Here is a 57,671-nt window from a genome sequence, read left to right as displayed (position 1 = left end):
GCAGCAGCCAGCGATAGGCCGGCATGTTGGATTCCGGAACCACGTCACGCGGGTTGTTGAGGTGTGCAGTCATCCAGTCGTTGGAATATTTTCCCCCCACGCGGGCGAGATCTGGTCCCGTTCGCTTCGAGCCCCACAGCATGGGATGATCATATTTCGACTCTACCGCCAGTGAATATGGACCGTATCGTTCCACCTCGTCGCGCAACGTGCGGATCATCTGGGAATGGCAGGCATAACAACCTTCCCGGATGTAGATGTTGCGGCCGGCGACCTCGAGCGGCGTGTAGACGCGCATGTCAGGCGCTTTTTCGACGGTCTCGTCGATCGTGAACAGTGGGGCGATTTCGATGAAGCCGCCGATGCTGGCGACAACGATAATGGCAAGGACGAAGCCGATCGCATTGCGTTCAAGCCGATAGTGAAAATTGAACATTTTCTATTCTCCGGCCTGGGCGATTGGTGCCGCAGGCTCAAGTCCCAAGGGAATGTCCGAGGCAGATTCCGATGCGACAGCTACAGGCGACCGGATCGTCATGACGATGTTGTAAAGAGCGATCACCGCGCCCGACAGGAACAGCAGGCCACCGAATGCGCGCGCGATGTAGTAGGGATGCATGGCGACAAGCGAGTCGACAAAGGAATAGCTCAAAGTGCCGCTGTCGTTGTAGGTCCGCCACATGAGACCTTGGATCACGCCGGAATTCCACATCGCGAAGACATAGACAACCGTTCCGGACAGGGCGAGCCAGAAGTGCCATTCGACCAGCTTCGCCGAATAAAGTGCGGGGCGCTTCCATAACCAGGGGGTAAGAGCATAGAGCGAGCCGTAGGTGATCATAGCAACCCAACCTAAAGCGCCGGCATGGACGTGGCCGATGGTCCAGTCGGTATAATGGGAGAGGGAATTGACGGCGCGAATGGCCATGAAGGAGCCCTCGAACGTCGCAAGGCCGTAGAAGATCGCAGCCAGCATCATGAAACGAAGTACCGCATCGTCACGCACCTTGTGCCAGGCTCCGTTGAGCGTCAGCAGCGCATTTCCGGCCGATGCCCAGGACGGAACGAGCAGGACCACCGAGAACGCCATGCCAAGGCTCTGAACCCAGTGGGGGAGGGCCGTGTAATGGAGGTGGTGCGAACCCGCCCACATATACATGAAGGTGATGCCCCAGAAGCTGATGATCGAAGTTCTGTAGGAATAGATCGGACGGCCCGCACGCTTGGGGAGGTAGTAATACATCATCCCAAGGAAACCTGCCGTCAGGAAGAAGGCCACGGCGTTGTGGCCGTACCACCACTGCGTCATGGCATCCTGCACGCCGGAGAACAGCGAATAGCTTTTGGCGTGTCCGAAAGAGATGGGAACGGCGAGGTTGTTGATGATGTGCAGGAGGGCGACGACCAGGATGAAGGCCATGTAGTACCAATTGGCCACGTAGATATGCGGTTCCTTGCGGCGCAGAAGGGTGCGAATGTAGATTGAGAAATAGACGACCCAGACCACGACCAGCCAGATGTCGGCATACCATTCCGGCTCGGCATACTCCTTCGATTGGGTTATGCCCATGAGATAGCCGCTCGCGGCCAACACGCAAAACAGGTTATAGCCGAACAGCACAAACCATGGACTGAACTGATCCGGCAGGCGTGCGCGGGTTGTTCTTTGCAGAACGTGAAAGGATGTCGCGATCAGAGCGTTGCCGCCGAAACCGAAAATCACGCCACTGGTGTGGACCGGGCGCAGACGACCGAAGCTTGCCCACGCGGCGTCAATTGTCAGTTCGGGCCAGGCAAGCAGGGCCGCGACCCATACGCCGACGAGCATGCCGATCACCCCCCAGATTAACGTCAGGATGATACCGACCTTGCTGGGGTCGTCGTAATACTCGGAGAGCCGCGTTGCCGAAGGCTCGGGCGCGTCGTAGGCGCGCAGCAGCGCCACGGCACCTGCTATTGCGCTGACTGCGATGATCCAGCCGTGCGTCCCGATCAGATCATCGCGCCCGGCAGCGGCCATCGCCACGCCAACACAAAGAAGGATAAGGAACGTCAACGCTGCTAGAACACGCTCATTCCCAGTTAATTGTGAAATCACTTCGATTGCCCCGTGTTAATAAAAGCCGTCGCATTGATTGGTTTGTCTGTGATTGGTCCAATCGGCAGCGTCCTTTGTAGAATCCGTCGAGAGCACTGTAGCTTGCCGCCCAATCTCTTCTTTGATCCATGTCAAAGATGCCCGGACTTATATTGCCGGCAGCCATTGATGAGCCTTACGCGGATTCTTCAGCGGCTAACCACGGACCGGAACGGTTGGGACATCCTGTTTCGGGGTTCCGTGCTCAAATGATGTGTACTCTTGCCGCGTCTCGCGTCGGAGAAGCGTGTGTGCCAGAGAAGAACCAATGCATCGTGGCATCGTATGACTATGACGGCGTTCGTGGCATTGAACAAACCTGGCGGGGAACTGGCCGGGATAGCTCGACCCAACTCCGATCCGGATCATGAATCGCAGAATACGCGGTCCTCGTCAGAACGGACTTGCAGGGGCAGGGCCTTGGTTGCTTCGTCCACTGATCAATTTTGCAAGAGCGGACGGGGTGAAACAGATCGAAGGGCTTATACGCAGCGAGAACAAGAAGATGCTGACATTGTGCAAAAGAATTCGGATGTTCAATTTCACACCATCCATCAGATCAAAGTCTCATGCTGGCAACGCTCAATCTGAGCGAGCCTGATGACACGGTCGACGTTCAGCTCGACAGGAATCGACTGAAACTGTCTTCTGCGAGGAGGGAACGCGTGACGCCGCCAAAAACCAATTCCCGTACCCTGCTGTGGCCGTACGCGCCTGAGACGACGAGTTCCGCATCCATGTGCTTGGCGAAACGAAGAAGGCTTTCACCTTCGTGTCTGTCCTTGATGATCTCGCTTTGTGCGGTCACGCCATGACGGCGAAGGAATGCGCAAACGTCGTCGATGCTTTCCTGAGTGAGAATGTCCGCGCCCCGGTCGACCGTCACGACCACCACCTCGCTGGCTTGGCACAACAACGGAAGGGCATCGACAACAGCGCGGCGCGCTTCGCGGGTGTCCTTCCACGCAATCAGGGCGGTATTGGTAAAAATGCGCCTCGCGCCCTTTGCCGCAACGAGGACGGGCCGACCAGCTTGCAGCACGAGATTGCCCAAATTGATGAAGCGCTCGGGATGACCGAGGGTCAGATCGTCTTCGCACCCCGTGACGATCAGGTCGGCCACCCTCGACATTTCAATAATGAGCCTGGTCGGATTGGCGACACCGCCCCGCCATTCGCGCGAGACGTTGGTTCCTGCATGGCTTTCAAACTCACGGCGCAAAATTTTCATCCGGAGCTCGATTTCTTCGCGCTCGTGAGCCATCTCGCCATCGGTCACCATACCTTCGGGCCATGCCATTGGAGCAGAAGGGACGGCAGCCGCAAAGCCGACCAGATGGGAGTTGAATCGAGCAGCGAGATTGATCGCGTAGTCCATGAGCGGCGCAACCGGACCGTCGATGTTGAGATTGGCGAGTATTGTTCTGTAGGACATCGCTGTCACCTTCAAAAATATGGGTTCTTGTCGCGCCGGATGACCTATGGCTTTTCCACCAGGGTGATCCGGTAGGGACGCATGGCGTCGCCTTTGCCGATGGAGAGATATTCGCCCTGGACAAAGCGTTCGTCGCTCAAATGAAAGGCAAGTTCGTCGTCGGACCAGCCTTGCGCGTAGTCGAAATACCATTGACCGCCGGGTTTCCTTCGCAGCCTGCCAATTAAGTCCTCGCCCTTGGGGCGAAAGCGGCGGACGCGGCACAGGCTCTGGTTTTCTTTCCATTCCACGGCGTCAAGCTGTCCGTACTCGTCAAGAGGCACCAGCAAATCATAGCCTTCGTGGGAATCGCCCTCAGGATGACCTTTCCCGCGTGCCAACACCAGCCGCACATGGCGGAATTTGGAAGTCAGTTCTGTCAATTTGACCATCGCAAATCTCCTTGTTGGTGTGGAATCTATCGAACAAATTTTCGGCGCGCTTTGATCCAGCGCAAGGAGCCCTGCAATGCTCCGGCCTAGGCTCAAGGCTTGGATATATGGTTCCTCAAACAAGGACAGCTGCCATGTCGTGCAGGAGCGTGTTTAGTGTCATCGGGATAGATCAGTGTGATCGCGACATTTTGAATGCCATCCACCTCTGCAAGGAACAGGACGCGCATCTGAGTGTCCTCATCGTGTCGCTTGCACCTACTCCGATCGGTGGTTATGGGGTTGTGGTTTCCGGAGCATGGTTGCTGGAGCGCGAGGCAGATATTGCCGCGATGAAGAAGCGCGAAAAGCAAATCATGTCGCTTGTCCAAACTGCTGGTCTCAAGGCTGACGTCGACAGTTACTATTGCGAAAGGGAATGGGCGGAGGAAATCATTGGGCAGCGTGCGCGATTTTCGGACGTCACCATTATCGGTCCAGACCTTCTGCACCAGCCTGCGCTCAAAACCCCTGCATTAAGCGGAGCTCTGTTCTATTCCGGAAGGCCGATCTTGGTCGTGCCGACAGGCGCGCGTACCACCTTGCGTCCGCACAACGTCATGCTTGCTTGGGACGGGCGGATCGAGGCTGTGCGTGCTGCGCGTGAAGCCGTCAATGTCATGGCAACCGCCGTGGACGCCCACGTCGCGATAGTCGATGGCGATTCAAACGACGTGTCAGATGGCAGTCCACGAGCAAACATTGCCGCCTACCTGGCCAGACATGGCATAAAGGTGAAGATTGATCGGTTGCGCACGTGCGGCATGTCAGTCGCAGACGTTTTGAAACAGCATGCGAGCGAAATCTCCGCCGACATGATCGTTATGGGGGCATACGGACACTCGCGCCTGCGCGAGCGGCTCTTTGGGGGCGTAACCAGGACCATGATCGAAACATCGCCAATTCCCGTTTTCATGATGCGCTGACGGTTTCTTACCAAGGTGACGAGATGAACATGCTGCAACCCATTGCCCGCTCACGGATATCTTCAAGCCAAACGCATGCGGGGCTGACCAGTGCCGAGGCGAAGCGTCAACTTGACAAATATGGCCCCAACACTATCCCGGAAGACGCCAGCAGATCGGTGTTCGCTATCGCGAGAGAAATTTTGACCGAACCGATGTTGTTGCTCCTCGTTGTGGCGGCAGCGCTTTATCTCTTGATTGGCGATCTTGCGGAAGGTCTCCTGCTGGCTGGCTTTGCTGTCCTCACCATCGGGCTCATCTTTTATCAGCAGCAGCGAAGCGAAAACGCGCTTGCGGCGCTGCGGATGCTGGGCGCACCCACGGCGCGGGTCTTCCGCGACGGCAAGGAGTGCACCATCGCAGCGAACGAAGTCGTGACAGGAGACCTGATGCTGCTCGATGAAGGGGAACGCGTTCCAGCCGACGGGATGTTAATAAGCAACTCAGGGTTGGTTGTCGATGAATCACTCTTGACGGGGGAGAGTGTTCCCGTCCGCAAGCGTGCAGGCGATGGCGGTCAGTTGGCTGGTGTGCCTGGAGGCGATGATCAGCCATTCGTCTATTCCGGAACGCTTGTCGTCAAGGGCCATGGAGCGGCGACTGTATTGGATACCGGATCACGAACCCGTGCGGGACGGATCGGTGTTTCGTTGGCCTCGATCGTCGTGGAACGAACCCGGCTCCAGATCTCGGTGAACCGTATCGTTCGGCTTTTCGGAGGACTGGCCGCGATCGTGTGCTGCGCTTTGGTCGTCTTCTACGGTGTCTACCGCGAGGACTGGCTGCAGGGCGTCCTCTCCGGCATCGCGCTTGCCATGGGCATGCTGCCGGAAGAATTCCCGGTCGTTTTGACAATCTTTCTGGCCATCGGCGCATGGCGGCTGGCACGTATCAAGGTCCTGGCCCGCCGGCCGGCCGTCATCGAAACCCTTGGAGCCGCGACCGTTCTTTGCGTGGATAAGACCGGGACGCTCACCGAAAACCGCATGCGTGTCCGGCACCTCGACATCTTGACCGACCAACTCGAAGTTGAGCCAGACTTAGGTGACTTACCGTACGCCTTCCAACCGCTCGTCAATGCCGCTTGGCTCGCGACCCGGCACGCATCCATCGATCCGATGGACAGGGCGGTTGCAGGACTGGTGTCTCGGGCCGGAGAGTATCCAAGGATGGATTGGCCGATGGTACGCGAGTACGGTCTCAAGCCGGAACTATTGGCAATGTCTCTCGCCTGGAAGGATGACGCCGGGCATTTTGCAGTTGCCTGCAAGGGCGCACCGGAGGCCATCACTGACCTGTGTCATCTCACAGATGAAAAAGCAGCGAGGATCATGGAACATGTTCAGGCCATGGCCGAAAAAGGCTTGCGCGTCCTCGGCGTTGGCATCGGCACGACGACGCGGGTTGATTTGCCTGAATCACAACACGACTTCGATTTTACCTTTGCCGGACTGGTTGGCTTCGAGGATCCTTTGCGCACAACGGTGCCTGCGGCAGTGAGTGAAGCATTCCGTGCGGGCATCTCAGTTAAAATGATCACGGGTGATTATCCAGCGACGGCATTGGCGATCGCCTCTGCTGCCGGCGTTGACACCAGAGACGGCGCTGTCACTGGCGACGAACTCGAACGTGCGGATGATGCAGAGATGAAACGGCTGGTTTCTTGCTCAAATGTATTTGCCCGCATCATGCCCGAGCAGAAGCTGCGAATTGTCGAAGCTCTCAAGCACCAGGGTGAGATCGTCGCCATGACAGGCGACGGGGTCAACGATGCGCCGGCACTCAAGGCGGCGCACATAGGCATTGCAATGGGGCAGCGCGGCACCGACGTCGCCCGCGAAGCGGCGGGGATCGTGCTGCTCGACGAAGATTTTGGACGCATCGTCAGCGCAGTCAAGATGGGAAGGCGCATCTTCGACAATCTGCGGAAGGTAATGATTTATATTGCCGCGATCCATGTCCCCATTGCAGGCTTGGCGTTGGTGCCGCTAATTGCCGGCATGCCGCCGCTTTTCTTTCCGGCGCATGTCGTGGTGATCGAGATGATCATCGATCCGATGTGTTCGATTGTTTTTGAACGCACGCCGGCTGAGCGAGATATTATGGTACGGCCGCCGCGATCGGTCGAAGATCCGCTTGCAGGCATTCCTCAGATTGTCTTTGGCCTTCTCCAGGGTAGCGTGCTCCTCGTCGTGTGCCTTGCGCTTTACCATGGACTGTTGCTGCAGGATGCATCGGTCGAAACAGCCCGAACTGCGGCTTTCATTGCCGTAACGGCTGGGAACTTGTCGCTGGCCTTGGTAAACAGCAGCCGCGAGGCGGTCATTGTCCACACATTTGAACGCGGTCGAATGACATTCTGGATCGCCGCGGCGATCGCGGTGTCGGTGGTTTCAATTTGCATTGTCCAACCCAATCTGGCCGAACTATTCGGATTTACCAGGCCCGAAATCGGACAGGCCGCGCTCGCTGCAGGAGCCGGAGTGGTTGCAGTGTTGCCGTTCGATGTGGTGAAGTTTCTACCTGGTGTCCGACGAATTATCGGCTAGGAGGAAGATTGGCTGCGGCAGCGTTGCAGCCGATGATGGGAAACTTTCTTGTTCGAAACCCTACCGTTGGCCTCTGAACCACGACAAGAGCGTGGGCCAGAAGGCCAATGCTGCGACGCAGATCGTGATCAGGGCGAGCATCACAAACATCTGCAGGACCCCAAAGTTTGTAGCGTCGCGCGCCACGAACCATCCGGTGATCACCCGGCGACAATCAACAGCACGCGAACGAACCAGCCAAACATCGCCATTACTCGCCCGCCAAATCGCGTACTTTGACGAGGGCCTGCGAGAAGTCGTCGACAAAGCGCTTGATCTCAGTCCAATTGGTCAGCTCGTAATCGTGTTTTGTGTCAATCGGTCCGCCCTCGGCCGATGCGATGCGCTTGAGCATCCAGCGCTTGAAAAAGTCGTACTCCGTATACTTGAGTGCGCCCGCACAGTGTAGGACAAATCGAGGCTTCCATCCCGTCTCATCCGTAAGCCTGACCGGATAATTTCTCGCCTCGGTCTTTTCCTCCTCATCGGCACTTGCAATGGAGAGCGACACGGAAATGAAGGCTGACGGCATGTCGTTGAGAACCGTACCCCAATCATGGACATAGTGGACAAATGGAGACGGATAGCGACCAATATGAATAGGCGCGCACAGGATCGCGCCGTCGCTCGTGCCTGGATCCGCACATCCGACCTGGTTTGCCTCGGTCAGCATGACCATGTGGCCTTGCGTCTCCAGGTGGCTGGCAACCGCTTCGGCGATCTTTCGGGTCTGACCCTCAATCGTGGAATAAAGCACCAGGAAATTCATGACGGAGTCCTCCTTGCCTTGCATTGATCATCCGGAATTTATTTCCCGGATACTGCAATTCTCGGCGATACGGGAACCGCCCGCATCGATGCGCATCAATAAAACTCGGGGGGACGCGTGAAGCGCAGCCGGAAAACGAAGTGGTGTCGAGCGGGCAGCCTGGGCTGCGAGTGATTTCCCGGAGAACGCAACCTCGGACAGAAGCGTCGTTCCAATGTGCGGCCGCAAATGCATCTGAAAAAGAGCGGTTTATGAAGCGGTTGGGCGCGGTCCGAAGGTGCATTGAACGAGAGTTGCGATGCTGTGCCGATCGAAAACCCGTGCGTCAACGTTGTTGTCGAGATGCATTCCGTTTTATGGGTTCGGACAGTGTTGACGACAACATGCCGTGGGTGGTGACGGCGTCCACTACCGTACAAACTGTCGATGCGCCTCCTAGAAAGATCAGGCGAGTCAGTCTCCGGCCGACGTCAAATGATGATCGATCCTAAATATGACTTCTTCATTGGCTTCGATGGTATCTCTATAGCGCTTCAGCATCCCGTTGAACATTGCCATCCATTCACGATTACCCGACATATTGCTCAAACGAAGCATTTCTTGAATGTCCCTAATAAGCGCTTCGGCATCTTCATTTACCTTGCCGAGTCGCCCTCTCAAATCGTGCAACTCCATTTTCTCCTCCATGGAATAGTGCGTTGAAATCCCGAATAAGGCCTCGGTCCATCGCACATCAGAATCTAGGGCCAAGACGTCTTTCAGGCATTGATCTAGCGCAATGCCGACTTACCGACTTTGCCTCTAATGTTGGTCCACGAAAAAGTTGTTTCCATTCGGAGGGACCAAAATGCGTTTCAAGAGCCTGCTCAGCGTCGTAGAGGTCAATCAAACCGACAACGATCTAAAGATTGCAATTGACCTCTGTTCGGAAATTAACGCCCAACTGTCGGTGATGGTTTTCGCTGTCGCCTCTTTGCCGCCGATCGGGGACTACCCCATTGGCACCGCCGATCTATGGGTGAAGGAGCGCCATCGTGATCTCGCTGCTCTGAAAGGCCGGGTCGAGGGCATGGAAATGCTTGTCAGGGATGCCGGCATTTCGGCTACTATAACAGACGAATATCCCGAACCCGCACGAGTTGGGCGCATCGCTGGTAGACACGCGCGCTATGCAGATGCGACGCTTGTTGGTCCCGATCTATTAGCCCATGAAACATTGAAAGGTAAAGTTATTGACGGAGCTTTGTTTGAGTCCGGTCGACCGATCTTTCTGATTCCGCATGACACCAAGCCGACGCTGCGTCCCAAACGTGTCTTACTTGCCTGGGATTCTGGCGTAGAATGCGCGAGAGCAGCTCGCGAGGCCCTTGACATCATGGCATCGGCTGAAGCGGTGCATGTGACCATAGTTGATCCCGACACCAGTTCGATCGCCAATGGTCCAGAACCGGGTGCTGACATCGCCGCCTATCTCGCCCATCACGGAATCAAGGTTGACGTGGACCGTCTTCCGAGCGGAGGCGAACCGATCGCCGATGTTCTCAAACAACATGCAACGGACATCTCTGCCGATCTCGTCGTCATGGGCGGGTACGGACATTCCCGCACGCGGGAGTGGATCTTTGGTGGTGTGACCAGATCCATGATCGAGGATCCCAGCCTGCCCATCCTCATGGCACGGTGAAGAAGGAAATCGTAACAGCGCGAACAGGGAGTAGTTCACCATGCAAATTATCGAGATGAATCAATTCGAAATCATGCAAGTGATCGAGAACGCGACCGTGGGACGGCTGGCCTGTGTACATGACGGCCAGCCCTACATTGTCCCTTTGAATTTTGCCCATCATTTTGGTGCGCTCTACGCATTCACAACATTCGGGCGCAAGGTCGAATGGATGCGGAGCAATCCGAATGTTTGCGTGGAATTCGACAACGTCTCTGCAACCAACGATTGGCAGAGCGTCATCGTCATGGGGCAATACGAAGAACTGACGCACGGCCAGGACACCAACGAAGCACGGACCGCGGCCTATGGACTTCTGAGCAAACGAGCTGAATGGTGGGAACCAGCCTATGTGAAAACAGTGATCCGCGATCATGTGCGCCGGCTCGAGCCCGTCTATTTTCGCATCCTGATCACGGACAAGACGGGACATAAGGCCATCAAGTGACCGCCCATAGGTGAGGTCTTCTCTCAGCCAAGCAGGTGAAGGTCAATTGGCTGTTGCCGTGCCTGACCGCGCCCTAAGCAAACGGTCGTGCACCTGCATACCGACAACCATGCAGACGACGAAAACCGTTGGCTTAACCAATCCCATGGACAACAATGCCATTGCTGGGCCGGGGCACAATCCTCCAAGGCCCCACCCGATCCCAAAGATGGTCGAGCCAAGGATCAGCGGCGCATCGATCTTCTGGTTCGCTGGAACGTGGTAACTCGGTTCCAGGACGGGGTGGCCGGATATCCGCATGATCTGGACTCCGAGTGCCGCCACCGTGACCGCTCCCCCAAGAACGAAAGCAAGGCTGGGGTCCCATGCGCCAAAAATATCCAAGAAACCTTGCACACGTTGCGGATTCAGCATTCCGGAAAGGGATAGTCCAAAACCGAACACCGATCCCGAAACCAGGGCTACGGCTAGTTGTGCGCATGAATGTTTCATAGCCCGGAAATCCTCAGGATCGTCACACCGGCGATGCCCGTGGCCAGGAAAGTGATGACTGCTACCATCGAGCGGCGTGAAAAGCGGGCGAGCCCGAGCACACCATGGCCGCTGGTGCAGCCGGATCCCATCCGTGTCCCGAATCCAACCAGAAATCCCGCGCAAATGATCAGCGGCCAAGATGAAGTGACCGCAACGACCGGCCAACGACCGAACAAACCATGGAACAGGACAGGGCCCAACATCAGTCCCGCGACAAACGCAGCATTGAGACCTGTGTTGACGCCCTGCGCCAACCGCCCGACAATTCCGCTGATGCCGGCCACACGGCCGTTGAACAGAAGAAACAATGTCGCGGAAAATCCGATCAGCATACCGCCGATCAGGGCCGGCAAATAACGGTACATTTCCATTCTCGATCCTTGGCTGAGGCCCGTGTTCGGGCTATGTCACATGCCTTGCATAGCGAAGATCGGACGGCAATCACCACCTATATCAACTCTTCCTGCTGAACTTTCCCAAGTAGCTGGCAACGTCGACCTGAACTTTGGCATCAAGCTTGAGGGCTGCCTGGTCAGCAATTCTGTTCATGGCGGCAAGCACCTCAAGCTTTCCCCATCCCGCGGCGAAAGCGTCGCTGAGCAGCTCCATCAACCGCAATTGGATCGCCAGTTCGCAATCCTCCGCACGCTTGGGATCGTTCAGGCAGCGTTGCGGTCTCGCGATCATCAGATGTCCTTTCGTGCAGGATAATCCTTGCGACTTCTACCGGATCAAGGAGAAAGCCCTCGTCCATGTTAGCCTGGTCGAAAACTTGCACTTTGATCTCGGTCAAAGAAGCTGGAGCCCATGCTTAGAACCAGTTTCAGGTTTGCCAGACCCAGGCTTTTGCAGGTCGAAATATTTGTGTGCGTCGTGTTTGACCTAAATCAATGAAGTGCCCCGACCCGCATGCGACGGTCAATAACCTGATTGCATTTTGCTTTCAGGCTTCGATCGAAGGATCCCATATGTCTTACGCCTTTGCATCTCAGCCCTCGGTATCCCTGTTTAACTCGGTTCCCTTTGCCCAGACCAGCCGGACATTGGCGATGGCAGCTGTGCATATACAGGCTCATTCGATAAAAGACTTGATCCGCCTGCAAATCGAGTCGCTGGCGTTCGTGCAAAGCCGTTGCGAGCAGGACGTAAAGCTGATCGACGAACTGGTCACTTCAGAGAAGTATCACAACACGTTTGGGGTTTACGCAGAATTTTGCCGCGACGCAGCGTCGGCTTACGCCAACGAAACCCGCCAACCGATGAAGAAAAGGCGGTTGCCGGCGAATTGATGAAATTGCCATCAGAAAAACTCAGTGCTTCCCGCACGAATGTCTGACGAAGGCCATACCGCGGCCGACCATCCGCATACATCATTATTGTCGACGAGCAGACGCGGCGATGAACACAAATGCCGATCGCTACTTGGGGCGCGGGTAAGCCGCTATTAGGCGCAGTGTGCCTGATCTCGCTGCCGCCTTTCAGTGCGAAAACAGGATTGGCAGGCGAACATCGTTCAAAACGTCTGCCGTCGCGCCACCCAGGACGAAATCTCTGATACGCGAATGACCAAACCCGCCCATGACCAGAAGTTGCACTCCAAATTCCAGCGCATGTGCCTGAATGGCCTCTCCAATCGCGCGGTCCCCCACGCGGAGAGTGAGAACCTCAGCGTCGAGACCGCGCCGCTGTAATGCAAGCGCTAGTCGTTCGCCGATGTTCTTGTCGATGGGCTTTTCATCCAGCACCGTCGCAACCGAGATTCGCTTCGCGCGCATCAAGAATGGCGTTGCGTCGGCGAGGGCGCGCGCGGCGACCCGGCTCCCGTCCCAGGCGATCATCACATGGTCGATAACACCAACAGTCATGGCAGAAGGAAGGAGGACGACAGGACGGCCGGAGCCGAAGAGGACTTCCTCGGCTATTAACCTTGTCGAAGAGTCAGTGGCATCCCATTCCATGAGGGAAAGGTCACCGTATCTTGCCTGTGAGGCAGCAATTTCACCGATGCCAGAAGGAGGCGCATTTGTTTCAACTGTCGTTACGGATACACCTGCTTCGACAGCCGCGGTCCTTAGAGCGTCCAACAATTTTTTCCCCGCCGCGCGGCTCTTATATTCAGCTTCCCGGATCATCTGCGGAACGTTCAGTAAAATTCCGGAGAGCGCGGTGGAAACGTCAGGGATGTCCACGTAAATACAATGTGCGCATACATCCAGATCGAGGTGTTTTGCCACGGCGATGGCGTTCATGACGAACTTCTCCGAACTCGCGTCGGGGTAAGTCAACAACGGTAAAAATCCCAATGTGCGCATCTGCTTTCTCCTGTTCGTTCGGACGACTGGACGAGCGTCGCTTCCTCTAGTCTTAGCTTAGCGTCTATCCCCGGCCTGTGCTTTGATCCAACGCAATTGCTCAGGCTAACAACGTCGTTTGTGGATGTGCTCGCTGATGTGCGTAGGCTATTGATCTTCGTTGGATCTAAATCCGAAAATTTGCTTCTAGTGTCGATTTTCAGGTGGTGACATCATCATTCCCGAAATCGGCTCGACCCACGTCATTTGATCGGACACGGGAGTGACCCCGGCGCAACTCGCGCCAGCTGAATAAGATTAACGGACAATCCTGTCTGCTCTGAGCTGCGCTTAGCGGCCAATCTTTTGCTTTGCGCCAAGGGGGCTCGTTCAAAAAGCTATGAAGGACGTCCTCTCCGCTACGCCGATATGCCCGCCGCCGCCTATGCCGTCGTCGCGCAGGTTCGCGCCAAGCCTGGCAAGGAGGATGTGCTGCGCGCTATCACGTTATCGCTCGTGCCGAAAGTCCGCGCCGAACTTCCTTCAGGAAAGCCGCGAGGCGCCCGGGCATTTCATTTTCTATGAGATCTTCGCCAGCCAAGCCGACTTCGAAGCGCACAACCAGACGCCGCATGTGCGGTCTTGGTTCGCGCGCCGGTTCTGTCGCAAATTCTGATTCTAGACGCGATGCGATTGGTTTTTGCAGCCAGTGGTCAAGCTGCTAACATGTCGAATTGCTCGGCCAGTGATGGATTTGGATCGAAGGCAAACCTCGCCTGTCGCTTACGCATCATGTGAACCAGTTCAATTCCGGACAGTATGATGTTAGCGGCGATTATGGATTTGAAGCCAAGCATCAGTCGAACACGGCGCTTGATTCGTCGGTGATCCTGTTCAATCCGGTTATTCAAATATGGACTTTTCCTGATCGAGATCGTCTTCAGTTTGCGCCGGGAGCGATCCTGCAAGCGATTTGTCGTGTCGCAGGAAACGATAGCTTCACGGTTGGTTTGACTGCCGTCGATGACGACACGATCTGGTCGCCCATGGCGGGTTAGCGCTTTCCTGAAGAACTGCTTCGCGGCCGGCAGATCGCGATGTTCGCTGAACCAGAACTCTACCGTGTCGCCAACACTATCGATGGCGCGGTAGAGATACGTCCAACGACCGCGGGCTTTGACGTAAGTTTCATCCACATGCCATTTCCTGGTCACAGCACGCTTGCGCCTGTTGAACCGCTCAAGCAGTTGGGGTGAGAAGTGGGTCACCCAGCGATGCACCGTTGAATGATCAACGCTAATACCGCGTTCCGCCATCATTTCTTCCAAATCGCGAAGGCTTAACCCATACGCCAGATACCACCGCACGCACAGTAGGATCACAGAGCGATCAAAATGGCGTCCCTTGAACATGTCGTGCCTCCGGAATTGATGGAAAGCACATACCGCCAATCAGGTTATAAAACAGTTTGCGACAGCACCTCTGATGGTTGCAACTCAGTGGCGTCGCAGGTCCGCTATCGTTCCAGCGTAGGTTCCGCCATTCCCTTCACACAATCGGACTCATGGATTCCCACCGCTTTTGCCGTGCGGGGTTGGAACAAGCGGATCAAGTGAACCAGAGACGCGCAGCAGGCGTTCGATGCCCACCGGGGACATAGGACGGGACAGAAGAAAGCCTTGGAGATCATCGCAGCCGATCTGGCGTAGATAGTCACTTTGCTCAGTTGTTTCCACGCCTTCCGCTGTCGTGCGAAGACCTTTTGCGTGGGCAAGATTAACAATGGCTTTGACAATATCTTCGTCATTGGCCGAGCGGCCGAAGCCCTGAACAAAGCTTCGGTCAATTTTAATGCGATCGACTTCAAGCTGCTGCAGTCGTCCAAGTGACGAAAAGCCCGTTCCAAAATCGTCAAGCGCGATGGTCACACCCAATGCGCGAAGCGCCCTGATGTTGTGTTCGCAATGCCCGGCGCTGTCGGTAAGAGTACTTTCCGTAATCTCCAGCTCGAGCCGGCGAGGATCCATTCCGATTGCCAATAGCAGTTTGGCAACTTTCATCGCATAGGCCGGATTCCTCAATTCGACTGCCGACACGTTTACTGCGAGGGTCTGGATTGGCCATGACCTCGATTCTGAGCAAGCCTGCCGCAGGACACGTTCGCCTAACGCTTCGATCAGGCCTGCTTCTTCGGCTATGGGTATGAACACTTCCGGCGAAATCCAGCCGCGCTCTGGATGTTGCCAACGCAGGAGAGCCTCAACTCCGGTGATACGCTGTTCCTCGGCGGAATAAAGCGGTTGATACTCAACCTTTATCTGGGTTTCCGACTGCACGGCCTTACGCAACTCGCGTTCCAAGGCGCGGCGCTGCTGCAGCATGGCGTCCATCTCTTTACCAAACACCGCAAACCGGCTGCGACCGGCGGCCTTTGCGTGATAGAGCGCTATATCGGCCTTTCTGACAAGCTCGTCGCTCCCGGTGCCGTCTAGTGGCGCGGTGGCGACGCCTATGCTGACCCCGATGAAGATATGATTTCCATCAATATCGAATGGATACCGGACAACGGTGATTATTTGCTCGCAAAGCGCTTCGAGCGCCGAAAGTGGTGCGAAGTTGGGAACAATGATCGTGAATTCATCGCCCCCGACCCGGGCCATGAAAGTCTTGTGGTCGATGATGTCTTTCAGGCGCTTCGTGAACTGCCGGATGAGCTCATCACCCACCGGGTGTCCGAGTGTGTCGTTGACCTGCTTGAATCTGTCGAGATCAAGATACAGCACCGCCACCGTGGCATTCCTGATGGTTGACAGTGCCTCATCGAGCTTGTCGTTGAAATGTGCCCGGTTGGGCAGACTGGTCATGGAATCATGCAGTGCGAGAAAGTTCATCCGCTCTTCGCTGTCGTGCAGCTTGGCGGACCTCAGGCGCAGCACCACCAGGAGGATCGCCATGATGCCCAACATCAACAACACAATGCCGACAAATGCCGGGCCAATTTGCGTCATGACCGTGGAGCCGGGGCGATAGGGCTGCCAGATGAAATATCCGATGGTGTTCCCGGTGGTCGACCGAAGGGGATAATTATACTCGCCGGCGTCCAACGTGTCTTGTGAGGAGTACCGCAGGCCAGCAAAAAGATAGTCCCGCGCAAGGTCTTCTATGAAACTCTTGTCGAGATAACGAACGGAAACGTGCAGGTAGGTTTCATCAACCGTCTGTGAAATGTTGCCGCTGTCAGAGACAATCGGCTTGACGCTGACGATTGCCGGCCGGCTATCCAAGGTCAAAATCTCCGAGGCGCCGGCGCTTAACACCCGGTCGCCATATCCGTTGGGATCGGGATGCCGCAAGGATTGCCTGAGCTTTGATGCGAGCGGCGCAACGCTGGGCTCAACGCTATCATAGGCAGCTCGATCGATCTGCTTGCCATCAGCAAAGGCGTACAGAACATTGTCTTTTCCGTCTAGAACATAGACCACATCATGACCAAAATACGTGGTCATCCAGCCGCCAAGATTGTTGTTCAGCCACTCCGCACTGTCGGGGCTCTTGACCTGGCGGATCGCATCATCCCAGACGGTCGCGCTTTCCTGGTCATGAGCGACCGAGAACTGCGCCTGCGATAGTACCAAGGCGAGCAGCCGTTCCTGCCGCTCAGCAGCAATCTGATCAGTCATGCGACTTGACCATGCGAGCAGCGCGAAAATTGCAAAGCAAACAGCTATGGCAATGCCAAAAATTGGCAAAGTCGCCCTGAACAGGAACCTTGGTGACGTCGGGGCAATATCAGTCATTAAAGAGGACTCGCATTCGGCCGTTAAAAATCAAAGTCTTTAGTCGAAAAGAGGCGGAGACAATAGCCAGCGGGAGTTTGGCAATTTACGCTACCTTCGCTAGGGGACTCTAGCGCAAATGCTTTAACAATTTGACTGAGATATGTGTTTCCAATCATATTGCAGGGCCAAAGAGCATCATTTCGAGCGATCGGCCATTCTGCTGTGGTGCGCTGGTATCTTGCGCATGGGCTGAGCCTGCGCGACCTGGAAGAAAAGATAGAAGAGCGCAATACCATTTCGATCATTCGACTGTGCATGGATGGGTTTTGCGCTTCTCTTCGCGATTGCATGAGCGGTTCAACAAGCGCAAAACGTGCTGTGACCGGTAAACGGCATATCGATGAGACATAGGTCAAAGTTCGAGACAATGGATGTACTTATCCGGGCAATCGACAGCCTTGGCGACTAGGGTCGAGTTCTTTTCAGCGAATACCGCATCAGGTCGAGTAAGTACTCAACAACTGCGTTAAACAGGATCATGGAAGGGATCAAACGTGGCCAAGCAAGGCGTAAGCGTCCCTGAAATGGTGTTGCTCTTGTGCAACGAAATCCTGCGCCACGTCTGCAAGCGAAATTGCATGCTTGTCTATCAGACAATGTCGTGTACCGTGATGCCACTCGCAATCAACTCAGAGGAGGCGTGAAATGATACCTATTCTCATGTTTGCCCGCCTCTGCGATGGAGCGGCCATGTTGGCTTCGATGCGACGTGCATCTCGACCAAGCCGGCATTGGCACCGGGGCTTTTAGGCCCCGAAATTCTGCCGTTTGGCATTTCCCATTCCCCTGACGTGACTGGCTGACGGAGCGACTGTTCGCATTTCCGCGTCCGCATCCGCGCGTCTTTTGACCTTCGAGAGGACGGGCTGCGTCGTTGCACCGGACAGGAAAATCATGCGCGAAGCACAAGCGTTAGTTGGTGATACCCTTGCGGCAACGGTTGATGAACTGTGCCAAAAATTCGGCGCCTGGAACACCGCGTATGCGTTGATCCTGGCTATCTGGCGGCGCCATCAAACGAAGAACCACACCTCCCACCTGTCACATCACATGCTTCGCGATATCGGCCTTCCCGATAGCGCGGAAGCGCCCAGTTTTCCCCTTTGGCTTATCCTTACCCGGCCTTGGTAAGCGACCGTGGTTGAGGAGGAGGGAGCGAGGAGGGGCGACAGTGATGCCCTTCGCTCCGTTTTTGGATTGCCTCATTCAATATCGGCGGCAAGACGTACGATCGCAGCTTATGGAAATAGTGCATGCCGTCTCGAAGGATTTGTTGGAGAGCGGATTGTTCCAAACGAAGACTTTTTGGAAAACCATATTCGCGCTACGAACGGTGTCATCGTCTTCGATGGTGCGGCCGTTGGGAAGACTTTGATTCCGGCATCGTTTATTGCCGCGAGACTTCCTCGCGTAGACCTTCGATCGCTAGGAGGAAGCGAGATTGGGTGGCGACCGCGCTTTCCGCGTCAGCCAAATATGCCTCCGCGCCCCCAGACGCTGAGGAATGAGCAATCACCGCTTTCAACTATTAGGCCGCAAGTACAACACCGCAGTCCGACATGCTAGATCAATACGGATGCATCGCATTTCTTGATTGACAGAGGAAAACAACGCTGCTAGCCTAAAAAATAAGCGCTGAGCAACGATGCTCATATACGCGCCATTACACCATATTCATAGCTGGCAACTTGGCCCCCGCAGCATAAATTTGCTGAGGGGTTTTCTGTTTTGGGCTTAACATGAACCGGATCAACGTACCAATTGGTCTTCTGTTTTCGAGTACCGGCTCCTATGGAACAGTAGCACGGACGTTGATGAACGGTGCAAATCTGGCGTGTGAGCAGATCAATCATCGCGACGATATCGCCGTCCATCTAGAGCCCCATGCCATCAACCCAGAAGGTAATCTGGCTGCTTATGCATCGGCGGTGCAAACAATGTTAGATCAAGGCATTAAGCACATTGTTGGTTGCTATACCTCTTCGAGCCGCAAGGAGGTTATTCCGCTAATTGAAAAGTGGGATGGCCTGCTATGGTACCCAACTCACTATGAAGGTTTCGAAAGTTCAACAGGCGTGATCTATACCGGTGCTTCGCCGAACCATCATATGTCGCCGCTGATTGACTACCTTTTTACGAATTTTGGTCGGCGAGCTTTCTGCGTCGGGTCGAACTACATATGGGGTTGGGAAAGCAACCGCGTGCTGCGCGAAGGTCTGCAAAAACGTGGTGGGGCAATTTTGGCCGAACGGTATGTTCCTGTCGGTGACACCGATATGGATAACGTCATAGACGCGATTTTTCGAGCCGAACCCGATTTCGTTTTCAACGCTCTGATTGGTGAATCCTCCTATGCATTCTTTAAAAAGTTTCGTCTTGCCTGTGCCGAAAGAGGGATCAATCAGGTTGCGCGGTTTCCGGTGGCAAGCTGCAATCTTTCAGAGCCGGAACTGGTAGAGATCGGTCCTGATGCCGCAGATGGCCACATCAGTTCCAGCGTGTATTTTTCCTCCCTTCCAGGCAAACGCAACAAACAATTCGTGGCAGCCTACAACGACGCGTTTCCTGATGGTCCCGTCGTTTCCGCCGAGGCCGAAGCGGCCTATATTGCGGTCTCCCTTCTCGCAAACGCCATCGCTGCTGTCGGAAGCGCTGAAGTCAATTCGGTCAAGCGTTCAGTCGTTCTTCAGAGTTTTGACGCCCCTCAGGGACCTGTAATGATCGATCCGGAAACGCTCCATGCCTACCTCACGCCACGTATCGGTCGCTCACGTTCCGACTATATGTTTGAGGTTCTCGTGGAGGCCCGGAAATCAGTTCGTCCAGATCCGTACATGGTCCATTCTTCGGCTGCACTGGAGCCACTGCAACGCCAGCCTTTGGTGAGGATCGTGTCATGAAAACACATCGTCTGGTTCAGAATTTCAGTGGGTACAGAGCGCTGATCTGTGCCCTGCCCGAGCGCTCAACGGAAGCGCTTGCGCCTACATTGAAAAAGCTTGGTCTTCAATCAGAGCTCATCGGTCACAGTCCGGCTGCACCAGTGGTCTTGCCTTTTGAAAATATCAATGCCGATCGCGATATCCTGTTTATCGATGGCGACATGACGCTTCCGATGGATTGGCGTTGCTTGCGCGGGGCGGGGAGGAGTGCGCTTCCACCCGCTCCGGTAGTAGGGCTTGTTGGTATTGAGGCACCCAGCCGGCTTAAAGCCCTATTGTTGCTTGGGGCAACTGCTTTTCTGGCGAAGCCGGTTTATGGTGGCGCGGTCTATTCGGCACTTTTTCTCGGTGTCAACGAGTATAATCGCAAGGAAATATTGGTCGATGCGGTAGATGTTCTGTACGAGAAGCGTAGAAGGCGCGCGGTAGTAATCAAGGCAGTGGTTTCTCTCATGAATATCCGCAATATTGATGAAGATGTTGCTTATGACCTGCTGCGCAAAGAGAGCATGCGTGCGCGTTTAAGTATAGAAGATTATTGTGAGTACATGCTCGGTTTAAGACAAGAACAAGACAAGAATGAAAACGCACACGGGGAACGGCAAGCTCTGAAGGGCTGAGAAACCAAAACTTTCAAATATCAACGGAGTTAAAAATGGCGAGACATCTAATCAGCACCCTCGCGGTGCTCGGCATCCTATTGCCTTTTTCAGGGCCGGCGGCTGCACAGGAAAAGACACCTATCAAGCTTGGCGTGCTGGAAGATCAATCCGGAGATTTCGCGGTCGCGACGATCGGCAAGGTTCACGGTATTCAACTGGCAACTGCGGAGATCAACGCCGCGGGCGGCATCGACGGTCGGCCGCTGGAATTGGTCGTCTACGACACTCAGTCGGACAACACGCGTTACCAGGAGTTCATGCGACGTGTCCTGCAGCGAGACAAGGTCGATGCGGTATTTGCCGGGTTTTCATCAGCCTCCCGCGAGGCTTATCGCCCGATTGTCAACCAGTTTGACGGTTTCGCCTTCTACAACAACCAATATGAAGGCGGCGTATGCGATGCAAATATGGTTGTAACGGGGGCGGTCCCAGAACAGCAGTTTTCCACACTCATCCCCTATATGATCGAAAAGTACGGAAAGAAGGTCTATACGATCGCAGCTGACTATAATTTCGGTCAGATATCGGCTGAATGGGTTCGGAATATCGTCAAGGAGCATGGCGGCGAAATGGTCGGCGAGGAATTCATCCCGCTTGGCGTTTCGCAATTCTCGCAAACCATCCAGAATATTCAGACCGCGAAGCCTGACGTGCTTGTAACGTTGCTCGTGGGGACAGCTCAGGCGTCCTATTATGAACAGGCTGGTGCTGCGAACCTGAAGGTTCCCATGGCCTCTTCCGTCAATGTTGGTCAGGGCTATGAACATAAGCGGTTCAAAGCTCCCAGCCTTGCCAATATGTATGCGACTGTCAACTATATCGAGGAAGTCGATACGCCCGCCAGCAAGGCCTTCGTCGAGAAGTGGCATAAAAAATTCCCCAACGAACCCTATATCAACCAGGAAGCAGAGAACTCCTATTCTGCAGTCTATCTCTACAAGCAGATGGTTGAACGGGCGAAATCCACCAAGCGGGATGATATCCGCAAGGTTATCGCACAGGGCGATGTGTGTTTTGATGCACCAGAGGGAAAGGTGTGCATAGACCCCAAGAGCCAGCATATGTCACATACGATCTATCTGGCGCATGTGGGTGAAGATCATACGATCGACTTTCCAAAGGTCTGGAAGGACGTGAAGCCCTACTGGCTCGGAGATGCAGGCTGCGATCTGACGAAGAGTGACCCGAGCGCGCAATATACGCCTTCGAATCCCCCTGTTGCTACCAAGTAACAACGTCGAACGGCCGTCGCGGACTGCTTTCTGCCGCGTCCGTTCAATGTTCCTGGTGGCCCGTTTTCTCCAGTTTGGGGCTTGTAATGGACGTGCTCTATTCCGCTTTCAGTCTTCTCTACCAGAGTGGCGATGCATTCGCTTTCCTCGTTTTGTCAGCATGCGGTCTCGCTGTCATTTTTGGCATGATGGGTGTTATCAATCTGGCGCACGGAGAGTTTATCCTGTGTGGCGCGTATGTCTCGACAAGTGCAACGCATATGGGGTTGCCGCTTCCACTCGCCATCGCGCTTGGTGCGGGTGTGGCCGGTTTGATCGGTATGCTGCTTGAACGTCTTATCGTTCGCCACCTCTATTCGAGGCCGCTCGATACAATCGTCGCGACGTGGGGAATATCGATGATCGTAACCCAAGGCACGTTGATTGTGCTTGGCTCGACGATGCAGGGGACCGGAACGCCGTTTGGCAGTTTTGTGGTTGGCAACTATTCCTATTCTGTCTACCGGATCGTGCTGATGGGAATGGCCTTGGCAACGCTTGCAGCGTTGTGGCTGGTATTTACCCGCACCCGCTTTGGTGTTCTCGCTCGTGCAACCATTCAGGTGCCTCATATCGCGCAGGCGCTCGGCGTCAATACAGGTCTGATCTACAGCTTGACCTTTGGGCTTGGCGCGGCGCTTGCGGGTTTGGCCGGTGGACTTTACGCCCCCACGATGACGCTTGTCCCCACCATGGGCAGCGCCTTTATCGTCGAAGCATTTGTGACCGTCGTTATCGGCGGTGCCGATATTTTTCTCGGCACTGCTCCCGCCGCCGCCATCCTTGGTGTCGTCAAGGCAGCCCTTACCTCGTGGCAAGGCCAACTCGCCGGGCAGATAGGAATGCTCCTTGCTGTCATTGTTGTTATTCGCATTCTGCCGCGTGGTATCTCCGGCTGGATCCTGAAAGAAAGGGCCTGATGTGGCACTGCTTTCCCGTATCACTTCTATCCTCACTCTGCTCGAAGGACCGCAAACGCTCGGTCGAGGCCGACGCTTTTGGTCAGGATTCGCCCTCGTCGTTGCAGCAGCGTCAGCCTATCCACTTTTTGCCGATGGCTATGACGTTGGAAATAATGTGTATTTCTTCAACTGGACATTCATGGCGCTCGGTCTTTGCCTGATCTGGGGCTACGGCGGTTCTCTGAGTTTCGGGCAGACAGCTTTTTTTGGCATTGCCGGCTATGCCTACGGCGTACTGACCATCAACCTTGGCGATGCCTACGGCCTGACGCTGTTTGCGCTCGTTGCAGCCGTATTGATTAGCGCCGTCTGTGCAGCAATCCTTGGATACTTCCTGTTTTTCGGCCGGATCAGCGGCGTCTTTCTCGGCATTGTCACCCTGTCGGTGACGCTGGTCATGGAGCGCTTTATCTCTCAGACTGCCGGTCCTGAATGGCATATCGGCACGGCGCGTCTTAACGGCTTTAATGGAATGGGTGCGATGCCATCACTCACCATTCCATGGCCCGGCGGTCCCATAGTGCTATTCCCAGATGTGGCGCTTTATTATGTAACGCTGGTCTTGCTCATCCTCGTTTATCTCGGGTTGCGCATGCTGGTAAATTCTCGCTTTGGCAATGTCATCGTTGCCATCCGCGAGAATCCGCAACGGGCCGAGATGCTGGGCTATGACGTCCGTAAATATCAGCTTGGAACCTTCATAATCGGTTCCTCCCTCGCGGGGTTGTCCGGTGTGCTTTATACCTCTTGGGGCAATTACATCACACCGGCATCCATGGGAATGACGGCCGCATCGTTGCCGATCGTATGGGTAGCTGTGGGTGGGCGGAGCGATCTGACCACCACACTGTTTGGCAGTTTTCTGGTTCTCATCGGTTTCCAGGCGCTGACGATTTATGGCAGTCAGTATGCGCTTGTCGTCATGGGCGCGCTTCTGGTCCTCACGGTCTTGGTTGCACCTAGCGGAATTGTCGCAAGTGCGGTGTTGCTGGTGTCCAAGCGCTGGATGAGGAAAAAACCGCAATCGGGAGAGGTCTCGTGATGCCTATTCTCGAAACACGTTCACTTAACAAGTGGTTTGGCGGTCTTCATGTGACTGGCGGAGTCGATTTCGCTCTCGAAACGGGAGAAATGCATTGTCTTATTGGTCCTAATGGCGCTGGAAAAAGCACTTTTTTCCGGCTGATCCTCGGCGAGCATCTGCCAACAAGCGGACAGATTCTGTACAATAGTCACGATATAACCCTGGCCAAATCCTATGAACGCATCCGTCGCGGTATCAGCGTCAAGTTTCAGGTGCCCGGTATATTCAAGGCGCTGAGCGTCGGACAAAATATTCAGATAGCGCTTCAGCACCATGTAGCGCCTGCTGAACTCGACCATGAGATCGATCTTCTCCTGAGCTTTCTCAATCTGAAGCCGGCTGCGAGACAATTGGCCGGCAATCTCAGCCATGGGCAAAAGCAATGGCTGGAGATCGGCATGGCCGTTGGCCTGAAGCCGAAACTTCTCCTGCTTGACGAGCCAACCGCGGGAATGACGCCCGATGAGACGTTTGCGACGGGAGAAATGTTGCAGGCGCTTAATCGTGAAGGCGTCACGGTTTTGGCCGTCGAACATGACATGGCCTTTGTTCGTCAGATTGCCCATCGCGTTACGGTTCTGCACTTGGGCAAGATTTTTGCTCAAGGCACGATCGATGAAATCGTTGCCAACGAACAGGTCGCGGCCATCTATCTGGGAGAAGCTCATGCGCAGTGAAGTCATTCTTGAAACTATAGGACTCTGGTCGGGCTACGGCGGGAAGCCAGTATTGCAGGGCGTGGATTTGACCGTCCGCGAAGGCGAGATCGTTGCAATTATCGGACGAAATGGGGTCGGAAAGTCGACCCTGATCAAAAGCCTGATTGGCCTCCTTCCTTCAGACAAGGGATCCGTTTTGTTCAGGACCAAGCCAATCGATGCATTGGCGGCCTATCTCCGCGCACGGCTCGGCATAGGATATGTACCACAGGGACGCGACGTATTTCCACGAATGAGCGTTCTTGAAAACATAGCGGTTGGCGAGGCGATAGGCGGGACCGTGTCAAAGGATATGTTGACTGCCATATTTCACTTTTTCCCGATCCTTCTGGAGCGGAAAAATCAGCTCGCCGGTACGTTGTCCGGCGGACAGCAACAGCAGCTTGCCATTGGCCGTGTCTTGATGGGAGCCCCATCGCTTGTTTTGCTCGATGAACCCTCCGAAGGTATCCAGCCTAATATTGTTCAGGACATCGCCCGGATCATGGTCGAACTGAACAGGACGACCGGAGTTACCATTGTTTTTGTCGAACAGAATATCGACATGATCCGGGCAATGGCACAGCGTTGCTACGTCATGGATAAGGGCCGCGTCGTCGCAGAGCTCACAAAAGAGATGCTGCAGGATCGGGAAACGGTTCGCCGCTACCTCTCAGTTTGATGGTTTTCACGAAAACATCTCAACTACATTGCAAAGGAGAAAAAATGTCCTGGTTTGAACAATCCATCATGGCGCGCAAAGGTGTGGCCGGAGGAAAGGCGTTGAGCACCCATTCCATTACAGAAGATACACAAGGCAGCTACCCTTATGTATACGGTGCTTTTGAAAAACCAGTTTTGACTGTCGATCCGGGAGCTGTGATTTCGGCTGAAACGCACGATGCCTTCGAAGGAAAAATTCAACAGGAGACCGATAAGCCAAGCGAAATTCTCAATTTCCCCTATCTCAACCCGCAGAATGGCCCAATTTATGTCAACGGCGCCGAAAAAGGCGATTGCCTGGCGGTTTATATAGAAAGCATTGTTCCGCGCGGGCCGCAGCCGCGTGGCACGACGGTCATTATGCCGGAGTTCGGTGGGCTTGTACCAACGGCCGATACCGCACTCTTGACCGCTCCGCTGCCAGAACGTGTCCGCAAACTTCACGTCGACGTCGATACCGGCGTGAAATGGAGTGATCGGATCACTCTGCCCTATGAGCCGTTTATAGGGACCATCGGCACTGCGCCGGAAATCGAGGCGATTTCTTCCCTCGTTCCGGATTATTATGGCGGCAACATGGACCTGCCCGATGTTGGACCAGGGGCGGTCATTTATCTGCCTGTGAACACAAAGGGCGCTTATCTCTTCCTTGGCGATTGTCATGCCGCGCAAGGGGACGGTGAACTTTGTGGCGTTGCCATTGAGCATCCAACTGTCACGACGGTTAAGGTGGATATCATCAAGAACTGGACAATAAGGTCTCCTCGGCTCGAAAATGAGAAATTCTTTATGACAATAGGATCGGCCAGGCCGATGGAGGATGCTGTCCGCGGAGCTTATCGCGAGCTTATTCGTTGGCTGTCGGCGGATTTTGGCTTCGATGAGATCGATGCCTACATGTTGCTTACCCAGTGCGGCCGTGTCCGGCTCGGCAATATGGTCGATCCGAAATATACCTTGGGCGCTTCAATCCTGAAGTCGATTTCCGGCGCTTCGCGCTGATCCGATAGAAACAGTCGCTCTTCTGCGGCCGCTTTCCCAACCCTGCTCGATGAGGTCTCCAATGCTTCTCCCATTTAAAGCTGCCGCCATACAGTTCGAGCCGACGTTGTTTAAGAAGGACGCCAATATTGATGCACTGCTGCAACTTGTGGAAAGCGCGGCCATATCGGGCGCGAAATTGATAACCACCCCCGAAATGGCAACAACCGGTTACTGCTGGTACGATCGCGAGGAGATAACGCCATACGTCGAGTCCGTCCCCGGAGTGACCACGGAACGTTTTGCAGCGCTTGCACGTCGTTATGATTGTTACATCGTTATCGGCATGCCTGAGATCGAGACGGTTACAAAGCTTTACTATAATTCTGCGGTTCTGGTTGGACCGGAAGGATTAATCGGGACACATCGCAAGACTCATTCATACATCTCCGAGCCGAAATGGGCCGCTGCGGGGGATCTTGGGCACCGTGTCTTCGAAACGTCTATCGGGCGGATTGCCATGCTCATTTGCATGGATATACATTTTGTCGAGACCGCCCGTCTCGTAGGTCTCGGTGGCGCAGATGTCATATGTCACATCTCGAATTGGCTGGCAGAACGGACACCGGCGCCCTATTGGATCAACCGAGCATTTGAAAACAGTTGCTACCTGCTGGAGAGCAATCGCTGGGGATTGGAACGCGGTGTGCAGTTTTCAGGCGGCTCCTGCGTTATCGCTCCGGATGCTTCAATTCTTGCAGTTGTCGACAATGGCAATGGTTTTGCTGAGGCCATCATTGATCCCGCTTTGGCCAGGGAGCGAAAAATCTGGGGTGAGCCAATCATGGAGCAGCGCCGGCCGGAACTTTATACGGAATTGATGACGAACACGTTCTTATGGAACCCCAACGATTTCTTCGGTCTGTATGGTTATCGAACACGACCTGCTGGAGATGCGGTCAAGGTCGCGGTTGCAGAATTTGTGCCAGAAGACAGTATCGCGGCAAATCTGCGCGCAATCCGATTGTTGACGGATCAAGCGAAGCAGGAGGGAGCCCGACTCGTTGTTTTTCCTGAACGTGCTCTAACAGGATTGGCGCAACCTGCATTGAATGCCTGCGCAATTGCCGGAGCGGAAATAGCCGAATTGAAGGCACTTTCGGCAACCGCCGGGATTGCGGTGATCGTAGGCTTTGCTGAACGCAATGGTGAGTGCTGTTACAATTCCGCGGCTTTCCTCGACGGTGGTGCCTTGATTGGTTGTTACCGTCAGATCCATCGGATAGAGGCCGATCGGGAGTGGGCCAGCGCTGGCTCTGAATGGAAGGTCTTCGATCTGCCTTTCGGGCGCGTGGGCCTGCTCGTCGGTCATGATGCTTCGTTTCCTGAATCAGGACGAATCCTTGCACTGAGAGGATGTGACATCATTGCGTGCCCATCAGCCGTCACTCAGCGGTTCCACTCGGGGCATGACGGCACTTCCGTGCATCAGGCAGACCCGATACCGACAGGCGCCGATCCGTTGCACTGGCATCAGTATCGCGTTCGCGCCGGCGAGAACAATGTCTATTTCCTGTTTGCAAACATATGTCAAACAGACGGGAAAGCAGGGTTCAGCGGCATATTCGGACCCGATACATTTGCTTTTCCACGCAATGAGGCGATCATCTTAGGTAATACCAGAATAGCCGTTGCCGAAATTGACACACGAAACGCCGATCCAGTTTACCCAACGAATGTGGTCCGGCGGAAGGATCTCATCGTGATGCGCCAAACACACCACTACCGAGGAATAATTGCTTTGGAAACTAACCCGTGAAATTACAAAAGGCGAAGAGAGTGGCAGGAATCGTGGGGTTAGGCAGCGAGAGCAAGCCGCCCGTCCTGCAATCGTCCATCGAGCACAGCTACTCTCGTCTGAAGCAGGCGCTGCGCGCCCTGTGGTGACGATCGCATTTGCCGGTCTCATCGGATGGATCAACATGAGGTGTGGCAGGAGCGTTCGGTCAAAGAAATCACAACATCCCCAAATATGGCAGACGCCAAGTGCCCGGGGGCGCTTGGCGTCGATCGCCATCGCAAAATCAGAGCAGGTTCGTTGGTCGCTCAGGCGATAGGCGCATCCTGCTGCTGGCTCGCATAGCTGGCGAAGGTCGCGGTGAAGCGGCCGTTGACATAGTCGCCCGAGCTGATCGGCGGATATTTGGCCGGATGCGCCTCGTCCACGCAACTCGGCAGGACTTCGACAATCGTGTCATAGTTCCGGCCGAAGAAGAACGGGATCGAATAGCGCTCCTTACCCGAACGATTGATAGCCCGGTGAAACCGTCGAAGCGAACAGGTCATTGGTCCAGCGCGCCATCTGGTCGCCGACATTGACCACGAAGCAGCCTTCCATCGGATCGGCGGCGATCCACTCGCCAGCGGCATTGAGCACCTGCAGCGCCGGAACGCCCACCTGCTGGGCGAGGATGGTGAAGCACTCATAGTCGGAATGGGCGCCGATGCCGATCTGGCGCTCGTCGATCTCGCCGAACTGCGGCGGATAATGAGAACCCGCAGTGTCGCGAGAGGCTTGGTCACTATGGCGTCGAAATAGGTTTCCTTAAGGCCGAGCGCCAGCGCAAACGCATGCAGCAGATGATGGCTGAGCGTGATCATCTCGGCGTAGTAGGTTTCCAGCGCCTTGCGGAATACGGGCCGATTTTCAGGCCACTGATTGGGGCCGTAAAGCACCTTGCCGGCCAGCACATCCGAGTCGTCGGCTGGCACTTCGAGCGCGATATCGAAGGACTCATGCAGGTCGCCGCGTGCGGTCGGATTGGTGTTTTCCTCCAGCATGGCGGCATAGCCGCGAAGATTGGTCGATTTGGACACATGCGCCTGCATTTTGTCTTCGTCGGGCCGGGCAAAATAGTGTTCAGCCTCGGCGAATGCCGCCTCCAGACGGCCTTCGGGAAGTGGTGGTTCTTGATATAGAGAAAGCCCACTTCGGTGCAGGCTTTGCGCAGGCTTTCCGCAAGCGCAGCCTTGGCCTCGGCGTCGCCGGTGAACATGGCTTCGAGATCGATTACGGGGATCTGGTCGAATGGCACGCGGACCGGATCCAGTCCCGCCTTGATCAAGCGCGCTCCGTTGGTCAGTTCACCGCAGACGGGCCTATGATGGCGCGCCGACATACCGGACTGTCCTGCGCCATAGCGATGCCGGGTTGTCATCCCACCACGCTCAAAGGCGGTACAACGCAGCGGTACGGGAGCACCCGGCCAGCGGGACAGCCACATCACTATGATCGCAAAACGGGGACGGCTGCACTGGCAGGCGGCCACCGGCTACGGCAAACGCGCCCTGATCGAGACCACCATGGGGCGCTACAAGGCGCTGATCGGACCGCGTCTGCGTGCACGGAGTTTTACGGCTCAACAGACTGAAGTCGCCATCGGCCGCGCCGTTCTCAACCGCATGCTGGCAACCGGACGCCCGGATTCCGTCCGCCGCAAAAACAGACAGCCATAACAGACGGCATCAAAGGTCGAATTGCGCCTCCTCGCATATCCGCGCACCAACGCCTCGCTAAATACAACGCCTTGCACATACCCGGACCGGCCGACCATCTCGATTTCGTTCGCATGCCAGCCGATAGCGGCATCATCGCTAACAGTCGGTGAACCACACAAATCGAGGAAGACCTAATAAAGTGCAGTGCGACAAACGCCCCACAGATCTTTTCGAAAACGGGCAGGGTCCCTTGCGAAATCTGGCCTTCGCGCGACATAGAGCAGCGAAAACTTGCTCAAGATGTCGCCGTGCGCAGGGGCGCATATTCCGCGCTATCGACCTTTGCCGGCCGTCCTTCGAGCATGAGATCGGTGATTCTCGGGGCGGAACGGGCGATGATCTTGCCCCGGCGGATAACGGCGAGCCGGTGAGCTTTCAGCCGCAGTGCTTCCAGCGGATCGCGCGCCTGAAGGATGACCAGATCGGCATGACAGCCCTTTGCGAGGCCGTAGCCCTGCAGTCCCATGGCTTCGGCGGAATTGACAGTGAGTGCGTCAAATATCTTCCGCTTGTCGTCGATGCCGGCCATCTGGGCGACATGGATCGCCATATGTCCGACCTCCAGCATGTCGGCAGAGCCCATCGAATACCATGGATCCATAACGCAATCGTGCCCGAAGGCTACATTGAGACCCGCTTCCATCAGTTCGCGCACGCGGGTCATGCCGCGCCGCTTGGGATATGTATCGTGCCGTCCCTGCAGCATGATGTTAATCAACGGATTAGGAATAACGTTGATCTCAGCTTCGGCGATTAGTGGAATGAGTTTGGATACATAATAATTGTCCATGGAATGCATGGAGGTGAGGTGGGAGCCTGCGACGCGACCCTGGAGCCCGAAGCGCATCGTCTGGGCAGCAAGTGTCTCGATGTGCCGCGACATTGGATCGTCGGTCTCGTCACAATGCATGTCCACCGGCAGCCCGCGCTCGGCGGCGATCCGGCACAAGGCCTCCACCGATGCCGCGCCCTCGCTCATCGTGCGCTCGAAATGCGGAATGCCGCCGACGATATCGACGCCCATGTCGAGGGCACGGTTCAAGGTTTCGACCGCTCCGGCGGAGCGATAATAGCCGTCCTGTGGAAAAGCCACGAGCTGAAGGTCGATATAAGAAGCGACCTTCGCGCGTACCTCGAGCAACCCCTCCACCGTCACCAGTCCTGGATCGCTGGTGTCGACATGGCTGCGGATGGCGAGAAGGCCCTGGCTGACGGCGAGGTCACAATAGCGCAGTGCCCGCTCCACGACTGCTTCTCGGGTAAGGATCGGGCGCAGTTCGCCCCAGAGGGCGATACCTTCCAGCAGCGTGCCGGAATTGTTCATACGGGGCAGGCCAAGGGACAGTGTGGCGTCCATATGAAAATGCGGATCGACGAAGGGCGGAGTGACGAGACGGCCGGTGGCGTCAATTTCAGTAGCGGCCGTCGCTTCGATCTTTGATCCGGTCACTGCGATCTTGCCGTCTCGGATACAAATATCGACAGCCTCCCGGCCATCGGGAAGATTTGCGTTTCGGATGATCAGGTCAAACATGGTGCACCATGGAAAGCGGGTTGAGGACAATCGGCTTGAAAACAGGACTTACCGTTCGCCACGACGGTAGGCTTGCATCAGCGCCTGCGGCACCTTCGCTCGCCGTGCCACGAGGGCAAGCGCCGCAATCGACAGGATATAGGGAATCATCAGAAAAATCTGGTATGGAACCCTGTCGCCCAGAACCGGTTGCAGCCTGAGCTGGAAAGCATCGAAAAAGGCGAAGAGCAATGCGCCGAGCAGTGCACGACCCGGTCGCCACGAGGCAAACACCACCAGCGCGATGCAGATCCAGCCGCGCCCTTGTACCATCGTTGGAAAGAAACTGTTGAACGCCGACAGTGTCAAAAACGCGCCACCCATGCCCATGAGCGCACTGCCCGCCATGATGGCGCTATAGCGTATGCGGACCGGATTGATGCCCTGCGCCTCGGCCGCGTGGGGATTTTCCCCGGTCATGCGGATCGCAAGTCCGAGCGGCATCCGGAAGATGACATAACTCATCACTATGGCGGTCAGGATCGCAAGATAGGTCGGCATCGTCTGGGTGAAAATGGCTTGGCCGAAAAATGGCAAATCGGACAATCCGGGAATAGAGACCGGCTTGAACGGCACGATTGTCGGCGGCGTAGAGGCGAGGGGCACGTTGAGCCGGAAAAGGAAATAACTGAGGCTTGAGGCAAACAGCGTAATACCGAGACCAGTTACGTGCTGCGACAAACCGAGCGTGACCGACAACAGGGCATGCATCAATCCGAACACGGCCCCGGCGAGTGCCGCCACCAGCATTCCGGTCCAGAGGTCCGCGCCATTATAGACAGTCAGCCAGCCGACCATCGCACCGAACGTCATGATGCCCTCGATGCCAAGGTTCAGAACGCCGGAGCGCTCGCACAGAACGGCGCCGAGCGTTCCGAAAATCAGCGGCGTTGCGATCCGTAAGACTGCAGCCCACAGGCCTGCCGAGGCCAGTATGTCGAAAAGGGCCATCATCTGCGGATCCTGTATTGGGTGAAGAACAGGGCAACGAGCATCGTCAGCAGCGAAAGCGACACAATGACGTCGGCAATATAGGTCGGGATGCCGAGTGCCCGGCTCATGCCATCAGCGCCCACGAACATCGCCGCCGTGAAAACAGCAGCAGCGATCACGCCGACCGGATGCAGATTGGCAAGCATCGCGACGATAATGCCCGAATAGCCGTAACCCGGCGATAGATCAGTGGTAACGTAGCCTTTAACTCCCATCACTTCGATGGCACCTGCGAGGCCAGCCAATCCGCCGGAAAGGCAGGCGACTTTGACCAGCGTCAAGCCGAGCGGCACGCCTGCGAAAGCCGCTCCCGCGGGGCTCAGGCCCGCTGCGCGCGTCCGCAGGCCGAAGACGGTCCGCGATTGCAGCAGATGCACGATTATCGCCGCCGCAACGGCCACTGCGAGACCGATGTGGAGGCGCGAACGCATGATCAGCTTGGGCAGCAATGCGCGCTCGCTGACGGGCAAGGACTGCGGCCAGCCGAAAGCCAGCGGATCCTTGAGAACGCCTTCAACCAGCAGTGAAACGAACAGGACGGCCACGAAGTTCAAGAGCAGACTTGTTACGACCTCATCGACGGAGAAGCGCAGACGCAGCCATAAAGGCAGCAGCATAAGCAGCATTCCGGCCAAGGCCCCAGCGGCAAACAGGGTAGGGATGAGGAGTGGCCCCGGAAGAGCGGCGAGTGTACTCGAACCGAGGGCCGCAACGGTAATTGCACCGACGTAGAATTGTCCTTCAGCCCCAATATTCCAGACCCGTGCACGGAACGCGACCGCGGCGGCAAGACCGGTCAGGATGAGCGGTGTGGCGCGCGTGAACGTTTCGGTGGCAGCAAGACGCGTGCCGAAAGCGCCGGTGACGATCCGCCAATAGGCTTCGAGCACCGGCGCACCGGCCATCGCAATTAGGATTCCCGCGATAGCGAGCGCGGCTGCCACCGCGATCAGCGGAGAAACCAGTACAAGGAAAAGAGGCCTGTGCGCCCGGCGTTCAAGACGCATGGCCAGCCTCTTCGCTCTGAAGCCATTCTCCTGCCATCATCAGACCCAGCATGCGTGGATCGGCGGTTTCTGCGGCGACCGGCGGTGAAAGCCTGCCTTTGACGATGGCCTGAATACGGTCGGCAAGTCCGATCACCTCATCGAGATCTTCCGATATCAGGAGCACCGCGGTTCCCTGTTTGCGCGCTTCCAGTATGCGGGCATGGATGGCCGCGACCGCACCTTCATCGAGACCGCGTGTCGGCTGGGCAGCGATGAGGATGCGCGGCCTGACATGCAAATTGCGCCCAAGAATGAGCTTCTGCATATTGCCGCCGGAAAGAAGTCGCGTGCGGCTGGTCGGCCTGCCGCCACGTACGTCGAATTCCCCGATGATCCGTTGGGCGAAGGCTATGCCGGCCTTTCGGTTCACCAGACCATATTTCGAGAAGGCGGGAGTCCAGATGCGCTCCAGTACGGTGTTTTCCCATATGGCCATCTCGCCGATCGCGCCCTCATTGTTACGGTCTTCCGGAATTCGGCCGATACCGGATTCGATCAGAGCGCGCACGCCAAGGTTTGCAAGAGGTTCCCCGAAAAGCCGGATATTGCCGATACTTGGCTCCGCAAGACCGGACACAAGATGCGAGAGCACCGCCTGGCCATTTCCGGAGACGCCGATAATGCCGAGTATTTCACCCTCGCACAGCCGGAAACTGATGTCCTTGAGCCGGTCCACGCCGCCCCGCCGGACCGTTACCCCGGTTGCTTCCAGAGCTACGGCGCCGGGCGTGGCCGCATCGCGAATCGGGCGTGTCACGCGGTGACCGACCATGAGTTCGGCCAGTTCCGCCTTGCTGGTCTCGCCCACGCGCCGCTCTGCTGCCACCTTGCCGCCACGCAGGACGACGATGCGATCGGCGGCGGCCATCACCTCATCGAGCTTGTGGGAAATGAAGATCAAGGAGAGTCCCTGCTTTGCCATTTCCTTCAGCGTGCTGAACAGGCGCTCCGCTTCGATATTCGTCAGTACCGCCGTCGGCTCGTCGAGGATAAGAATACGGGCGTCGTTATAGAGCGCCCTGAGGATTTCCACCCGTTGCTGTTCGCCCACCGACAGATCGCCAAGTCTGGCATCGGGATTGACGCTGAGGCCGAAGCGTTGCGAAATGCCAAGGAGTTTCGTTCGCGCCGCGGCGGTGTCGGACTTGAATGACCAAAGTTTTTCCGTGCCAGTCATGACATTGTTCAGAACCGTCAGATTTGGCGCCAGTGAGAAATGCTGGTGCACCATGCCGACCCCAGCTCTGATCGCCGCACGGGGTTTGCCGGACGGTAATTCAACGTCATCGACGCGGACAGTGCCGGAATCTGCCGTGTAATGTCCGAAGAGAATGCTCATCAGTGTCGTCTTGCCGGCACCGTTTTCGCCAAGCAGCGCAAGAATTTCACCCTTGCGAAGTGCGATGGAGATGTTCTCGTTGGCAATGATGTCGCCAAAGCGCTTGCTGATGCCGGAGAGTGCGAGAACGGTCGTCATGCCGCCAAACCCGCAACAGGGAAGCGGTGATGCCAGCGTTCCTCCGCTTCAAGCCTTGCAGCAACAGCAAGCAATACCGGCTCATGCCCCATAGGGGCGAGTAACTGCACGGGTAAAGGCAAGCCGTCCTTGGCCCGGCCGAAGGGCAGGGTAATCGCCGGGAAGCCGGACACATTGGCAAGCGAGGCGAGCGGCGCGAAAGTCGCCATGCGATCAAGATGCAGTTCTGTATCCACGTGATCGGTTGGAAAGGAACCGATCGCCGGCGGTGCAAAAGAGAGCATGGGCATCAGGATACAGTCCACCGTTTCGAACAATGCCCAGGCATTGTAACTGACATGGAGTGCATCGTTCAGTATGCCCCACAATTCTGTCCCCGCCATACGGTGACCCCGCTCGGCAAAGGCGCGCGACAGGGGCTCGGCAAGTTCCATATCGATCGCGGCGCTTTCCGCAAGGCGGGCAAGGTTTACGGAAACGATACCCGCGAACACCCGTCGGCTTGTGGCAGCGGATTTTTCCAAGGCTCCCCATTTGAGCGATACAACTTTGTGTCCGTCTGCTTCCAGTACACGCGTGGCCTCCATGACCGTCTGGCACCGTTCATCATCGGTGGGATAAAGTGCCCCAGTGCCTGTCAAAAAGCCGATACGGAACTTGCTTTCACGATGGTCCGGGGCAACCGGATCGGCGTAAGGACCTTTAGCCTTGCCACGGAGTGTCTGGAAAATCAGCGCCGTATCACGCACGGAACGGCACACTGCCATCTCGCTGGCGATGCCGCCGAGATGATTGCCGAAAAGTGGTCCGCCGGGCATGGCACCCCGTGTCGGTTTTAGTCCGACGAGACCGCAGCACGCGGCGGGCACCCGGATTGAGCCACCTGCATCCGTCGCGTGGGCGATTGCCACGATACCGGAGGCAACGGCTGCGGCAGCGCCACCGGAAGAGCCCCCGGCCGCTCGGGCGGGATCAAGAGGGTTGCGGCAGATCGGACCCCGTGCAGGTTCGCTTGCCAATGAAAGACCGAATTCCGGGGTCGTGGTGAGGCCGAACAGACAGAAGCCCGCATCGCGAAAGCGCTTTGCGATATCCGAGTCAGCGGAACCGTCCGCACGCCCTTCCAAAGCGTGCGAACCTGCATTGACCGGGAAGCCCACAAAAGGCCCTCCGAGATCCTTTGCCAGCGTGGGAACGCCTGCGAATGGTCGTGCGCTGAAACGTGCATGATCAGCAACGCGCTCCCGTTCCATCGCCATTGCAGCTGCCATGCCGCTATCCGAATCGAGATGACAGATTGCTCCTGAACCGGAGTGGTCCGTGGCAGCGGCCAGGGCCGCCGTCATGACAGCAGTGCAGGATGGCTCGCCTGTGCTGATTGCCTCAGCAAGCGCTGTCGCATCGCCACGGGATTTCCCTTGCTTCGATGTCTTCAACAGACTCACGCCGCTCACACAATCGCCGTTGTTACTTGGGCTGCTCCACCATGATCGGAACTTCGAAGGCCCCGGATTTGATGGCACTGCGTTTGGCTTCCATGGCGGCCTCCGCTGTCGCAGGAGCCACACCCTTCACGTAAACGATGTCGCTCCCGCCATTCTTCATCAAACCAAAGGGCGTGTAGTTACTGCCGGTTGGCTTCCCCGCCTTCACGTCGGCGACGGCAGCATCGAGGATCGGCCGGAAATACCACATGGCATTGGCAAAAACCGTTTCGGGATATCTCGGCGTATAATCGATCAACGAACCGACAGACTTGATCCCGCGCTCCTTGGCGGCATCGGCAGTGCCAATCCGCTCGCCGAATAGTATGTCGGCGCCCGCGTCGATCTGAGCGAGACCGGCTTCACGCGCCTTCGGGGGATCGAAGAAGGTACCGATGAAAGAGACCATATGCTTGGCATCCGGCCTGACTTCCTTCACGCCGGCCGCAAACGCATTGATCAACATGTTGACCTCGGGGATCGGAATCGCACCGACTGAACCGACCGTTCCTGATTTCGTCATAGCGCCGGCAAGCATACCGGCGAGATAGGCGCCGCCGTGATTCCAGGTTCCGAAAACGCCGAAATTTTTGCCTGATGCCTCTCCGCTGGAGCCCATCAGGAAAGCGGTCTCAGGATAATCGGCTGCGACCTGCCGAGCTTCACGCTCCACGGCGTAGGATTCGCCAACGATCAGTTTGCAGCCTTGTTCGGAATATTCGCGCATAGCCCGAGGATAGTCCGTTCCGGATACCCCTTCGGAGAAGACATATTCAATGCTACCGTCGGCAGCGGCGTCCTGAAGTGCCTTGTGGAGGCACGAATTCCAGGCATTTTCAACGGGGGATGCATGAATGCCTGCGACCTTCATAACCGCTTGCGCCCTTGCGGCCGGCACCAAAAGCCCCGCGCCCAGGGCCACTCCCGTTGCCAATACTGCGCGCCGCGAAATTATAGTTTGTTTTGTCACTGCCTTGATCCCCTGTTTTTTACCAATTGTTCAAAAAATAGTAGGATTTGCACAAAAACGTGTCAAGCGAATGGATGCTCAAAAAACGATCAATATGTCCGTGACCGAAAGAACTGCAAAGCATCATTCCCACCGGCAACGTTCAGCGCATGCAAAACCTGGTGTTCCCGGTGACGATCAAACCCGACATCACCAGCATCGACGTCGACGGCAGGAAAATGCTGCTGTCGCCGGGCATGTCTGTGACGGTCGAGGTCAAGACTGGTAAACGGCGGATCCTGGAATATCTGTTTTCGCCGCTTGCGGAGATTTCGTCGCAAGCCATGCAGGAGCGGTGATGGTGGTTGCAAGTTTCGCCGCGAGCGCCACTTCCATCGTCGCTGGCCGCACAGATGACGACATGCAAGTGCTCATGCCGTTTCTACCCTCGCGACCGCCGGAGCGGACCTCAGTTCTGTAAGGCCCAGTCCGCCACTTGCCAGCGCATTTGCCCGCGGTCGGCGACGACACGGCCGAGCCCTGGGAAGGGCATGTGCGTGGCGGCGATGAGCGCGCCTTCCGAAGCGGCGCGAGGAAAAAAGCTGTCGCGCATCGCTTTGGCCGCGGCAGGGTCCTGCTCGAACAGGAAGAACACATCGGTCGCCCCAGGATGCACGACCGGAAAGATCATATCCGAAACCATGATAAGGCTCTGCCCGCCATCTTCGACCCGCACGCCGATATGGCCGGGTGTATGGCCGGTAAGGTCGACAATGGAGACGCCCCGCACAATCTCACGCTCACCGTCAATCGCCTGGAGTTTCGGGTAGAGGCGCACGACCTCCCCCGCCATATGGAAGCTGGTCTGCAGATAATCGGGCGCGCCGCTGCGCTTGGCCGGGTCGGTCCAATGGGTGACGTCACGACGATCGATGTAGAGTTCCGCCTTGGGGTAGTTGTTCTTGCCCCCGACGATCAGACCGCCCATGTGGTCCTGGTGCATATGCGTCACGATCACCGCGTCGATCTGGTCGCGCTGCAGGCCGAGCGCGCCGAGCGCCTGCGGCAGTTCGCCGGTCTGCCCGATCGAGCCCGCTGGACCGGCATCGATCAGGATGCGGCGCTCGCCATCCTCGACGAGATACTGGTTGAAGAGGAACCGCACGCCGCTCGGCCGGGCCGTGAACTGCGCGATTGCCGCTTGTTCGACCTCGGCCGCGGCGCGTCCCGGAAAATAGTCGTAGGGCATATCGGCATACCCGTCCGTCAGGGCTGTCACCGTGAAGCGGCCAATGCGGATCTGCGCTAGCGGCGTAACGCTGACCGGCGTCTTAGCGGTATCCTGCGTCGCGGCAAGGGCGGGCGCGGGAGCGCCACCGAGCAGGCCTCCCCCCAGGAGGCTCCCCCCGATGAGGCCAAGAGGAAGGGCGCTGGCAAAGGCGCGACGTGATAGTTGAGGCAAGACGTCTTCCTCCGGATCATTGGAAATACGGGGAGCCGGCCGGCGTCCCCTAGCTAGACGACGTGAAAGCTATGATATCCACAGCCAATAGGGTATCCTGCCATTTAGAGAACTTTCCTCTCAAATTCCGGAAGGATTCAATGGATCGGTTCGAAGCAATGTCGGTGCTGCTAGCGGTGGTCGAGGCAGGCAGCCTCTCGGCCGGGGCGCGGCGGCTGCATGCTCCGCTCGCCACGGTCAGCCGCAAGGTCGCCGATCTCGAAAAGCACCTTGGTGTGCGCTTGGTCCTGCGCACCCGCCGCGGCCTCGCCGTGACGGAGGAGGGGCGCGCCTTCGTCGCCGCGTCACGTCGCATTCTGGAGGAACTGGACGCGGCGGAGCGGCAGGCCAGCGGCGATTATGGCGCGCTGCGTGGCGGGCTGCACGTGACCGCACCGATTGCCTTCGGCGAGCGCCATCTGCTGCCAATTGCGTTGGAATTCCTGAAGGAGCAACCCGATATCAACCTGCGCCTGAGCCTGGTCGATCGGCAGCTAAGTCTGGCGGATGAGCACGTCGATGTGGCCCTGCGGATCGGGCATCTGGCGGACAGCGCGCTTATCGCAACGCGCGTGGGCGCCGTCCGCCGGGTGATCTGCGCGAGCCCCGACTATCTCGCCCGCCGAGGAGTGCCGCGTCAGCCGGATGACCTCGCCCAGCATGACGGCATAAGCTTCCAGGGCTTCGCGACCGCGCCGGAATGGCGCTACCGCCGGGATGGCGCGGCCTTTACCGTCGAGCCGCGCTACAAACTCGCGGTCAACACGACGGAGGCTGCCATTCAGGCTGCACTGGCCGGTATCGGCATTATCCGCGTGTTGTCTTACCAGATCTCCGATCAATTGCGCTCCGGCGCGCTGCAGGAATTGCTGACGGAGTTCGCACCGGAACCGCTGCCGGTGAACGTTGTCCATGGACCAGCCGATCCCCTGCCGCTGAAGGTGCGGTGCTTCCTCGACTGGATCGGGCCCCGCCTACGCGCGCAGATGGCTCGCTAGCGTCCCCGCTATCCAGGCGCGCCTCCGTTAATGGCGGTCAGGCACACCGGTGCGAATGCTGCAAGGTGCAGCTCGCCTTCCCTAAGCTCCTAACATGTCGGCTTTCCAGAAAGAGCCAAACATCTCTAGGACTGAAATGGGGCGCATTGCCGCTCGATTGCAAAAGACAGAATTGAAACATTTCTCCCTACACATGCAGCCCCACTGTGCGCGGGGCCGCACGCGCTCAAATCTCAGTATGCTCAGCTAGTTCCAGTGCATCCTCAATATCCACGCCCAGGTACTTGACCGCATTTTCGATCTTGGTGTGCCCCATTAGGATTTGAATCGCGCGAAGATTGCCTGTCGCCTTGTAGATCATTGCGGCTTTGGTGCGCCGAAGCGAGTGTGTGCCATAGTCTTCGCGTCGTAGCCCAACTGCAGTTACCCACTCATCCACCAATCGGGCGTACTGGCGAGTGCTGAGATGATCGCTATGATCGACCCGACTTGGGAAGGCGTAGTCGTCAACTGTTCCACCTCTTCGTTCAAGCCATGCAAGCAGGCTAGCCCTAACGTCCGCCGTGATCTCGAACTGCACCGGACGGCCAGTCTTTTGCTGGACGACCATGGCACGGGTTCGGATTTCTGTTCCTGTCACGATAGTGCCGATTTTGATTTTAACGAGATCGCAGCCGCGAAGCTTACTGTCGATTGCGAGGTCAAACAGAGCGCGATCTCGCATGCGGCCCTCCCGGTCGAGGAAGAAGCGAATCGCCCAAATCTGGCGCTGCTTCAGCGGCTTCTTGACGCCAACCTTTCGGCCAGCGTCCATGCCGGACGGCCCAGTGCGGCAGGATCGTATTTGCAATACCCATTTGAGTTCTCCTTCAGCCACCATTGGCCGTTAGGAAAAACGCGTGAGCTCAAGGACCGACGGGGCCGTGAACGAACCGGCAGCTCTGGCGTGAACCTAACAGGAGGCCGCCCTTCCGCTGCCTCGCCCAATTCGCCGCCCAAGGTTGTTGACAATCGGCCGCCTCTTGCAGGTATCTGGTTATCCTGACACGGGAGTCCAAATAGCTATGAAATTCGATGTCCTCGGCAGAATAAACAACATGCGTCTTCCTGACGGCAAGACAGCGGTTCTCTATTCGGTCTACGGGCCGTCAGCAACTCGATCCAGGCGATTAACGATCGTTATACCGAACAGTTGGCGGCCGAAAAGGGCAGCGTTAATGTTGAAATCGCTGTAGATGTTGCCGGCGATATTTCCTCGATTTCATTTACCGACAACGGCGTTGGGTTCAACGCTGCGAACCTCGAAGGCGGAGGTCACTCATGGTTCCGTCGAAAACCGACACGAGTTGCGGCGGAAGAAGGATAATTCGAGCGATTAGGCGTGCGTGAGTTGTTCGGAAATAATTTCCGTTTCCAACGATGACCCAGGTACTGTGCCTAGGCCTGATTGAAATTGAGACTTGTACTTTCAGTGTTTCACGCATTGCTGTCACGCGGTTGTCGATCGATCTGCGATGTATTTCACGTATGATAGTGGTAATTGTCCTGAGGCTGTGAGCGGTTTCAAGTAGCGATCGTTCACGTATTCAAGGGGCTTGTGCGTTTCCGTCTGGAGCTTCGATCGTGCTTTCCTACTCCTTTGGCCCGTATGTGCTTGTACCAGAGCGGCAGTCGCTGATGCGGGATCAGACGGCCGTTCGTGTCGGTAGTCGCGCACTGGAAATTTTGGCGGTGCTGATCGAGCGTCCTGGCGAACTGGTGGGCAAGGCTGAGCTTGTGTCGCGCGTCTGGCCGGATACCTTCGTCGAGGAAAGCAATCTGAAGGTGAACGTTGCCGCTCTTCGTCGGGCGCTGGGGGATGCTCCGGACGGCACGCAATACATAGCGACGATGAGCGGCCGGGGCTACCGGTTCGTTTTTCCCGTGCGTATTTCGGGGCAGAGTGACATGCCCGTCACGGCGAAGTTTCAAGGTACCCGCACGCACAATCTGCCTGTTTCAACGACCCGTTTGGTGGGAAGAGGCGATGCAGTTAATGCGATCCGGTGCGCAGTTGAGGTATCGCGTCTCTTGACGATCGTTGGTCCAGGTGGCGTCGGCAAGACGAGGTTCGCTCTCGCAATCGCTGCTCAACTGACTGCAGCCTTTGACCATGGCATTTGGTTCGTTGATCTGGCGACCGTCTACGACGCAACTCTCGTACCAACGTCGATCGCCACGGCAATGGGATTGAGGGTCCACTCGGCGAATATCAAAGCTGCGGTTGCCGCTTTCGCAGCGGACCGGGAATTCATGCTTGTGCTCGACAATTGTGAGCATGTCATCGAAGCGGTGGCCTCCTGCGCAGAAACGCTGCTGGCCGCCGCAGCAAAGGTACGAATTCTCGCCACGAGCCGAGAACCCATGCGGGTTCTCGGAGAGCAGGTCTATCGCTTGCCGCCTCTCGAAACACCACCCGAAGTGTCCGAACTTTCCGCAGCCCAGGCTTTGGCGTTCCCAGCGGTCGAGCTCTTCGTCGACCGCGCGGTCGGAAGTCGCGGCGAGTTCAAGCTCAGCGACGGGAACGCGCCGGTCGTGGCGGAGATCTGCCGCCGGCTCGATGGGCTGCCACTGGCGATCGAACTCGCCGCGCCGCGATTGGATGCGTTCAATACGCGCGAACTCCTCGACCTTCTCGCCGAACAATCTCATGTGTTGAGCGATAGGCGGTGCGGCGACCCTCGCCACCACACCTTGGCTGCGATGCTGGACTGGAGTTATGGCCTGCTTGCCGAACCTGAGCGCGTCCTGCTGCGACGCCTCTCGGTCTTTGCAGACGCCTTCAGTCTCGAATCGGCCTGCGCCGTTGCGGTCGACAAGGGTCGTGCCCGCTCCGAATGCATTCACGGTGTCGCGAACCTCGTTGCAAAGTCGCTTGTATCGACTGAGAGACGAGAGCTCGGGACGCACTACAGATTGCTCGATACAACCCGCAAATATGCGCTGCAGAAACTTGCCGAAAGCGGCGAAGCTGACAGCCTGCGCCGGCGCCACGCCGAACATCTCCTCGAACTCGCCAAACGCGCCGAGGTCGAATGGAAAATCCGGCCGACGGCCCACTGGCTCGCCGAGTACGGGCGGAAGATGGACGATATCCGCAGTGCTTTGGGCTGGGCCTTCTCCGGGAACCGCAACGTTGCCATCGGCGTAGCGCTCACGGTAGCTGCTCTCCCGTTTTGGGAACATCTATCGCTCGTGGAGGAGTGCCGTGCCAGGGTCGAAGACGCCCTTAACAGTTCCTATGCCGATTTCCGTAGCGTACGCGACGACTTAAAGCTGCATCTGGCGCTCGGCACCACCCTGCTCCATACGCGCGGCCCGCTACCCGAAGTCAATGCCGCCTGGACCACAGCCCTCGGCTCCGCCGAAGTGCTCAACGACACCGAATACATGCTCAGGTGCCTGTGGGGATTGTGCGACTATTTCACCTGGACGGGCGATCACCAAGCGGCCTTGGGGATGGCGGATCAGATAAGAAAGCTGGCAACCGACCGCGGCGATCTGGATGCACGCAACAATGTCGATAGGCAGACTGGAACCGCCCTGCGCTATCTGGGGGAGTTTGCAGAGGCACGGCGTCACCTCGAACGCATGATCGCCCGATATGTTCCTCCCGCGACCCGCTCGGACATTGCGCGTTTCCAGCTAGACCCACGATCTGCGGCAAGGGGCACCCTTGCGAACGTCACCTGGCTGCAGGGGCATCCCGATAAGGCGGTTGCCATGGCGCAGCGTCAATTGGAAGAGGCAGGGGCCGCGCAGCACGCCCTCGCGCTCTGCAATGCCATCGTCCACACGACCTGCCCCATTGCGCTGTTGACGGGAGACCTTGCTGCCGCGGAGCGCCTGCTTGTCGGCATCGAAGCCCATGTCGAGGAGCACGCGATGACGATTTGGGGTGCCATGAGCCGCTGCCTGCGCGCAGAGTGGCTGCTGCAGAGCGGTGATCCGTCTGGATTGGCGATGTTGAGAGGCGCGCTCGATGAGCTTCTTGCAATAGGTTTCCGCATGCGTTGCCCTTTCTATATCGGCGTTTACGCTGCGGGTCTGGGAGATCATGGGGACGTTGATGCGGGGCAGACCGCGATCGGCGAGGCAGTCGCGCTTTCGGCATCGACCGGCGAAATTTGGTGCATGCCGGAACTGCTGCGTACAAAGGCCGATCTGTTGCGCAAGGAAAGCGTCAACCGGATAGCCGAGGCCGAAGCGCTTTACATGCAGGCGCTTGATCTGGCGCGCCGGCAAGGTGCGCTGTCATGGGAGTTGCGCGCGGCGACGGCCCTAGCCGAACATTGGCTCCGATCGGACCAAGGCGCAAAGGCCGGCAGTCTGCTGGCGCCGATATATCGACGCTTCGACGAAGGGTTCGCAACCCGCGATCTAGTGAGCGCGCGCACACTCCTCGATACCCTGGGGGATGCTGGCAAGGGGAGCAAAAGCGCTGCTCGTAAGGCTCGTCGCGACGGGCATACACATCCGAATTCCTAGCGCGTTAGCGCTCGCGTACGGCCATCCACCATGAGCAGGAACGGAGCGATCGCTGCAATGCCTGCAAAGATCATGAAGGTCTCGACATAACGGGTCCCTTCGGCAGCCATGATGTGGAGGGATGCCGGGCCAAGGCCAGCGCCAAAGGTCAAAGCCATGTAGTTGATGCCGAAGATCTTGCCAAAGCTTCGCATTCCAAAGCGTTTCGACAGGAGGTAGCCGATTGCGTCGCCCTCTGCACCGGTGGCGAGGCCGAACAGGACGGCGCTGACATAGACAGGGGAAAGGCCCTCGGAACTCGACAGGACGAGATGACCGACGACCGGCGACAAAAAGGCCAGGCTGGTCAATGGGACCGGCGGAAACCTGTCGAGCAGTGCCCCGAAGCCGAGGCGCATTGCGATGAAGGCCAATCCCACAAGGCTCATGACAAAGGCGGCGCTTGTTGGAGTGGCGCCGCGATCCACCATCACGACGGGAAGCGAAATGGATCCGGCGGCGGCGGCAAAATAGTTGAAAAAGAACGCGCCCAGCATCAGCAAGAAGCTGGTTGTCGCCACCGCCTGGCGAACAGTGTGGCCCGCCACTCCTGCGTGGTCCGGCCCGTGAATTACGGGTGGGTCGCGAATAACAAAAAGCGCGACGGGAAGCGTAACTGCCATGGATATCAGGCCGGCTGCCGCGAAAGCAAGGCGCCAACCCCACTCGGATATGAGGAAAGCAAGGAACGGCGGCACGGTCGCGATCCCAAGCCCCACGAACGAAAGCATGATACCCAGTGCGAGGCCGCGCCGGGCGGAGAACCATCCGACCACCACATACGAATAGGGCACACCGGTCTGGGCGGCGCCCATCAGGCTTGCCACGGCGACCGCCACGATAAAGGCCGTCAGGTTCTGCGACGCGATCCCGATGCCGATCAGGCCGATCGCCATCGACACGGATGACACCGCGAGCACCCGGCGCGGGCCGAATCGATCCGTCAGAGCGCCGACAAAGGGCGACATAAGGCCATTTACGATGGCTATCGGTGCGACGACCGACGCCACCACGGTCCGATCCCAGCCGGTATCCGCGGTGATTGGCACGATGAAAACGCTAAAGCCATAGATCAGCACGATCCCGATGCTGAAATACATCCCCGCGCCGGACCCCAGCACGATTGCAATCCGTCTGGCCCGTCCCGCTGTCGTGTCCATTCCCATGTGAACCCTTGTTGGCGCCGGTCGGGCCGCATTCCGCTTGCAGCAAGACACCAGGTTGTCGGCATCGTGCTGAGCGGATCGCTGCTCGTTTCACCAAATTTCACCGATTTTAACGCCCCTCGCAAGTGCTGGAGCGTTAATATTCGGGCAGTCCCGCGAACAACAGGAGGCATCGATGTCTCGCGAGCAAAGGCCAGATACCCAACCGGACGACCCGAAGCGCCGCGCCATCCTTCGCGCCGCCGGAGGAGTTGCGATCGGCGGAATTACCGGCGCCCTCTCGGTTAACGCAACTGCGTCCGCGCAAGAAACGCCCGTCACAACCCGTGATTCAAATTCGCTCGGTGCCCGGCTCCAGGGCGTACAGCATTTCGGCTTGACCGTGCAGAACATGGAACGCGCATTCGAGTTCTACACGGCCGTACTCGGTGGGACCGAAGTCTTTCGCCATGGAGATTTTCAAGGCGACGCCGTGCAGAACACGCTGCTTGCCGACCAGGAAATCCTGGCCAATCAACTCGGCGTCAATCCGCGGACGATCGGCGTGCCCGACCTGAGGGGCGGCGCTCAACGGCTCGATGTACGATTCATTCAGTTCGACAACGTCGTGATCGAACTCTTGCAGTATCGCGATGCCGACCAACCGATGGGCGGCCCAAAGGCTTTCGCGGAACCGGTAGAGCACATGAGCCCGGCTTTTCCGCGAATGATGCACATCTGCTTCTATGTCCGGGATGATGTCGACTTCAACCAGTTCATCGCGGATCTCGAGGCGGAGTCCGCGCAGCGCGGCATGACGCAGGTGCGGGCAAATCGCATCATACGTGTTTCGACTGAAGACGAACGAAAGGAGGCCCCCCAGAGCGCCAACACCAATAAGGTGACCGTAGCGCCATCGGACGGCTGGGAACTGATCTATTGCAAGGGCCCGGAGGGGGAGCAACTGGAGTTCGTGAAGGCGCTTGGACCTGTGAAAAAGCGGTTTGCCGATGCATTGGCGGCGCATCTGCAACTTGCAAGCGCGAAGTAAGCGCAAAAGGCATCAGCATCACTTTGCAAGCCGGCACCCGGATTTGGCCAGCGGGCCATCTTACCGCGCTTGGCAAGATAAGGAGAAACGACATGATCACAACGCTGCGGCTGCAGGCTTCGGCTATTCTGCTCGGGGGCCTGCTCGCGGGACCCGTTCTCCAAACGGAAGCGCTCGCACAGGAAGGCCCGGCCCAGGGCTATGCCAAAATTGCAAGCGGGGCCTATTCGGTTGTCGCCGAGGTCCGTGCCAAACCGGGCAAGGAGGCCGAACTACGGGCCGTCACGCTTCCTCTCATTGACCTTGTCCGCAGCGATCCCGCAAATCTCGTCTATTTTCTTCAGGAGAACCGTGAGATCCCCGGACACTTCATCTTCTACGAGATATTCGCCAACGAAGCCGACTTTGAGGCTCATAACGCCATGCCATATGTGAAGGAGTGGTTTGCCAAGCTGCCCGAACTCGCCGATGGCGGAGTGAAGGTGATGCGAATGCAGATCCTCGCGCCGGCTGGCGACTAGCACACTTCCCACGAAACTAGACGTCGGCGAACGAGGGCCATCGCGGATTGCTCGGAGAAGAACACGCCGCGCCGCAGGCGCCGCTTTTGCACACGACACCATCAAGCCAAGAAGGAGCTGCGAGATGAGACTCAAGGGCAAGGTTGCATTGGTCACAGGAGCCGCAGGTGGTATCGGTTTCGCAGTCGCGGATCTGTTCAATAGCGAGGGCGCCATCGTCGTTGCCGGCGACATCAAGCCGTCCGAAAAACTATATCCCGACGCCGTCGAAGCAATGACGCTTGATGTGACCAGCGAAGAGCAATGGGCAACGGTCGTTGCCGCGATCGTCAGGAAACATGGCCGACTTGACGTGCTTGTAAACAATGCCGGCATTATCGCCTACGAGCCGCTCGACAAGCTGGAGATGAAGGACTGGCTGAAGATGATCGCCGTCGACCAGACTGGTGTCTTCCTCGGCATGCGGGAAGCAATTCGCGTCATGCGCAAGCAGCAAGCAGGTTCGATCGTCAACATCTCCTCGATCTGGGGCAGTGCAGCAGTTGCGGGTGCGCATTCCTACCATGCCGCCAAAGGTGCTGTCCGCAACATGTCGAAAAACGCGGCGATGACGTACGTATCCGACGGGATCCGGGTCAACTCCGTGCATCCGGGCTTCGTCCACACGCCGCTGACGGATGCACAGGCGCCAGAGCTCAATGAAGCTGTCATCGCGGCAACACCGATGAAGCGCGGTGGCAGGTCGATCGAGATCGCCTATGGCTGCCTGTATCTAGCTTCCGAGGAGGCAAGCTACGTGACCGGCGTCGAGTTGAACATCGACGGCGGTTATCTTGCCCAGTAGCGCAGGAGACATGCGGGTCATCGCGGACGGCTCTGCCTTGCGAGCCGCGGAGGAAGCGGCAGCGGTGCGCCCCGATCAGTCAGACAACTTGACCCTGACCTGAGACTGCTCCGAGACCGAAGCTTGGACCGCCGGAGATTGGAGTTTTCCGATCACAGCAAGACCCTTGTTCCCTCCATTTTTCGGGAGCGTCTTGGGCAAGAAAGTCGGGAACGAATCCATACGCGCAGTCGTGCGCGTCAGCAGTGAATGTCCGCTTTCGATTCCGTTAGCGCAAACGCCAATGACTGGATTTGGGCGCATAGCAGCCATTGCTCGATTCATTCGCCTTCTAATGCGCAAGTCCCAGATGTTGTCATTTCCTTTGACCAAAGGCCAATGGTTGTTGGGTAAGGATGTCGTGGAAACACGGCGTCTTTACGCGGCAGCCATTGGCGTGAGATGCCCAGCGTGTAACCGCAGTCTGGCTTACCGGCTTACCTTGAGAAAATCGACGAAGGCCCGCATCGCTGTTGGAAGCTGCCGTCGGCTGGGATAATACAGAAAGAACCCCGGATAATACGGACACCAGTCCTCAAGAACCCGCTGTAAACGCCCCTCGACAATAAGGGTCTGCACCTGCTCTTCAAAAAGATAGGCAAGGCCTGCACCATCCAGTGCCGCGCCTATCATCAGATCCTGATCACCAAGGGTAAGAGGACCTGCCACTTCGATCTCCAGCTCGATTCCGCCTTTTTCGAACTCCCATCGATAAAATGATCCGCCCGCGAAACGATAGCGGATACATGGCTGCCGGCTGAGATCATGCGGTGTTACCGGTTCGGGATGCTGTACAAAGTAGCCGGGTGAGGCCACCACCGCGAAGCGGTGCCTTGGACCGATTGGCAATGCAATCATGTCGGCCGCCACCATCTCGCCGAAACGCACACCCGCATCACAGCCCTCTGCAACCATATCGACCAACGCATCATTGACCAGCAATTCGACCTCTACTGCGGGATAGGCCTGCAGGAACTTCGAGATAATTGGTAAGAGCACCAGTTTCGCCGCTACCCGCGCCGCATTGATGCGCAATTTGCCGGAAGGCTGACCGCGAAAGGCATTCAAATCCTCAAGCGCATCCTCGATGTCAAGGAAGGCCGGGTTGACCCGGCTGAACAATTGCTGCCCCGCATCGGTCAGCGCGACACTTCGGGTCGTCCGGTTGACCAGACGTATCTCAAGCCGCTCCTCGAGGCTCCGCAATGCATGGCTTAGCGCCGAAGCCGTAACGCCGAGCTCGACAGCGGCTTTACGAAAGCTGCGGTGCTGCGCAATGGCAAGAAATATGGCGAGGTCGGCAGGGCCAAGCTTCCGCATTAATGAATTTCCCTCATTAGCTTGTAGAAATTTACGGCGATTATTTCATCTTCTTACATGCGGTAGAACTTGGGTGCATTCAACAGAAAAGGAAAAAACATCATGCGCATCTGGTTCATTACGGGAGCATCACGCGGCTTTGGCGCACTGATCACCGAGGAAGCTCTGAAAGCCGGCGATGCCGTTGTTGCAACCGCCCGCAACCCTGCAACAGTCACTGCTCGGTTTGGCGATCATCCGAACCTGCTTCCAGTCGCACTGGACGTCACCAATGAGGAACAGGCCAACGCGGCAGCCGAGCAGGCGATCAAGCGCTTCGGCAAGATTGACATTCTCCTGAACAATGCCGGTTTCGGCCTGCTTGGAGCTGTTGAGGAGGCAACAGCATCTGAGATTGAAAAGCTCTATGCCACAAACGTCTTTGGCTTGCTCAAGGTCACCCGCGCTGTGCTTCCCCACATGCGCAGACAGCGTGCCGGCCACATCATCAACATTTCGTCCATCGGCGGCTATGTCGGCCATCCCGGATGGGGCGTTTATTGCTCGACGAAGTTTGCGGTGGAAGGCCTTTCCGAGGCTTTGTCCGACGAACTCGCCCCACTCGGCGTTAAGGTCACTGTCGTCGAACCCGGCTTCTTCCGCACCGACTTTCTCGATGAAAGCTCGCTTTCAGTCAGCCACAGCGCCATTGCCGATTATAACGATACCCCCGCAGGCGTGATGCGATCCGCAGCTGCACAATTCAATCACGCCCAACCTGGCGATCCGGCCCGTCTGGCAAAGGCGATGATCACTGTGGCCCACTCCGACAATCCACCGCTTCGCATGCCATTCGGCTCTGACACGGTGGTAGCAATTGAAAAGAAGAACACCGCGGTTGCCGGAGAGCTTGCCGCATGGCGGGAACTAGCGATCTCCACTGATTTCCCGGCAGGCAGCTGAGCGAAAAATTCAACAAACAAGGGGCAATACAATGTTCAACAGCGACCCACCTTCCATATGTTGGCGATTTTGGCTGCTATTTCTCGCACCAATGGAGGTGAGTACGATCGACGGACACCATCGAAACGCGCAATAAGGCCACCGTTCAGGCAGGCTTCGATGCCTGAAAAAACGGAACCGGAAGTCTCTATGATGATCAAGGGAGGACGTGACGTGGGAGTTGCTGGAAATTCTGCTGCCCTCGCGGGTCTACGTGAGCAAGGCAGACCTCATCGAGACAGTCATTCGCCCGTTTAATTCACGCATCTCGAATGGGCTTGTTCCCACCATCCGCGATACTTATGCTGATAGTGACACGGTCACTTGCCTAAACCGGGGCAGGCGAGGGACCCACGATCGAGGCGGGTCCCACATTTCGTGTCAAAAAAGAATGGATCTGCGCGATGACCGCCGCGCCTTCTCCGACGGCGGCCGCGACTCGCTTGGTGGAGCCGGCGCGTGCGTCTCCAACGGCAAAGATGCCAGGGCAACTCGTTTCCAGCGGCAGCCGCTCGCCTTGCCCGATACCGTCTCCCGTGAGAACGAAGCCCTTTCCGTCGATCGCCACACAGCCGTCAAGCCAGCTGGTATTGGGATCGGCGCCAATGAACAGGAAGAGATGGCGCGAGGCACACTCCTCGGTCTCGCCGGTTCGGGCGTCACGGAAGGTGGCGCCCGTCAGACCTGTCTCGCGGTCGCCATGCAAGCCCACAATCTCGCTTCCCACATGGAGTTCGACATTGGCCAATACCGCGATCCGGTCGATCAGATACTGGGACATGGTCTGCTCGAGCGGTCGCCGGACCACCAGATGCAGGTGCCTGACCTGCGGTGCGAGGTAGGCAACGGCCTGGCCGGCTGAGTTTCCGCCACCGACGAGAGTGACTTCCTCTCCGGCGCAGAGGCGGGCCTCGATCGGCGATGCCCAGTAGGAGACGCCAGCCCCCTCCAGCTCTTCGATATTGGTGATATCAGGCCGTCGGTAACGCGCTCCTGACGCGATCACGATGGAACGCGCCCGTGCGGTACACCGATTGCTGAGCTCCAGAGAGAAAGGAGCTTCCGACTCAGCTCCATGACAGCACAGCTTTCCGACGGTCAGTGGGATCGCAAGCTCGGCACCGAACTTCGTCGCCTGATTGAAGGCACGCCCTGCAAGAGCCTGTCCGGAGATACCAGTTGGGAAGCCGAGATAATTTTCGATCCGGGCGGATGCGCCCGCCTGGCCGCCGAAAGCCCGCGAATCGAGAACCAAAACAGCCAGTCCCTCAGATGCTCCATAGACGGCAGTAGCCAGCCCAGCCGGTCCCGCTCCGACGACTGCCACGTCATAGATAATCTTCGGATCGAGATCCGGCATGACGCCCAGACAGGAGGCAGCATCCGCGTCGCTCGGATTTCTGAGCAATGTGCCGTTTGGACAGATCATCAGCGGCAGATCTTCAGGTGCGATGCCAAGCCGTTCGACCAGCTCGCGCCCCTCGGCCTCGCATGCGGCGACGAGGGAGTGGGGATAGCCGTTGCGGGTGAGAAATCCAGACAACCTCACGATGTCGGGGGCATCCCGGCGTCCAACCAGAATCGACCCTGCACCGCCGACCCGCCCTTCTTCGATCAGCGAGACGCGACGGAGGATGTAGGCGCGCATGATCGTTTCACCAACATCCGCCGACCCGATGACAAGCGCGCGAAGATGTGGTGCATCAAAGGGTATTGCCATTACGCCTTTCTCGCCCGCGACCACCGATGCCAGGGTTGCATGACCAGACAACTGATTGGTTTCGCCGGTAAACTGTCCGGCACCGTAGGTGGCGTTCACGGACGATCTGCCAGCCGCACCGCGCTGAATTGCATCGGCCGAGCCCTCTAGAATAAGCCAGGCAGGCACGTTGCGGGTGCCGATCTCGTAGAGGATGTCGCCTGGGCCGAAGCGCCTCGGCTCACCGCTCGCGAAGCGTCGAGCCATGCCGATTTGGAAAGCTGAAAGTGTTGGATATGCTTGCTCCCGCCGAGCATCGTTGATCGCCATCGTCTTAACTCCATATCGGCCTCTGCTCGTTGGTGACGACATCATCGCGACCAATTTGTCAGTCTATCCCGCGCATCATCAAGGCCACTTTCCGTGGGCTGTCTGCCCGCGGACATTTCCATGCAACCCATGGCGGGTCAAGCAGGCGCCGGCTGCGGTGCCTTCGGCAAAGTGAGCGCAAAGACGAGAAGACCCAGGAGGGTCAATCCGAAGCCCGCCCATACGGCTGATAGCAGGCCGTAGCCGGCTGCGATGGTCAGGCTACCTGCCCAAGCGCCGATGGCATTGGCGACATTAAGCGCCGCGAGGTTTATGGCGCCCATCAGCGTGGGGGCCTCCGGAGCAACGCGCGTCAGGCGCACCTGGATTGTGGGGATGGCGACCATCATGGTGAGGCCGACGCCAAACAGCGCTGGCATCAGTATCCGCACATTGCCGCCACCAGCCGCCAGCACCGAAAGCACGATCAGGGCGCTGCCATAGCCCACGACCAATCCTCGCGCGGGATATGAATCCGCCAGCCGTCCGCCTATCAGATTACCCGCGGTCATGCCGAGGCCGAATAGTGCCAGCGCCGCCGGAATCCATGTTTGATCGAGTGTTGCAACGTCGGTGACGAAGGGACCGATAAAGGTATAGACAGCGAAGATGCTGGCCACGCCGAGCGCCGCGACAAGCATCATGGCCCAGACCGCCGGCCGGCGCAGTGAGGCCAGTTCCTGCGCCACGGGTCCGCCCTGAAGCGCTTGGGTTCGAGGCACCCAGGTCCACAAGGCAATCAAGGCCAGACCGGCTACCGCGGCGACGCTGAAATAGGTGTTTCGCCAGCCAAGACTCTGGCCGAGGAAGGTCGCCAGCGGCGAGCCGATGATCGTCGCGATCGTCAGACCGGACATGACCAGTGCAAAGGCCTTGCCGGCATGACCGGGGCCAACGATGTACGACGCAACCACGGCGCCGGCACCGAAATAGGCACCTTGCGGCATGCCGCTGATGAAGCGGGCGAAGGCGAACGTGCCGAGATCGGTGGCGACCGCCGACAGGACGTTGCCTAGGATGAACAGGCCCATTAGGCACAGGAGAAGGGTTCTCCGGTTGAGCCGCGCCGCCGCCAGTGTCACGAGAGGAGCTCCGATCACCACACCGAAGGCGTAGGCAGTGATCGCATTCGTTGCCGTGGGGATATCGATCCCAAGGCTCGCGGAGAACAGCTGGAGAATCCCCATGCTCGCAAACTCGGACGTCCCGATGCAGAAGCTTCCGAGTGCGAGGGCGAACAACGTGAGGCCCCTCTTTCGCCGCTCCGCCTCGTTCGTACAATGCACCTTTACGGCAGCGCATTGACCACGATAGGCTTTCTCCAACATCCCTGCCTCCTTTCATAGGGACTGGGAGGATCGCGCCGACCCGCACGAAGTGACCCGCCCAAATGTCCAGTTGTCCGACCACGCGCTATTTTATCCGGGCGGAAAGTTAAGTCCGGCGACCAGTCCATGAAGCCCAGGTATCGGCCACACGGCAGAGTTCATCCGGCATAGCCTCGAATTGCGGCGCTTGGTGAACATTTCCAGCACAGGCCCGAAGCCTTCGGGATTGTCGAGGCTGCCGATCGTGACGAAGACCATGCCCGAATAGCTTTCCGCGTTGCTGGTGAACAGTCTTGCGCCGTAAGGGGGGCAGAAATTCCGGTCCAGCCCTTTTCCCGAAGAAGCGGTGTAACGAAAAGCCTTGGGTTGCCCGCTTAGGAGCGTGAAATCATCTTCAGCTACGCTGAAAAGTGTCATCGCCTCGACACCCGATGCCGCTTTGCAGTCGAAGCAATAACAGACTGCGACAAAGTGAGGATCGATGTCGAACCCGTATCCCACCGCGCCGCATGCGCATCGGCCAGTACGTTTCTGGATCATAGCTGCGTACCTCGATGGTGAGATGGCGGCCGCAATGGGGGTGCGAGAGGGCGACGCGGTGTCGCGGAACGACCCGTGTACGATCTGCTCGCCGGACACCCAGGGAAACATCGCAGCGTCGACGAGGTCTCCGATAAACCTAGGACCAGTATATCATGCGCTGACTGACAGTACCGCACGACAGTCTGCTCCTTAGTCCGGACAGGGCTGGCCGGCGGCTCCCCAAAGAGCCATGTCTTTGACGTGATCCTCGAAGGTTCCCGGCGGGGTCGTGCGGCCAGCTCCAGGCGCCCACGCTCTCGGAATAAATCCGCTAAGCGATGCGTCGTGCCTCAAATGGTCGAGGAGACCGTCAGCGTCGCGGCCGCCATTGCGTTCGGGATCCTTCAGTTGGGCACAGATCTCGGCGCCACTCTTGCCAAACCAGATGAATTCCACCGGCGCAAGCTGCCAGTCGATGCCTGCATGCAAGGGCGCCGGTGCGGGGTCGTTCGGCGTGGTCGAAGTGACGTGACACGTCGAACATGGGATCGTCTCTGCCCCGATGCGGCTTTCTCCACCATGGATATTCATGCCGTGCACTCGGGGCTTGCTTTCGCCAGCCGGTGTCCAGATCGGAATAGCCTTCGCATCGACGTGACAATTGGCACAACGTGGGTGCGTCACCACCGCTTCAATTCTCTTCCAGGCCTGCAGCCCCGCGGCGCTGCTGACGCTCCCGGGCGGCAGCGCATCTTTCGCCCCGTCCTTAGCCATAACCATTCCCATCAGGGCGAGGATTGATGAACTGGCAAAGGTGAGCGCGATCAGAGTTGTTCTTCGCATGGCCCGCCCTCACACGAAATCGATGAACTTGTTGAACGGCATCTCGCGGATACGCTTGCCGGTCGCGGCGAAGATGGCGTTAGCGAGCGCGGGCGCCGCAGGTGGTACGGGTGGCTCACCAATGCCCCTGACTGTGTAGTCGTTTTCCAGGCCACGCACCTCGATCACGGGACACTGATACATGCGCATGGCCTCGTGGTGGTTATAATTGGTCTGTTGGACAGCCCCCTTGGCATAGGTGAGTTCGCAGTTCATGGCATGGCCAAGACCCCAGACGACGCCGCCCTGGACGAGATTCTCGAAGTTGACAGGATCGACGACCTTGCCGACATCAGCGGCCACCCAGACCTTGTCGATCTTGATGCCAGCGTCGGTCATCGTCACCTCGACGATTTCAGCCACCGCCGTGCCAAACGACTCGACAAACGCTACACCGCGGCCTTTCCCGCTTCCCAGGGGTCCCTTCCAGTCCGCCATCTCACCAACGGTTTCCAAGAGCTTCCGGTAGATCGGAATCTTGCACATCTCGATGCGCGCCATGAGCGGATCGAGCCCCGCGGCGTGCATCAACTCGTCGATGAAACTCTCGGTGAAGAATCCGTTGGCTGAAGCCCCTACGGACCGCCAGGTCGTGGACGGTGACAGCCCTTGTACTTCGAAGCTTGTCGCCCGGTAATTGGGAATATTGTAGTACACGTTCCAGATGCCAACCGCCAGTTGGCCATCGGGGTCCTTCGTGGGCGCGCCCATCCTCGCCTGGAGCTCTTTGAATGGCGCTGTTGCGGCCACCTGCAAATCGGCCGCGATTATCTTTCCATCCTTGACACTTCCCCTATACCTGCCCATCGCAATCTGCCGGGGAATGTCCTGCAGGAAATCCTCCTTCCGCGAGAAGATGAGCTTCACCGGTATCCCGCGCATCTGGTTAGCGATCTCGGCAAGTACTCTGATATTCTCGAATTCGAGGCGATGTCCGAAGCTCCCACCCATCCACTCGTTATGAAAGGTCACCTGTTCTGGCTTCATGCCAATCGCTGTGGCAGCGATGAACTGCACTGATTGTGGCGTTTGATGTCCGACCCAGATTTCCATTCCCCTGTCGGTAACGATGCCTATGCCGTTGAGCGGCTCCAACGGTTGATGCCCCACGTAGGGTGCGCGGTATTCCGCCTCGACCAGCGTCCCATCTTCCAACCCAGCATCGATCTTGCCGTCGTTGCGCCACTCCTTGCCGAGGAATCGTGGAGCAAAGGAAGAGGCAACGACGTTCCAGTGGTCAGCCTGCTCGGCCGGATATTTGCTCGGTTCCCATACGCAGTCGACAACCTCGGCCGCTTGCATCGCGTACCAGCTGTTCGTTGCAATCACCGCGATACCATTCGATATCTTGAGGATAGTCTGGACCCCGGGCATCGACTGAGCTTTGCTCGCGTCATACGACTTGATCGGCTGACCCTTGTTGGGATTCAGCTTGACGGCCGCGTAAACCATGCCGTCCATCGTCCGGTCGATACCGAACTTCATTTCGCCGGTGACTTTCGATCGGATATCGAGTCGCTCCATCGGCTTGCCAATAAATCGCCATTGTGATGGTTCGCGGAGCTTGGCGACCGCAACCGGCGTAATCTTCGCCGCATCGGCCGAAAGCGCGACGTACGGAATTTTCGTCCCCTCGGGCAGGATCACGCTTCCGGCCTCTGTGCGTAAGTCGGCGGCCGCGACTCCGCTGCGCTTGGCTGCGGCCGCCTTGAGCGTTTCGCGCGCGATCGCGCCGGCCATGCGCAGCTTTTCGTAGGTATCTGGAATCGCACTGGAGCCCCCGGTCATCTGCAGACCAGCCTTCCTGAGCCATTCCAGCGCTGCCGCGCGAGCCTTCTCGGCTTCGGGGCTTTGGTCTGCTGCCATGAACGGCGCAAGTTCGTGTGCAAAGCCCGTATTGAAATAGGCTGGACTAGGTCCGGCGAAGCGAATCTCAAATTGGCCCGGCTCGAGGTCCAACTCCTCGGCGATCATGAGAGCCTGGATAGAACCGACGCCCTGGCCTTTGTCGGCATGCTGGGCAATCAGGGTGATTTTTTCAGGACTGATCTCGACCCAAGGATTGAAGGTAACCGAATTCGGACCGAGCTCCGCCGTCAACGGATTCGTCGCGACAGCGGAAGAAGGTGCCTGTTCGGCATGACCATACTGCCCGAACGCCACACCTCCCGCGACCGCGACGGAGCCGAAAACGAAGGCACGGCGGGAAAGACTTGGCACATGGACCATCTCAAATCCCTCCAATCTTCTTAGCGGCTGCATGGATGGCGACGCGAATACGTTCATACGTGCCACATCTG

Annotated in this window: 49 protein-coding genes and 5 pseudogenes (2 of these 54 only partly in view); 25 read left to right on the top strand and 29 right to left on the bottom strand. The window is 57.5% G+C overall.

What is annotated here, in order from left to right; all coding sequences use genetic code 11:
• From ccoO to C7476_RS18725, 4 genes are all read right to left on the bottom strand, one after another.
• Positions 1 to 436: the 5' portion of a cytochrome-c oxidase, cbb3-type subunit II gene (ccoO, locus tag C7476_RS18740; RefSeq protein WP_114431391.1), read on the bottom strand. Its footprint begins 296 nt before the window's first position; 436 of the gene's 732 nt are visible here — the first part of the coding sequence; its start codon is at positions 434 to 436; the stop codon falls past the left edge of the window.
• Positions 437 to 439: 3 nt separating this feature from the next.
• Positions 440 to 2,098: a cytochrome-c oxidase, cbb3-type subunit I gene (ccoN, locus tag C7476_RS18735; protein WP_181872511.1), complete on the bottom strand. Its 1,659-nt coding sequence runs from the start codon at positions 2,096 to 2,098 to the stop codon at positions 440 to 442.
• 655 nt (positions 2,099 to 2,753) lie between these two features.
• Positions 2,754 to 3,572 carry a universal stress protein gene (locus tag C7476_RS18730; protein WP_114431389.1) on the bottom strand — a complete coding sequence of 273 codons (819 nt, stop codon included), beginning with the start codon at positions 3,570 to 3,572 and terminating at the stop codon, positions 2,754 to 2,756.
• Positions 3,573 to 3,616: 44 nt separating this feature from the next.
• A complete protein-coding gene (locus C7476_RS18725) occupies positions 3,617 to 4,003 on the bottom strand; it encodes a hypothetical protein (protein ID WP_114431388.1) in 387 nt (128 codons plus the stop codon).
• A gap of 134 nt (positions 4,004 to 4,137) precedes the next feature.
• On the opposite strand from C7476_RS18725, the gene C7476_RS18720 reads away from it, so the two are divergent.
• Both C7476_RS18720 and C7476_RS18715 read left to right on the top strand, forming a co-directional pair.
• The gene (locus tag C7476_RS18720) at positions 4,138 to 4,968 is read left to right on the top strand and encodes a universal stress protein (RefSeq protein WP_114431387.1); all 831 of its coding nucleotides are present in this window, start codon (positions 4,138 to 4,140) and stop codon (positions 4,966 to 4,968) included.
• Between the two features lie 23 nt (positions 4,969 to 4,991).
• Positions 4,992 to 7,556: a cation-translocating P-type ATPase gene (locus C7476_RS18715; protein WP_114431386.1), complete on the top strand. Its 2,565-nt coding sequence runs from the start codon at positions 4,992 to 4,994 to the stop codon at positions 7,554 to 7,556.
• A gap of 250 nt (positions 7,557 to 7,806) precedes the next feature.
• On the opposite strand, the gene C7476_RS18705 is transcribed toward C7476_RS18715, so the two are convergent.
• Positions 7,807 to 8,364 carry a flavodoxin domain-containing protein gene (locus C7476_RS18705; protein ID WP_181872510.1) on the bottom strand — a complete coding sequence of 186 codons (558 nt, stop codon included), beginning with the start codon at positions 8,362 to 8,364 and terminating at the stop codon, positions 7,807 to 7,809.
• A gap of 453 nt (positions 8,365 to 8,817) precedes the next feature.
• Complete coding sequence (locus tag C7476_RS18700) at positions 8,818 to 9,039, bottom strand: hypothetical protein (protein WP_147274683.1); 222 nt, start codon at positions 9,037 to 9,039, stop codon at positions 8,818 to 8,820.
• Between the two features lie 172 nt (positions 9,040 to 9,211).
• On the opposite strand from C7476_RS18700, the gene C7476_RS18695 reads away from it, so the two are divergent.
• Together C7476_RS18695 and C7476_RS18690 are read left to right on the top strand one after the other, a co-directional pair.
• Entirely contained in the window at positions 9,212 to 10,048 is an 837-nt protein-coding gene (locus C7476_RS18695; protein WP_114431383.1) for a universal stress protein, read from the top strand.
• Positions 10,049 to 10,088: 40 nt separating this feature from the next.
• Positions 10,089 to 10,535 (top strand): pyridoxamine 5'-phosphate oxidase family protein, encoded by a 447-nt coding sequence (locus tag C7476_RS18690; RefSeq protein WP_114431382.1) that lies wholly within the window; start codon positions 10,089 to 10,091, stop codon positions 10,533 to 10,535.
• Positions 10,536 to 10,577: 42 nt separating this feature from the next.
• Here C7476_RS18690 and C7476_RS18685 read toward each other — a convergent pair whose 3' ends face one another.
• The 3 genes from C7476_RS18685 to C7476_RS18675 form a co-directional block, all read right to left on the bottom strand.
• Positions 10,578 to 11,027 carry a YeeE/YedE family protein gene (locus tag C7476_RS18685; protein ID WP_114431381.1) on the bottom strand — a complete coding sequence of 150 codons (450 nt, stop codon included), beginning with the start codon at positions 11,025 to 11,027 and terminating at the stop codon, positions 10,578 to 10,580.
• Positions 11,024 to 11,434, bottom strand: a complete 411-nt coding sequence (locus C7476_RS18680) for a YeeE/YedE family protein (RefSeq protein WP_114431380.1) — start codon at positions 11,432 to 11,434, stop codon at positions 11,024 to 11,026. The genes C7476_RS18685 and C7476_RS18680 overlap by 4 nt, the downstream gene beginning before the upstream one ends.
• Positions 11,435 to 11,522: 88 nt before the next feature.
• Positions 11,523 to 11,756, bottom strand: a complete 234-nt coding sequence (locus C7476_RS18675; protein ID WP_114431379.1) for a hypothetical protein — start codon at positions 11,754 to 11,756, stop codon at positions 11,523 to 11,525.
• A 203-nt stretch (positions 11,757 to 11,959) separates the two neighbouring features.
• Between C7476_RS18675 and C7476_RS18670 the strand changes: the two genes are divergently transcribed.
• Positions 11,960 to 12,358, top strand: a complete 399-nt coding sequence (locus C7476_RS18670) for a hypothetical protein (RefSeq protein WP_114431378.1) — start codon at positions 11,960 to 11,962, stop codon at positions 12,356 to 12,358.
• A gap of 189 nt (positions 12,359 to 12,547) precedes the next feature.
• On the opposite strand, the gene C7476_RS18665 is transcribed toward C7476_RS18670, so the two are convergent.
• A complete protein-coding gene (locus C7476_RS18665) occupies positions 12,548 to 13,381 on the bottom strand; it encodes a universal stress protein (protein ID WP_114431377.1) in 834 nt (277 codons plus the stop codon).
• A 379-nt stretch (positions 13,382 to 13,760) separates the two neighbouring features.
• Between C7476_RS18665 and C7476_RS29500 the strand changes: the two genes are divergently transcribed.
• The gene (locus tag C7476_RS29500) at positions 13,761 to 14,036 is read left to right on the top strand and encodes a putative quinol monooxygenase (protein WP_425374004.1); all 276 of its coding nucleotides are present in this window, start codon (positions 13,761 to 13,763) and stop codon (positions 14,034 to 14,036) included.
• A 37-nt stretch (positions 14,037 to 14,073) separates the two neighbouring features.
• On the opposite strand, the gene C7476_RS18655 is transcribed toward C7476_RS29500, so the two are convergent.
• Positions 14,074 to 14,772: an IS6 family transposase gene (locus C7476_RS18655; RefSeq protein WP_114431376.1), complete on the bottom strand. Its 699-nt coding sequence runs from the start codon at positions 14,770 to 14,772 to the stop codon at positions 14,074 to 14,076.
• Positions 14,773 to 14,922: 150 nt separating this feature from the next.
• Positions 14,923 to 17,040 (bottom strand): bifunctional diguanylate cyclase/phosphodiesterase, encoded by a 2,118-nt coding sequence (locus tag C7476_RS18650; protein WP_245426416.1) that lies wholly within the window; start codon positions 17,038 to 17,040, stop codon positions 14,923 to 14,925.
• Between the two features lie 259 nt (positions 17,041 to 17,299).
• Between C7476_RS18650 and C7476_RS28780 the strand changes: the two are divergent.
• The 11 genes and pseudogenes from C7476_RS28780 to C7476_RS18595 all read left to right on the top strand — a co-directional run.
• Positions 17,300 to 17,547, top strand: a pseudogene (locus C7476_RS28780) (hypothetical protein); the annotation flags it as partial.
• Positions 17,548 to 18,093: 546 nt separating this feature from the next.
• Positions 18,094 to 18,330, top strand: coding sequence for a DUF1127 domain-containing protein (locus C7476_RS18640; protein ID WP_114431373.1), 237 nt, complete (start codon positions 18,094 to 18,096; stop codon positions 18,328 to 18,330).
• Positions 18,331 to 18,938: 608 nt separating this feature from the next.
• Positions 18,939 to 20,099, top strand: coding sequence for a transporter substrate-binding domain-containing protein (locus C7476_RS18635; RefSeq protein WP_114431372.1), 1,161 nt, complete (start codon positions 18,939 to 18,941; stop codon positions 20,097 to 20,099).
• Positions 20,096 to 20,761 carry an ANTAR domain-containing response regulator gene (locus C7476_RS18630; RefSeq protein WP_114431371.1) on the top strand — a complete coding sequence of 222 codons (666 nt, stop codon included), beginning with the start codon at positions 20,096 to 20,098 and terminating at the stop codon, positions 20,759 to 20,761. Before C7476_RS18635 ends, C7476_RS18630 begins: the two co-directional genes overlap by 4 nt.
• Before the next feature lie 35 nt (positions 20,762 to 20,796).
• The gene (locus C7476_RS18625; RefSeq protein ID WP_114431370.1) at positions 20,797 to 22,035 is read left to right on the top strand and encodes an urea ABC transporter substrate-binding protein; all 1,239 of its coding nucleotides are present in this window, start codon (positions 20,797 to 20,799) and stop codon (positions 22,033 to 22,035) included.
• An 86-nt stretch (positions 22,036 to 22,121) separates the two neighbouring features.
• Positions 22,122 to 22,994: an ABC transporter permease subunit gene (locus C7476_RS18620; protein ID WP_114431369.1), complete on the top strand. Its 873-nt coding sequence runs from the start codon at positions 22,122 to 22,124 to the stop codon at positions 22,992 to 22,994.
• Positions 22,995 to 23,013: 19 nt separating this feature from the next.
• Positions 23,014 to 24,078 carry a branched-chain amino acid ABC transporter permease gene (locus C7476_RS18615; protein ID WP_425374006.1) on the top strand — a complete coding sequence of 355 codons (1,065 nt, stop codon included), beginning with the start codon at positions 23,014 to 23,016 and terminating at the stop codon, positions 24,076 to 24,078.
• A complete protein-coding gene (locus C7476_RS18610) occupies positions 24,078 to 24,797 on the top strand; it encodes an ABC transporter ATP-binding protein (RefSeq protein ID WP_114431367.1) in 720 nt (239 codons plus the stop codon). The genes C7476_RS18615 and C7476_RS18610 overlap by 1 nt, the downstream gene beginning before the upstream one ends.
• Positions 24,787 to 25,500, top strand: a complete 714-nt coding sequence (locus C7476_RS18605) for an ABC transporter ATP-binding protein (RefSeq protein ID WP_114431366.1) — start codon at positions 24,787 to 24,789, stop codon at positions 25,498 to 25,500. Before C7476_RS18610 ends, C7476_RS18605 begins: the two co-directional genes overlap by 11 nt.
• 44 nt (positions 25,501 to 25,544) lie before the next feature.
• Positions 25,545 to 26,543: an acetamidase/formamidase family protein gene (locus tag C7476_RS18600; RefSeq protein WP_114431365.1), complete on the top strand. Its 999-nt coding sequence runs from the start codon at positions 25,545 to 25,547 to the stop codon at positions 26,541 to 26,543.
• A 61-nt stretch (positions 26,544 to 26,604) separates the two neighbouring features.
• Positions 26,605 to 28,341 carry a nitrilase-related carbon-nitrogen hydrolase gene (locus C7476_RS18595; protein ID WP_114431364.1) on the top strand — a complete coding sequence of 579 codons (1,737 nt, stop codon included), beginning with the start codon at positions 26,605 to 26,607 and terminating at the stop codon, positions 28,339 to 28,341.
• 287 nt (positions 28,342 to 28,628) lie between these two features.
• Here C7476_RS18595 and C7476_RS28775 read toward each other — a convergent pair.
• A pseudogene (locus C7476_RS28775) lies at positions 28,629 to 29,578 on the bottom strand (isopenicillin N synthase family dioxygenase).
• Between the two features lie 39 nt (positions 29,579 to 29,617).
• Here C7476_RS28775 and C7476_RS28770 point away from each other — a divergent pair.
• Positions 29,618 to 30,038 (top strand): annotated as a pseudogene (locus tag C7476_RS28770) (transposase); the annotation flags it as partial.
• A gap of 277 nt (positions 30,039 to 30,315) precedes the next feature.
• On the opposite strand, the gene C7476_RS18575 reads toward C7476_RS28770, so the two are convergent.
• From C7476_RS18575 to C7476_RS18550, 6 genes are read right to left on the bottom strand one after another with little or no spacing between them, the layout of a single operon-like run.
• A complete protein-coding gene (locus C7476_RS18575; protein WP_114431363.1) occupies positions 30,316 to 31,614 on the bottom strand; it encodes an amidohydrolase family protein in 1,299 nt (432 codons plus the stop codon).
• A 48-nt stretch (positions 31,615 to 31,662) separates the two neighbouring features.
• Positions 31,663 to 32,607, bottom strand: a complete 945-nt coding sequence (locus C7476_RS18570) for an ABC transporter permease (RefSeq protein WP_114431362.1) — start codon at positions 32,605 to 32,607, stop codon at positions 31,663 to 31,665.
• Positions 32,604 to 33,653 carry an ABC transporter permease gene (locus C7476_RS18565; protein WP_114431361.1) on the bottom strand — a complete coding sequence of 350 codons (1,050 nt, stop codon included), beginning with the start codon at positions 33,651 to 33,653 and terminating at the stop codon, positions 32,604 to 32,606. The genes C7476_RS18570 and C7476_RS18565 overlap by 4 nt, the downstream gene beginning before the upstream one ends.
• On the bottom strand, positions 33,643 to 35,172 hold the full coding sequence (locus C7476_RS18560) for an ABC transporter ATP-binding protein (protein ID WP_114431360.1): 1,530 nt from the start codon (positions 35,170 to 35,172) through the stop codon (positions 33,643 to 33,645). Before C7476_RS18560 ends, C7476_RS18565 begins: the two co-directional genes overlap by 11 nt.
• Complete coding sequence (locus tag C7476_RS18555; RefSeq protein ID WP_425374005.1) at positions 35,169 to 36,617, bottom strand: amidase; 1,449 nt, start codon at positions 36,615 to 36,617, stop codon at positions 35,169 to 35,171. Before C7476_RS18555 ends, C7476_RS18560 begins: the two co-directional genes overlap by 4 nt.
• Positions 36,618 to 36,639: 22 nt before the next feature.
• The gene (locus C7476_RS18550; RefSeq protein ID WP_114431359.1) at positions 36,640 to 37,626 is read right to left on the bottom strand and encodes a BMP family protein; all 987 of its coding nucleotides are present in this window, start codon (positions 37,624 to 37,626) and stop codon (positions 36,640 to 36,642) included.
• Between the two features lie 107 nt (positions 37,627 to 37,733).
• On the opposite strand from C7476_RS18550, the pseudogene C7476_RS18545 reads away from it, so the two are divergent.
• Positions 37,734 to 37,964 (top strand): annotated as a pseudogene (locus C7476_RS18545) (HlyD family type I secretion periplasmic adaptor subunit); the annotation flags it as partial.
• Positions 37,965 to 38,074: 110 nt separating this feature from the next.
• Here the strand turns inward: C7476_RS18545 and C7476_RS18540 are convergent.
• Complete coding sequence (locus C7476_RS18540; protein WP_114431358.1) at positions 38,075 to 39,067, bottom strand: MBL fold metallo-hydrolase; 993 nt, start codon at positions 39,065 to 39,067, stop codon at positions 38,075 to 38,077.
• A 140-nt stretch (positions 39,068 to 39,207) separates the two neighbouring features.
• On the opposite strand from C7476_RS18540, the gene C7476_RS18535 reads away from it, so the two are divergent.
• On the top strand, positions 39,208 to 40,104 hold the full coding sequence (locus tag C7476_RS18535; RefSeq protein ID WP_181872508.1) for a LysR family transcriptional regulator: 897 nt from the start codon (positions 39,208 to 39,210) through the stop codon (positions 40,102 to 40,104).
• A gap of 226 nt (positions 40,105 to 40,330) precedes the next feature.
• Here C7476_RS18535 and C7476_RS18530 read toward each other — a convergent pair.
• Positions 40,331 to 40,977 (bottom strand): annotated as a pseudogene (locus tag C7476_RS18530) (tyrosine-type recombinase/integrase).
• Between the two features lie 750 nt (positions 40,978 to 41,727).
• Between C7476_RS18530 and C7476_RS18525 the strand changes: the two are divergent.
• On the top strand, positions 41,728 to 44,631 hold the full coding sequence (locus tag C7476_RS18525) for an ATP-binding protein (RefSeq protein WP_114431355.1): 2,904 nt from the start codon (positions 41,728 to 41,730) through the stop codon (positions 44,629 to 44,631).
• Here C7476_RS18525 and C7476_RS18520 read toward each other — a convergent pair.
• Positions 44,628 to 45,830 carry an MFS transporter gene (locus C7476_RS18520; protein ID WP_245426415.1) on the bottom strand — a complete coding sequence of 401 codons (1,203 nt, stop codon included), beginning with the start codon at positions 45,828 to 45,830 and terminating at the stop codon, positions 44,628 to 44,630. The two genes, C7476_RS18525 and C7476_RS18520, sit on opposite strands and share 4 nt — an antisense overlap.
• A gap of 181 nt (positions 45,831 to 46,011) precedes the next feature.
• Between C7476_RS18520 and C7476_RS18515 the strand changes: the two genes are divergently transcribed.
• From C7476_RS18515 to C7476_RS18505, 3 genes are all read left to right on the top strand, one after another.
• Complete coding sequence (locus C7476_RS18515) at positions 46,012 to 46,866, top strand: VOC family protein (protein WP_114431354.1); 855 nt, start codon at positions 46,012 to 46,014, stop codon at positions 46,864 to 46,866.
• Between the two features lie 92 nt (positions 46,867 to 46,958).
• Positions 46,959 to 47,387: a putative quinol monooxygenase gene (locus C7476_RS18510; RefSeq protein WP_114431353.1), complete on the top strand. Its 429-nt coding sequence runs from the start codon at positions 46,959 to 46,961 to the stop codon at positions 47,385 to 47,387.
• Between the two features lie 124 nt (positions 47,388 to 47,511).
• Positions 47,512 to 48,231: an SDR family NAD(P)-dependent oxidoreductase gene (locus C7476_RS18505; RefSeq protein WP_114431352.1), complete on the top strand. Its 720-nt coding sequence runs from the start codon at positions 47,512 to 47,514 to the stop codon at positions 48,229 to 48,231.
• Positions 48,232 to 48,699: 468 nt separating this feature from the next.
• On the opposite strand, the gene C7476_RS18495 is transcribed toward C7476_RS18505, so the two are convergent.
• Positions 48,700 to 49,590, bottom strand: coding sequence for a LysR family transcriptional regulator (locus tag C7476_RS18495; protein ID WP_114431350.1), 891 nt, complete (start codon positions 49,588 to 49,590; stop codon positions 48,700 to 48,702).
• Positions 49,591 to 49,692: 102 nt separating this feature from the next.
• Between C7476_RS18495 and C7476_RS18490 the strand changes: the two genes are divergently transcribed.
• Complete coding sequence (locus C7476_RS18490; protein WP_114431349.1) at positions 49,693 to 50,532, top strand: oxidoreductase; 840 nt, start codon at positions 49,693 to 49,695, stop codon at positions 50,530 to 50,532.
• Between the two features lie 367 nt (positions 50,533 to 50,899).
• Here C7476_RS18490 and C7476_RS18485 read toward each other — a convergent pair whose 3' ends face one another.
• The 6 genes from C7476_RS18485 to C7476_RS18460 form a co-directional block, all read right to left on the bottom strand.
• Positions 50,900 to 52,600: an FAD-dependent oxidoreductase gene (locus tag C7476_RS18485; protein WP_181872507.1), complete on the bottom strand. Its 1,701-nt coding sequence runs from the start codon at positions 52,598 to 52,600 to the stop codon at positions 50,900 to 50,902.
• Between the two features lie 137 nt (positions 52,601 to 52,737).
• Positions 52,738 to 53,967, bottom strand: coding sequence for an MFS transporter (locus C7476_RS18480; protein ID WP_114431348.1), 1,230 nt, complete (start codon positions 53,965 to 53,967; stop codon positions 52,738 to 52,740).
• A 90-nt stretch (positions 53,968 to 54,057) separates the two neighbouring features.
• On the bottom strand, positions 54,058 to 54,507 hold the full coding sequence (locus C7476_RS18475; protein WP_114431347.1) for a GFA family protein: 450 nt from the start codon (positions 54,505 to 54,507) through the stop codon (positions 54,058 to 54,060).
• Positions 54,508 to 54,699: 192 nt separating this feature from the next.
• Positions 54,700 to 55,332: a hypothetical protein gene (locus tag C7476_RS18470; RefSeq protein ID WP_114431346.1), complete on the bottom strand. Its 633-nt coding sequence runs from the start codon at positions 55,330 to 55,332 to the stop codon at positions 54,700 to 54,702.
• Positions 55,333 to 55,341: 9 nt separating this feature from the next.
• Complete coding sequence (locus C7476_RS18465) at positions 55,342 to 57,600, bottom strand: xanthine dehydrogenase family protein molybdopterin-binding subunit (protein ID WP_114431345.1); 2,259 nt, start codon at positions 57,598 to 57,600, stop codon at positions 55,342 to 55,344.
• A 1-nt stretch (position 57,601) separates the two neighbouring features.
• Positions 57,602 to 57,671: the 3' portion of a (2Fe-2S)-binding protein gene (locus tag C7476_RS18460; protein ID WP_114431344.1), read on the bottom strand. The gene runs 392 nt beyond the window's last position; the window shows 70 of its 462 coding nt (coding positions 393-462); its start codon lies off the right edge, out of view; it ends in the stop codon at positions 57,602 to 57,604.

The organism is Phyllobacterium bourgognense, assembly GCF_003337575.1.
Classification (GTDB): Bacteria; Pseudomonadota; Alphaproteobacteria; order Rhizobiales; family Rhizobiaceae; genus Phyllobacterium; species Phyllobacterium bourgognense.
This window is presented reverse-complemented; position numbering and strand designations above follow the sequence as displayed.

Excerpts from the sequence above, each read along its gene's own strand:
- C7476_RS18730 (WP_114431389.1), bottom strand. The coding sequence starts at position 3,572 with ATGTCCTACAGAACAATACTCGCCAATCTCAACATCGACGGTCCGGTT.
- C7476_RS29500 (WP_425374004.1), top strand. The coding sequence starts at position 13,761 with ATGAAGGACGTCCTCTCCGCTACGCCGATATGCCCGCCGCCGCCTATG.
- C7476_RS18655 (WP_114431376.1), bottom strand. The coding sequence starts at position 14,772 with ATGTTCAAGGGACGCCATTTTGATCGCTCTGTGATCCTACTGTGCGTG.
- C7476_RS18715 (WP_114431386.1), top strand. The coding sequence starts at position 4,992 with ATGAACATGCTGCAACCCATTGCCCGCTCACGGATATCTTCAAGCCAA.
- C7476_RS18620 (WP_114431369.1), top strand. The coding sequence starts at position 22,122 with ATGGACGTGCTCTATTCCGCTTTCAGTCTTCTCTACCAGAGTGGCGAT.
- C7476_RS18535 (WP_181872508.1), top strand. The coding sequence starts at position 39,208 with ATGGATCGGTTCGAAGCAATGTCGGTGCTGCTAGCGGTGGTCGAGGCA.
- C7476_RS18495 (WP_114431350.1), bottom strand. The coding sequence starts at position 49,590 with ATGCGGAAGCTTGGCCCTGCCGACCTCGCCATATTTCTTGCCATTGCG.
- C7476_RS18595 (WP_114431364.1), top strand. The coding sequence starts at position 26,605 with ATGCTTCTCCCATTTAAAGCTGCCGCCATACAGTTCGAGCCGACGTTG.
- C7476_RS18510 (WP_114431353.1), top strand. The coding sequence starts at position 46,959 with ATGATCACAACGCTGCGGCTGCAGGCTTCGGCTATTCTGCTCGGGGGC.
- C7476_RS18490 (WP_114431349.1), top strand. The coding sequence starts at position 49,693 with ATGCGCATCTGGTTCATTACGGGAGCATCACGCGGCTTTGGCGCACTG.
- C7476_RS18505 (WP_114431352.1), top strand. The coding sequence starts at position 47,512 with ATGAGACTCAAGGGCAAGGTTGCATTGGTCACAGGAGCCGCAGGTGGT.
- C7476_RS18485 (WP_181872507.1), bottom strand. The coding sequence starts at position 52,600 with ATGGCGATCAACGATGCTCGGCGGGAGCAAGCATATCCAACACTTTCA.
- C7476_RS18470 (WP_114431346.1), bottom strand. The coding sequence starts at position 55,332 with ATGCGAAGAACAACTCTGATCGCGCTCACCTTTGCCAGTTCATCAATC.
- C7476_RS18465 (WP_114431345.1), bottom strand. The coding sequence starts at position 57,600 with ATGGTCCATGTGCCAAGTCTTTCCCGCCGTGCCTTCGTTTTCGGCTCC.
- C7476_RS18695 (WP_114431383.1), top strand. The coding sequence starts at position 9,212 with ATGCGTTTCAAGAGCCTGCTCAGCGTCGTAGAGGTCAATCAAACCGAC.
- C7476_RS18700 (WP_147274683.1), bottom strand. The coding sequence starts at position 9,039 with ATGGAGTTGCACGATTTGAGAGGGCGACTCGGCAAGGTAAATGAAGAT.
- C7476_RS18480 (WP_114431348.1), bottom strand. The coding sequence starts at position 53,967 with ATGTTGGAGAAAGCCTATCGTGGTCAATGCGCTGCCGTAAAGGTGCAT.
- C7476_RS18635 (WP_114431372.1), top strand. The coding sequence starts at position 18,939 with ATGAACCGGATCAACGTACCAATTGGTCTTCTGTTTTCGAGTACCGGC.
- C7476_RS18725 (WP_114431388.1), bottom strand. The coding sequence starts at position 4,003 with ATGGTCAAATTGACAGAACTGACTTCCAAATTCCGCCATGTGCGGCTG.
- C7476_RS18665 (WP_114431377.1), bottom strand. The coding sequence starts at position 13,381 with ATGCGCACATTGGGATTTTTACCGTTGTTGACTTACCCCGACGCGAGT.
- C7476_RS18720 (WP_114431387.1), top strand. The coding sequence starts at position 4,138 with ATGTCGTGCAGGAGCGTGTTTAGTGTCATCGGGATAGATCAGTGTGAT.
- C7476_RS18680 (WP_114431380.1), bottom strand. The coding sequence starts at position 11,434 with ATGTACCGTTATTTGCCGGCCCTGATCGGCGGTATGCTGATCGGATTT.
- C7476_RS18475 (WP_114431347.1), bottom strand. The coding sequence starts at position 54,507 with ATGATCCAGAAACGTACTGGCCGATGCGCATGCGGCGCGGTGGGATAC.
- C7476_RS18650 (WP_245426416.1), bottom strand. The coding sequence starts at position 17,040 with ATGACTGATCAGATTGCTGCTGAGCGGCAGGAACGGCTGCTCGCCTTG.
- C7476_RS18625 (WP_114431370.1), top strand. The coding sequence starts at position 20,797 with ATGGCGAGACATCTAATCAGCACCCTCGCGGTGCTCGGCATCCTATTG.
- C7476_RS18690 (WP_114431382.1), top strand. The coding sequence starts at position 10,089 with ATGCAAATTATCGAGATGAATCAATTCGAAATCATGCAAGTGATCGAG.
- C7476_RS18515 (WP_114431354.1), top strand. The coding sequence starts at position 46,012 with ATGTCTCGCGAGCAAAGGCCAGATACCCAACCGGACGACCCGAAGCGC.
- C7476_RS18630 (WP_114431371.1), top strand. The coding sequence starts at position 20,096 with ATGAAAACACATCGTCTGGTTCAGAATTTCAGTGGGTACAGAGCGCTG.
- C7476_RS18610 (WP_114431367.1), top strand. The coding sequence starts at position 24,078 with ATGCCTATTCTCGAAACACGTTCACTTAACAAGTGGTTTGGCGGTCTT.
- C7476_RS18570 (WP_114431362.1), bottom strand. The coding sequence starts at position 32,607 with ATGATGGCCCTTTTCGACATACTGGCCTCGGCAGGCCTGTGGGCTGCA.
- C7476_RS18685 (WP_114431381.1), bottom strand. The coding sequence starts at position 11,027 with ATGAAACATTCATGCGCACAACTAGCCGTAGCCCTGGTTTCGGGATCG.
- C7476_RS18705 (WP_181872510.1), bottom strand. The coding sequence starts at position 8,364 with ATGAATTTCCTGGTGCTTTATTCCACGATTGAGGGTCAGACCCGAAAG.
- C7476_RS18675 (WP_114431379.1), bottom strand. The coding sequence starts at position 11,756 with ATGATCGCGAGACCGCAACGCTGCCTGAACGATCCCAAGCGTGCGGAG.
- C7476_RS18575 (WP_114431363.1), bottom strand. The coding sequence starts at position 31,614 with ATGTTTGACCTGATCATCCGAAACGCAAATCTTCCCGATGGCCGGGAG.
- C7476_RS18605 (WP_114431366.1), top strand. The coding sequence starts at position 24,787 with ATGCGCAGTGAAGTCATTCTTGAAACTATAGGACTCTGGTCGGGCTAC.
- C7476_RS18565 (WP_114431361.1), bottom strand. The coding sequence starts at position 33,653 with ATGCGTCTTGAACGCCGGGCGCACAGGCCTCTTTTCCTTGTACTGGTT.
- C7476_RS18600 (WP_114431365.1), top strand. The coding sequence starts at position 25,545 with ATGTCCTGGTTTGAACAATCCATCATGGCGCGCAAAGGTGTGGCCGGA.
- C7476_RS18640 (WP_114431373.1), top strand. The coding sequence starts at position 18,094 with ATGCGCGAAGCACAAGCGTTAGTTGGTGATACCCTTGCGGCAACGGTT.
- C7476_RS18560 (WP_114431360.1), bottom strand. The coding sequence starts at position 35,172 with ATGACGACCGTTCTCGCACTCTCCGGCATCAGCAAGCGCTTTGGCGAC.
- C7476_RS18520 (WP_245426415.1), bottom strand. The coding sequence starts at position 45,830 with ATGGACACGACAGCGGGACGGGCCAGACGGATTGCAATCGTGCTGGGG.
- C7476_RS18670 (WP_114431378.1), top strand. The coding sequence starts at position 11,960 with ATGAAGTGCCCCGACCCGCATGCGACGGTCAATAACCTGATTGCATTT.